The following is a 57,671-nucleotide window of genomic DNA, read 5'->3' as shown; positions in this document are numbered from 1 at the left end:
TCAAGTCGGGCGTCTTGAGGAATTCTGAATATGTAGTCAATACCGATAAAGCTTTCAATTTTATTGGCGATCATGTTGGTAAGATCCCCTTTGCAATAGTCGCCGTCGGAATCATTTGTTACGGACTGTTCATGTTTGCCTTAGGGATTACTTACGACCTGGATAATGATCCTTCAGATCCAAATTATCATCCGCAGAAGGGTTGATGTTTGCTTACCTGAAATCAGGTTTAGGCTTCAGCGGAAGGAAAGATTGAATAAACGGCGTTATAGACTTAAAGTTTTATAATTTTTTGTAATAAAAGACAGTGAATTTTATCGTTGTAACTATAATTCAGCTCTGAAGAAGCGTAATGGAAGTGCAGCTTTGTACATTATTCCCAAACGTACTTCTCATGATATTCAACCTTGTATTTTTCCAAATAATCCAGGTATTCTTTCTTAAAGTTTTTCTTTTGATGATGTTCATGCTGATTTGCGATGTAAGCAATGACTCTATCAACTTCAGAAGGTTTTACTGAAAATGCTCCATATCCGTCCTGCCAGTAAAAGCGGGAATATTCCACTCCTTTGGTTTTGATCCATTTTGAGGAGTGTGATTTTAATTCTTCCATTAGTTTCATTAAGGCTACTTTTTTGGAAAGCATACAGAGAATATGCACATGGTCGGTGTAGCCACCAACTTTAAGTACATGACATTCCAGGCTATTGCAAATCCCTCCGAGGTAGCTGTGCAGTTCCTGTTCCACTGGAGGTAGGATTAGTGGTGCCCTGTGTTTAGTACTAAAAATTAAATGAACATAATTTTTTACAAGAGATTGGCCCATAGCTGTTGATATTACGCCCTTCCAGGGCTTCCCTAAGATACGCTTTATTATCGGATGGGCTACACCCATCCTTACATATCTCGCCCCTTCAGGGCTCTTTCTGGGATACGCTTTATTATCGGATGGGCTGCACCCATCCTTACGGTATCTCGCCCTTTCAGGGCTCTTTCTGGGATACTCCTAATTCTGAGGCGCTGCACCCATCCTTACGGTATCTCGCCCTTTCAGGGCTCTTTCTGAGATACTCCTAATTCTGATGGGTTGCACCCATTCTTACGTATCTCGCCCCTTCAGGGTCTCTCTGGGATACGATTAATTCGGATGGGCCGCACCCATTCTTACGTATCTCGCCCCTTCAGGGCTCTTCCGGGGGTTACTCCTAATTCTGATGGGCTGCACCCATTCTTACGTATCTCGCCCCTTCAGGGCTCTTCCGGGGGTTTCTCCTAATTCTGATGGGCTGCACCCATCCTTACGGTATCTCGCCCCTTCAGGGCTCTTGCTGGGACATTCCTAATTCTGAGGCGCCGTACCCATCCTTACGTATCTCGCCCCTTCAGGGCTCTCCCTGAGATACTCCTAATTCTGAGACGGTACACATATTCTCACGTATCTCGCCCCTGCAGGGCTATGACGGGACGCGATAGTTAGCCCTGCAAGGGCGCAATAGTTAGCCCTGGAAGGGCGCAATAGTTTCTTCCGGCCTCCATTGGCTAATTCTGTACTACGCCTCTGCCTGCTCAATTCCTTCCTTCAGTGAATTATATAATTCCGAGATTGGTACATTGCCATGTAACTCCTTTTTCACCGCCAGGTTAATGGCGGTGCAGACGGGTTTTTTTTGGTTGATCGGATTGAAGATATTTTTCACCAAGTTCTGTACTATATGCCCCAGTTCCTGGATGGGCCGTTTAATTGCCAATTTTAATTGGGGGAAAACAATTATAGAACGCCTTTAATGATTACCCTAAAATCTGTTTTTGTTTGGAATAAAAAGCATCAGCCTGCAGCTGCATAAGTTCGCGCGCCCTTTTTCGTTTGTAGTCGTAGAGTTCCTGTTCTTCGGCAATGTCTGCATACACCTTGTTGTTCACTTCTGTATCTGTCTGTAGGATAAGTTCCCGCTGCCGGAGTTGCTGTGTAACCCAGGTTTGCAGCGCACTTTCCTCTTCTTCCAGCTTCAGGTCATAAGCACCTTTTGGTGATAGCAACTTGGCGAAAATAGGGGAGGTCTCAATGGCCAAAAACAGGAACATGATAAAAAGAGAAGGCAGGAGCGGCAGTTTGTTCAATGCGTTGATACGCGCCATGAGTCCGTCGAAACCGTCAATTACCGGTTGCGACTGACTTACCCTTGCCTGATATTCCTGGTTGAAGGAAGCAATTTTCTCTTCCGCAGCTGCTATTTTTTCAGCATTCGTATCTTTTAATTCCTGAAGAGCAAGCAATTCTGCATCATGTTTTTCCCTTTTTTCGGCATAGACCGGGCCTTTACCTAATCTTTTGGTGCCCGCGGTACCTTCGGCTTCTGCGATATAGGTGTCGTAGAGGGCATTGACTTCAGCTTCCTTTGTTGTCACTTCCTCCTTGAGAGTAGCTATTTCCGAATTAATGGAGGCTATTTGGGGATCAAACTGAGTGGCGATCTGTTCCCGGTTTGCCAGGGTCATATCATTTTTTTCTTCCAGTAGAACCCGGTTGATCTCTTTTTCAAAAATTTTTATCTCCAGGGGCTTAGCAATTACTACAGCGATGATCACTGCAAGAATTATTCGCGGCGTGGCCTGCAGTAATTCACTTCTAAAGTTGTTCTTTTTTTTAATGGTGGAGACGATGAACCGGTCCAGATTAAAAATCAGGAGGCCCCAGATCAAACCGAATATAATCGAGGTAAGGTAACTGTCAAATACAGTGTACAGTGCATAAGAAGCAGCAATGAATGCCATGACGGCCGTAAAGAATACCGTGGCGCCAATGCCGGCATATTTGGTCTGTTCGCCGGGAGAACAGGAGTCAAGGATCTTGGTATCTGCCCCGGAGCAGAAAATAAAGAATCGTTTTAGCATGAGATGATTTGATTGATTGATGAAACTTTATAACGTTTATTCTCAAATTTTCTTACAAAAAACACTTCCTAATTTCAGGTTTTTTGAAAATTTATTATTCAAACATAAATTCTCCGGGAGTAAATGCTCCTTTGCTAGCCGAAGTCGGCGGTAAGTTCAATACCTCCTGCTGTTCATCCATACTTTCGAAGTTTGTATGAACAAAGCTCTCACCATTCCTCCGCTCCACTTTATTCTGTGGAAACCAGCGTGATCATCTGTGGGGCCATTATAAGCGCAATTCGAAACTGTTACCATGCCTTATTTAAAGAAGGAGATCCATGACTCCGCCACACTTGGCTTTGAAGGAAATAAGGATCCTGTCTTCAGGCTTTCAGGTTCTGCGAAAATCAGCGTGATCAGCGGGAAATAACGACCAAAGGTGGAGATTCTACTCTCCACTCCGTTAACCAACTCCGTAATTCAACTCCGTAATTGAAATCCAACTTCGTACTTCTAACTTCGTACTTCTAATTTCGTACTTCTAACTTCAAAACCTTATTCCTATTCCTAAATTCAGATTAGAAGTATATTCCTCAGTGTTCAGCGGGGTCTTACTATCAAAGTAATAGTTGTAAAGTGTAAAGACACTCAGCCATTTGGAAAGCGGAAGGTTAAGGCGGAACTGCTCCAGGATCCTGTAGTCGCCGAGGTCCCTGTATAGCGGCTGATAATATACGGTGTTGGTAACAGAAAATTTGTTTGATTCGGCTGTATAAGATAAGGTGAGATAAGTGCTGTTGCGATGGTGGTAATTTGTAGTTCCTGCGCGGTCGCTGTATTCCACCTCATACATATAACTATTCCCGGCATAGCCGCTGAAGCGTTCTTTATCCACCCATTTCACACGCAGGCCCGCGCCAAGCAGATTGCGTTGTTCTACAATGAGAAGCTGGTTGTACTGCCCCTGAACAAAACTTTCCAGCCTTAGTAGCTCGCTCACCTTATAGTTGAACCTGCCGTGAAGAAACCAGGCGTTCTCCAGATTCTTTTCTCCGGAATCTATGAGTTTATAATTGCCCAGGAAAAAATAGATCTTCCGGAGATCTTTTGATTTGAGCTGAGTAGTAAGTGCGGCATCCACCTGATTCACCTGGCTCCCGTCATTATTGGTATGGCTAAAGGAGAAATCTGCATTTAAAGCAAACCTTACAGAATCCGTCTGCATGCGTTTGGATTCTATATTCACCAGTTGCGCTGAAAGTAGGGTGGGAAAGAGGAGGATCGTTAGTAGAAGTAGTGTTCTGGACATGTATATCCAAAATTAGAAAAAAGTATCTAATCTTTAAGGATTAAGGATTAAGGATTAAGTAATAAGGCGGAAAAATGAATGGAGGGTATAAAACGAAAGCGATCTATCCAAAAAGTCTTGGCTCTTGAATCTTGTTTCCTGGCTCTTTTTTTCTCATCAATTCAGCCCCGGAGATATGATTCCGCTAGTAAGGCATTTTGCAACTAGTTCGGTAGTGTTGGTGCAGTCGCTTTTTTTGAGGATATTCTTTCGGTGGGTTTTAATGGTGTGAGGAGAGAGGTTAAGTTCCTCTGCGATCTGTTCCGCATTCAGGCCCTTGGAAAATTTATTGATGATCTGTTTTTCCCGTTCGGTCAATAAGGCTGCGAGATCATGCGAAGAGGCGTCGCTACCATCAGTGAGAAATTCTCCTTTGGAAATGTCGACGTTGTAATAACTTTTTCCGCCGTTCATGTGAATAAAAGAAACAGTATTTGTGCTGCTCACCTTGAGGTGAGAAACATCTGTATGTAAACAGAACACGTGCTCGGGCGAACCGTTCTCCAGAATACTTAGCGGAAAAGCCTGGTACAGCATGGTTCTTATTTCCCCGTCTGCATCTTTCATGCGATAGGAGAAGACATTCTTATAGTGCAAAGCATCTTCCTTTTTTACAAAAGAAGTATAGAAATGACTGTTTACCCTGCTTTTTAAGCTAAGACTTTGGATTTCTTCAGGAACCACTGCCTTCAAAAGGTCCTGCAGCTCAAGATTTTCGGGACCCTTGCCTACAAATTCCACCACCTTTTCAGAAACGTATTCCAGGCTAAAGCTATGGAGATTCACAATGTAGAAATAAGAGTTACCGGGCGCGAAAAGGGCAGCGAACCTTTTAAAGTCTTCTGAAACTTCAAAAGGCCGGTATTCCTTAATCTGCCGGGAATACATTTCCCTCCAGTTATTGGAAATTTCCTTGAGATCCTCTCGCATAAAGTCGCCACTTTGGGAGGTGGAAGATAAGCATAATTCAGATTCTGAAAAATTTGAGGCTCGTGATGGGCTAAAAAGAAAAAACCTCCGGGAATCATTCCTGAAGGCTTTTTCGTCAACTATTCACATGAATCGGAAGTTATTATCTGGAACGGTTTACCCCAACCCTAAAAAAAGTCTACCCCTAACAGAGACTTCAATGGCTCCAGAACCACCGGTTAAGTTCATGAATATGACTCCGCTAAAATAGCAATGCTTCGTCATCATTGAAATACCCTTAAAAGGGTATTTTGAGTCAGGATCTTTTGGTAAGGTGGGAGGTACTGTCTTGTCAGACCGAGTGAAATTCAAGACCTGTTCTCAATACATTTTTCGCAATGCTACCGCATTGAGAAGAACACCTGCCTGCCGGCAGGCAGGCTTGAACTGACGGTTTTGAAATTTGTATCGAGAACAGGGTGGAAAAAGGTATTAAGAACGACAAAGGGAATGATCAAATGAAATCTACTTCGAAAATTTCTTCTTTGCGAGATTAGGCAGCTCATTAAACTCTCCGGCAATAAGAGCTTGCTTTTTTGCACGTGACCAGTTTTTCAATTGTTTTTCTGTGGCTATGGCGTAATTTATATCTGTAAACTCCGTATAATACATGAGTTCAACTGGTAGTCTTTTGGAGGTGTAGCTGTCAGGGTACTTTGAAGATTGATGTTCTAGCAGTCGCTTATGGAGATTTGATGTGACGCCGGTATAGAAGGTGTTGTCTGAACATTTCAAAATATAAACGTAGCTGACTTTCATTTAATTAATATACTGGTTTTTTCTACATCTGTGGTGCCTCTGTTCTCGATACATTTTTTCCTTCCGCTATAGCTCCAGAAAAAACACTCGAACTGACGGCTTTTTATATCCTTCGTCAGTTCGAGTGAATTCCATTGACCGGAGGGAGAGGGAATTTGTAACGAGAACGGCGAAGGGAACGGGTTCTCGATAAATTTTAATCAAGAACAGGGGAGGAGTGCCGGGGATGCCTTTGTTCTCGATACATTTTTTCCTTTCGCTATCGCTCCAGAAAAAACACTAGAACTGACGGCCCACTGTATTCTTCGTCAGTTCGAGTGGATTCTATTGACCGGAGGGAGAGGGAATTTGTATCGAGAACGACGAGCGCAACTGTTTCCTGGAATTGTTTAACAAAACTTTATACCCTGCTTAAAAACCGGCGTACGCTGTATCTCGTAAGTATTAGAAAGAGCCTGGAAAAAGAGAGGGAACATGAAGCGCATCTTCGGTTGCTCTTACCGGGACTCAAAAGTATAAACCTAAAACAACAGATTATGGATTTATTAGTAACGCCATTAATGATCGGCACTCCGCAAATTATTCTTATTGTCATTGTAGTTCTTCTTCTCTTCGGTGGAAAAAAGTTACCGGAATTAATGAAAGGGTTGGGTAGTGGTATAAAGGAATTTAAAAATGCCTCTGCTAACGACCATGTAGAGGAAAAGCAGGAAAAAAATATTTCTGAATAAACCTTACCCTCACTTTTAACTGACATTATATTATGGGAAGAAATATCGAGATCACCCGGGAACTATCGTTTTTAGATCATTTGGAGGAATTGCGCTGGCATTTGATAAGGGCCACCTTAGCTGTTGTCATAGCGGGATCTCTCGCCTTCTTAGCCAAGGGATTCATTTTTGATGTGCTTCTGTTCGGGCCCAGTCATGTCGATTTCTTCACCTATGAGATTTTGTGCAGGGTTAGTACCGCATTTGGTTTTGAAGGTGGATTTTGCTTTGAGGGACAAATGCCCTTCAGCATTCAATCCAGAACTATGGGAGGGCAATTTTCAGCCCATTTGTGGACCTCGGTCACGGCCGGTTTTATTATAGCTTTCCCTTATATCATCTATGAATTCTGGAAATTTGTTTCGCCTGCCATGCATGGTCACGAAAAAAAATCGGCACGTGGGGTTATACTTATCTCATCACTCCTCTTTTTTCTTGGGGTACTCTTCGGATATTATGTGGTAAGTCCGCTTTCGATCAATTTCCTGGGGCGGTACCAGGTGAGCGGACAGGTGCTTAACGAATTTGATATCGACAGCTATATAGGGCTCATAAGATCTTCTGTACTGGCCAGCGGACTCATCTTTGAATTGCCAATCGTCATTTATTTCCTCTCGAAGATAGGCCTGGTTACTCCTAAAAGCTTGAAAAAGTACCGGAAATTTGCACTTGTAGGAGTGCTCATTCTTTCAGCCATTATTACCCCTCCAGATATTTTGAGTCAGATCCTGGTGGCTATCCCTGTTCTTGTGCTTTATGAAATAAGCATCCTCATTTCAGGATTTGTTCTGAGAAAAGAAAGAACTGAATGAGATAATAGGGAAATTCTGAAGTAGAAAAAAGGAGGCAGCAATAACTGCTAAAAGTTTCAGAAGCTCTCGCCTTTTCTCCGGACTATAAACTGTCAAAAATGCTTTTTTCGGAACCGGCTGCCTAAGCATTTCTTTCAGGATTTTACAATCATTAAAAATTAATGCACTATGAATTGGATAACAACACTACCAATGTTCATCAGTTTTACAGAAACCGCTTTTATAGCTTTTATTCTGGTGATGCTGTTTGGAGCCGACAAGATACCCGAGATAGCTAAAGGACTCGGAAAAGGACTTCGCGGTATAAGGTCTGCTACAGATGAAATTAAACAGGAGGTTGTAAAAAGCGTATCCGGTCCTGGTACAGATATAAAGGAGCTTAGCAATGACTTCAAAACTAAAGGGAATCATATTAAAAAGGAACTGGAGGAATTCTCCGGTCCCGTCAAAAGAAGATCTTAAAGGCTTCATTTAAATGGAGCTTGTCGTGATTGGCTGCCATTGGTGAAAAAGGATTTCCGGTCTGTCAAGTACCACAACCAATTCATCCATAGCCGATCTACTTTTTTTAACACAACTTTAAAATTCAGCCTAAAACCGCACGGAATTTAACTCCGTAAGTATTTATATAACTAAACATTTTATTATGAAAAAACCAATTGTAAAAGTGCAGGCTGTAGAAGATGCACAAGTTGATTTCACCAATTCAAGAAGGAACTTTCTTAAGATAGGAAGCCTGGCAGTTGTAGGTTCGGGTTTATTAATGGCCTGTAGCAGCGATGACGACATGATGAATACTCCAATGAAACCGGGGCCGGTCTTTGACCTGGGTAGCGGCGACCTTGGAATACTTAATTATGCCTATGCCCTGGAACAACTGGAGGCCGCTTTTTATACAAATGTCCTGGATGGATCCTATTGGGCCGGAGCCAGTGCCGAAGAACGTCTTATCCTGGAAGATTTGTACAAACATGAGGTGATACACCGGGATTTCTTCAAAGCTGCATTAATGGCAGCAGCCAATGGAAATGCAGATGTGGTCTTACCCGATCTCGAATTTGATTTTTCCTCGGTAGATTTTAGCAGTAGGGACTCGGTGCTGGGTACGGCGAGAGTGCTGGAGGACACGGGAGTAGCTGCATATAATGGAGCGGGTAAACTCATTCAAACTCCCGACTACCTGGTGATTGCGGGAAAAATAGTCTCGGTTGAAGCCCGACATGCTGCAGCAATTCGTTCCATTTACCTGGAAGATCCGAAAGCTTTTGCAGGTGATGATGTTGTGGACGGGAATGGTCTGGACCTGGCTCTTGCTCCACCTGCTGTACTAAGTGCCGTAAAAGACACCGGCTTTATTACCACCGAGTTTACCGCAAATCAATTGCCTACCAGTTAATAACCACTTTAAAATTAGTATTATGAACATATTAAACTTTTTAGAAGAATTTACTTCCGACAACCTTGTAAACAAGACATCATCAAGAAAAGATGCCTTTAAGACCTTTGGCTCCCTTGGCAAAAAAGCTCTATTAGCTTCCATTCCCTTTGGACTGGCCACTTCCCCTAAAGTGTATGCTTTTCAGGATCAAAATACCGCTACGAATGCACTTCAGCTTGCACTTACCCTCGAATATCTTGAAGCTGAATTCTATATGAGAGCTTTAGAATCTGGTGTCCTTCCCGGTGGAGGTCGCGCCGAAGCAGTGTATCAGCAAATCTCGAAGCATGAAAATGCGCACGTGGAATTTCTAAGATCGGGATTAGGGGATAACAGCGTGGAATCTCCTCAATTTGATTTTACAGCAGGTGGTGCCTTTGATCCTTTCAACGAGAATGGAGTAGGCCAGGAAGTTGCCTATGCGCAGTTGCTTGCACTTGCTCAGGCTTTTGAAGACACAGGAGTGAGAGCCTATAAAGGCCAGGCCGGTAATTTGATGGGAACAGACTTTCTTACTCCTGCACTTCAAATCCATTCGGTAGAGGCGAGACATGCTTCAGAAATTAGAAGGTTAAGAGCCGAAGTAATGGGTTATGATCTCGACCAGAATGCTCTGGGATGGATCACTCTTGACAACAGGGGGCCGGGAATGCCTGAAGTTACTGATGCAGTGTATGCCGGGGAGGAACAAATCACCCAGGCCGGTGTAAATCTTGTAGATGCCACAGCCTTTGATGCGGTTGCTGTTAGCCAGGCTTATGATGAGCCTATGAGTGGTGAAACAGCTACAGAAATAGCTGGACTTTTTATTGTTCAGTAATAGATCAACCTCATATTTTCCCATCATCGTCCCGGCCCAGTTCGGGACGATTTTTTTTAAGGAGTACATGAACTAAAATACCTATCTTTAGCCTTCAGCTAAAAATTATATGCAGCAGGATTTTCTGATATCTCAGCTCCAGGAGGGCAACGAAAAAGCTTTTGAGAGAATTTATCAACTCTATTCAAAAAGCATTTTTGGAGTAATTTTCACTATTCTTAGGGATGAAGCTTTAGCTGAAGAAATACTTCAGGATGTTTTTCTGAAAGTCTGGGAAAAAGCGCCACTTTATGAACCCTCTAAAGGAAGGTTTTTTACCTGGATCCTGAATATAGCCCGAAATGCTTCCATAGACCATTTACGGTCAAGGACCTACAAAGACCAAAAAAAGAATGTTGAGGATGAAACCTTTGTGGATGCAATCGAAAGTCGGGAGAACTTTGAAGGCAGCGCAGAAGCTCATGGCCTCGAAAAATATATAAAACTTCTTGAGCCGCTCTGTAAAAATATAATTGACATGTTGTTTTTTAAGGGCTATACACAGAAGGAAAGCGCAAAGGTACTGGATATACCCCTTGGAACCCTGAAGACCCGTAATAGAATGTGCATTAAAAAATTAAGAGCTTCTTTAAAATGATGGAGAATATTGAGGAGTATTTGGAATCCGGAATTTTAGAACTGTATGTGTACGGGGCACTCCCCGAAGCTCAACAGGAAGAGGTGACGCGGCTTATAAAAAAACATCCGGAATTGAGGCAGGAAGTGGAGCAAATTGAAGATGCGTTGCGGGAGCTTTCGCGTGCTGCGGCTCCATTTGACCCACAGGTTTTACCGCTATCTTTAAAAAAGAAGATAGGACACAAACCAGAGAAAAAAACCAGTAAATACCGCCACTACACTGCCCTGGCTGGATGGGCTGCCAGTATTCTTTTATTGATCGGGATTTTTGCTTTATATGACGCCAACAGGGAACTGAATGAAAGACTAACAACCCTGGAATTAGAACAGGCCGAACTGGAAAGTCAAATAGTAGAGGCGAGGGAGAATGCAGAGAAGACCGAACAACTATTACAAGTCTTACGTGCCCGTGATATTGAAAAAGTGCCTTTGGAGGGACAGGAATTTGCTCCTGCAGCCTATGCAACCGCCTACTGGAACAAAGCACGGAATCAAACTTTTATAGATGCACAAGAGCTTCCTGCCCCGCCACAGGGGATGGTATACCAGGTTTGGTCGCTGGAACTGGACCCCCTTACTCCCAGAAGTATAGGTCTTCTTGAAGATTTCGAAGAAAACAATAGCAGGATCTTTGTTGTTGAAAACAGCTATGATTCTGAAGCCTTTGGAATAACCCTGGAACCGGCAGGAGGAAGTGAATTTCCAACGCTTGAAAAGCTAATGGTCCTCGGAAAAGTTTCCGCCACCTAATTAAGCTGATGCTTTGGCATACGGATTTCCTACTTAAGAGCTGCAAAAAATCATTCGATGTCCGTAATTCGTTTAGAAACCAGGATCAAAGCAAAGCAGCAGATCGTCTTTGATCTCTCCAGGAGTATAGACTTCCAGTCGGAGGTGAACAGATCTTCCGACGAAAGAGCGGTTGCAGGAAGAACGACGGGTTTAATAGGCCCGGGTGAGACTGTTACCTGGCGGGGGAGACATCTTGGGATTGTGCAGAGTCTTTCTACAAAAGTTACGGAGTTCGATCCCCCACATTTCTTTGCAGATGAAATGCAGAAGGGAGCTTTCAAAAGTTTTCGGCATGAACATTATTTCATCTCCACAGGAGAGGGAACGCTAATGAGGGACGTCTTTTCTTTTCGGACTCCATTAGGCGTTTTGGGCCGCCTTGTCAATTTTCTGTTCCTTAAAGCTTACATGACCAATTTTCTTAAGAACCGCAACAGGATCCTTAAAGAGTATGCTGAAAGTGGGAAGTGGAAGGAGATCTTGAAACTCCATCAGTGAAGGTAGTCTGAGCTGTGGTAGAAAATATTCCACTGGAGGGCGGTCTTTAAACCGGAAAATTTTTCAAAACAAACAAACTGTCGTAATGGAGACGCGGTTGCGGGCTCTCACCGACGGGGGGGCTTTATAACAACATTAGGAAAGCTTTAAAGGAATTTTTTTGCCTAAGCTCCATTTAATTCTGAAATTAAAGAAAAAAGATTATGAAGAAAGAAATGCGAGTTGCCAAATATGACGAGTTTAGCGGGCCCAAGGCGGTTAAGGTTGGAAAAATGGAGGTGCCCGATTTAAAGGAAGGAGAAATTCTGGTAAGAATTGAGGCTGCGGGAGTGAATCCTGTGGATGCTGTAATAACCAAAGGTTATTATAAGGATATGATGCCGCATTCCTTCCCCATCATTCCCGGATGGGATTTTGCCGGAGTTATAGAAGATCGGGGACATGCTGCCCGTCGTTTTGAGGTGGGAGAGGAAGTCTTTGCCTATGCGAGAAGACCCGAAGTAAAATGGGGCACCTTTGCCGAATATATTGTTATTCCGGAAAGTTATGTGGCAAGACGTCCCGAAAACATTTCGATGGAAGCCGTTTCTGCCATTCCGCTGGCAGGGCTTACCGCCTACCAATCCCTTTACCAGTACGGCAATCTTTCCGCAGGACAAAAGCTCCTCATCCTCGGGGCTTCAGGCGGGGTAGGTAGTTTTGGTATCCAGTTGGCAAAGGCAAAAGGTGCAGAAGTCATTGGGGTAGCCAGTAAAAAGAACCATGATTATATGAAGTCTTTGGGTGCAGATCATACCGTCGACTACAATGGCGGGGATGTAGGTGAAGCAGTGAAGGAGATATATCCGGAAGGGGTTGATCTTATCTTTGACTGTACAAGTGGAGAGACCCTGCAACAAAGTCTCAAATGTCTTAAAGATTCAGGTAAACTGGTGTCAATTCTAAACCAGGGAAATGAATTAGATCCAAAAATTGATTTTCAGTTCGTATTTGTGGAACCCAATGCTCTTCAGTTGAACCACCTGCGACAATTGGTGGAAGAGGGTAAAGTTAAAGTGCAGGTAAGTAAAACTTATAAGCTGGAAGAAGCTGTTGATGCTTTGGAACAGATCGCATCGCGGCATACAACAGGAAAAATTGTAATAAAACCCTAGATCGGAATTACTGCAAATAAAACATATTGAGACAAAATAATTGAGTTATCCGTGCTGGAGGATTAAAGCCTCCGGCTATTTTTCAGGCTGAAGAACAGGAGGAATTTTTTACCTTCCTGAACTCTTTTTTGGTTAATTAACCAGTAAACTCATAGACAAATACCGGGTCATATTCGCGGGATTTGAATATACCTGAACCTATTACATTAATGATTAAGTTTTAATAAAGAAGCCCCCATTCCTGATGGAAAGGGGGCTATCTTCTATGATTATTATTCCCTTCAAGAGAGGCCTTTTTCTCCTACAAACGGGCATTAAAGAATAGTAGTTATAGAAGATATCTCCGGCTTTAGTAACTGCTCATTTCGGGATTCAGTTTATATATGTAAGCCCATCTCTCCTCCAGAGTATCAAACCATACATCCCATAATTCCTGCGCTTTTTCTTCTCCCACGGCATCTGTATAGATCTTTGCGGGACTATCTCTTTTAATGTCAATGTCGGCATAACCCTTATATGGTTCCACCACCATGAAATTGGGAGTATCGGGTGCGCCAAGTTGAAAGTTATACCAGAGCCCACGAGGTGATCCCTCTTTATCCTTAATAGCATTGGTAACCTCCCGAATTACCTCTTTAAAGGTATGTTCCTTGCGTACGTTGTAATAGGTCACCCAGATATACTTTGTATCCTCCGGCGTGCTTCTGCTTACTTCCGGCATCGTGCTGGCTACTCTGGAATTTACTTTTTCAATGTGAGGCAGGATATGATTCAATAACGCTATGTAACATTCATTATCTACATCTTTTTTGTTCTCCATTTCACCCCAGGTGGAAATTGTGCCGGCCATGATATATACCTGACCTTCTCCCTGTTGCCTGCTCCACATGCTCCATTTCTCCTCTCCATTATTCTTGAGGTAACATTCTTTCCACTTTTTCACACCTTCTATAAACTGAGAGTTATGTCCTTGTTTGACAGTAATTTCAGTAGTTGTTAAGATCTCACTCGCACCAGCTCCATTTTGTGCTGAAAGCACTCCTGTTCCCAAAATCGCGACCACCAGGGTGGCAATAATAATTCTCATCGTTCTCATAACATCATATTTTAAAATTACATTACTAAGTAACAGATAAGCCAATGTTATTGAAAGTGGTATAGGACGAAAGCACCAAACTCTTGTCCGAAGAAGAGAATTTTATTAACCAGGGAATCAAATGGTCTGTAGTCTCTTAAGCAGTTCCTCCTTAAGAGATTTACTTACGGGTATAGCTTTCCTGCCAATCACTAAATGACCAATAGCTACTTCTTTTACCTGTGAGATATTAACGATATAGGAACGGTGGACTCTCAAGAAGTGCTTCGAAGGAAGTCTTTTATCCATTTCTTTTAAGGTCATGACTACTAAGTATTCTTTGCTGTTGGAAAAGATACGGCAGTAATTGCGTTCGGCTTCAATGTAAAGGATATCCTCTATGTTCACTTTTACCATGGAGTTCAAATGCTTCACAAAGATGCAATCGCTTAGGATAAAGGTCTCGTCTTTTTGAGGTGTGCCATTTGTCTTCTCAGTATTCTTAGAGTTTATTTGACTTATAGTCAACTCAATTGCCCGTTGCAGGTCTAATTTCTTAAAGGGTTTGGAGATAAAACCATAGGGATGGGTGTCTTTGGCCCTGTTGAAGTGAGCGTCATCAATATTGGCGGTGAGATAGATCAACGGGATATTCTGCATCTTCTGCATTTCAAGGGCAGTTTCTATCCCATCCAGGTCTCCTTTTAGATTGATGTCGAGCAGAATGATATCAGGAGGGTTGTCTTTTACGTGCATCAAAGCTTCCTCTCCCCGGGGAACAATGCCTGTGACTTCGTATCCCAGAGAGGTGAGCTGCAGGGAGATATTAGCGGCTATGACCATTTCATCTTCCACGACCAATATTTTGATCTTTTCGCTCATCTATGCGCTTTTTTGAATGGCAAAATCGAATTCCACATGAGTTCCCGTTTCACTGTGCTCCCTCATCTTCCCGTTGAGCTGCCGGGTGAGCAATTGTATCAACTGGGAACCGAAACCTGTACCTTTCGGCGCAACTCCCGCAGTTTTCCCAATTCCGTTATCTCTTACCTCCAGTTTTAGATTCTGCTCCGTGTTTTTTTCCAGGCTAAGTTTGATGACTCCCGGGTTATCCTTAGGAAAGGCATATTTTAGGGCATTCGTAAGCAGCTCATTCACAATCAAACCTATGGGCACGGCTGTGTCCACGTCCAGTACCAGGTTATCCATGGCGCACTCTATCTTCACACGGTCTTCGGCATTGAAGGTGTCAAGTATGCCTTCGCTAAGGTTGATGAAATAATCTTTCATCTCAATGCTGCCCAAATTTTTGCCCTGGTATAACTTCTGATGGATGATCCCCATGCTCTGCACCCTGTTCTGACTCGCGATCATAGCGTCTCTTGTCGCGGGATCTTCAATTTGAGCCGACTGCAGGGCGATAAGGCTTTTTACCATTTCCAGGTTGTTCTTTACCCGGTGATGTATCTCCTTGAGCAGGAGTTCGTTTTCCGCATTTTTGGCACGTATGATTCTGGTGGCTTTTTTGTTCCTGTAGAAGAAGAATAGCAGAAATAGCAAAAACAGCAACAGGAGCGAAGCAATGACGATAATTAGGGTCTGGGTTTTATTTTTCTGCTGAAGTAAGGCAGCCTGGGAAGCCAGGGCCTCATCCTTTTTTTCGGTCTCGTATTTTATAGCCATTTCAGATTCTATACTGCTTATCTTATCCTGAAGCATCTTTTCTGAATTGGCGTGCGCCTTTTCCTTATATAGCAGAGCATTCCTGAAATCCCCCAGTTGGGAATAAGTTTCTGACAGGTCCAGGTATGGCTGAATAAGGCCTACCTGACCCTTATCTTCATAGGAATCCACACCGGCCAAAAGATGATCCAGAGCCTGCTCATATTCTTCCTTTAAGAGGTAAATATGCCCAATCTCAGTTCGATAGGTCGCGCAGCGTTCCTCCCCAATGTGCTCTATGCAAAGGTTCCAGGCAGCCAGGTAATCCTGAAGGGCCTTGTCATAATCACCGGCCTTGATGTATACATCCCCGCGATAAGAATAGGCCCTTACGGGTACAAAGATCTCTTCCGGCACTTTAGTGCGCACGATCTCAAGGCACCTTTCTGTTGCCTCATAGGCCTTTTCATATTCTCCCAGTTCCCCATATCCAATGATAAGGTTGAACTGGGCGATAGCCAGGGCACTATAGTCTTCTGACTTTTCCAAAAGCGGGAGCGCCTGAAGAGTATATTCTATAGACTTCTCAAAATCTCCTGTCACCCTGAATTTCACCCCCAGGGTTCTGTAGGCACTTCCAAGTCCGGCTTCGTCACCGAGCTCTTCGTAAAGCTCAATGGCCTTAAAAAGCACCTGCTGGACTTTCTCCATTTCCCCCGTGTTGAGGTAATCTATGGCAAGGGACCTGTAGGAATCGGCGATCTTCTCCTTATCATTGATCTTTAAGTAATAATCCAGGGCTTTTTCTGCGTGATACACCACAGAGTCTGGCGGAAACCTGCCGTTATAGGAATGCCAACTTGCTAAAGATTCATGGATCTGCGCAACTGTACTATCAGGTGCTGTTTTGTTACCGCGTTTCAGAGTTCTAAGGGCAATGTCGTGGAATTGATCTAGGTTTTCTGCTGAAGTTTCATTGGCGCGCATCCATACAAGAGTGGCATCTACAGATGCATCGGGACCGGGTACCTTTACCTGTGCAAAGCTGAAGCCGGTCCATATATACAGAAGCAAAAACGTGCAGATCATTCTATCCATCACTCTTATTAAACCGGGGGGGAGAAATTTTGATCCTGTAAGATACGATAAACTCCAGTAATTATCCCTTTTCATTTAGTGTAAGGGTCTGAAATACAAATGTTCTAACAAGTGTATTCCAAATTTTTTAGTATGGAAACCCTTTACGTTGCTGACGATTTAAAATAAAATCCCTTATAGTAATAAAACGAATATTAACTGCTACTGTTAGGGTGTTAACTACATGTAACTATCTGGTTTCCAGTAAGAAAACATACATATATGTTTGCTGATAAAGTTTTTATTATTATTTTAGTTCAACTACTAACCGAGTTACTTCCCTACAGTTTCTCTTAAAGATCTTTTTTATGAGAAAATGTACTGCACTTTTCGTTTTTTGTTTTTTGATCCTGGTATCCTGCTCAAAAGAGGAGCTTAATGAAGAGCTACAGGAAACTTCCCAGGAGGATCTGAATGCTGGCAATGAGGTTGTAAGCTCTCAGGGATATTTTGGGAAAAGTGACTTTCTCACTTCAAATTTCCTGCCCACTTTTACTAATTACTTTGGAAGGGACAGAGGGACTGCTACCTATAAATCTGCATCACTGGCTTCAGAATGGGTTCACGAATATGATGATAAAGGAAACCTGCTCAGGTCTTTTTTTTATGAGTTATATCCCTACCGGCTTTTGAAAGAGATCAATTATTTAAAAGCAGAAAATGGGAAACTGAAATATGAGGTCACAAACTTTAGTTACTATGGCCTTATCTATTCAAACACCAGGGAGGAGGTTTTGTTCTATGACGACAAGTTGAATATCATCAGGTTAAATGAAAACTTATCTGTGGAGGAAACTAGTGATGAAGGCTGGATAACCAAACTTTCTTATGGGCAGGATGGGAATATCGCCTATCAGACAGGTTATGAATATGATGAACAGGGGAATGTTTTAAAGTACCTCTCCTATGACATAACGGGGACTCATTATGCCACCGTAGATTACACCTATAATCAAAATGGAGATCCGCTATCTTACCATTTTTACAATATCTATGGCGCTTATAACAAGGTTACTTATCTCTACGGGGGAAATAAAACTTTGGAAAGACAGGAAGAAGAGTATTTTAATGATGATGCTGACTTTGGTACGAGAACATTTATCTATACACCTGAAGAAAGAATCTCGACCCGAACTTCAATTAATTCAGGAGATGGTACAAAGGAGGTGGTAACTTATACCGATGACCAGATAATTGTAGAAAATTACGAAAATGATGTTCTGGTTTGCATTAATATTTATAAGATCCTGGAGTATGGCTATATCATAGAACTTTATAAAGAATATGTCGATGGCGTGTTATACAAGATCGAATATTACGATGCTGAAGGCGAATTGGATTATACGGAATACTATGATGAAAGCGGCAATTTAATAGACACTGTCTACGAGTAACTTCCGAAAAATGATGAATGAAGATCTGTTCTGCTAAAGATGGAGAGCAGAACTTTTTTGTTTCTTTTAATTTTCAATACAGAAGTTTTCATCTCTTATTAATACTGGTATAGCCGGATTTTGAGGTGTAAAATAGGTACAAGGCCATTTCCGATAACCTAAAAGAAAAGTCTATTTACTGCAAAATCTTTGGTTTTTGGTGATTTCGCCGATAATTTCGCCAATTTAATAATTTCACCAATAATTTCACCTACGGGCCCGTTTTTGACTTGAATTCCTGTATTTGAGGTGGCGTGAAAAGAAGCTCCTAGAAAAGGAAAGAGATGAAAATACATCCTTTAAGTACTAAGCTATGATAACTGTTCATCTTGGACGTTTATAAAGGAAAATTGTTGAAAACAAATTTAGAGGTAGGAATAATTAAAAAGTATCTTAATTTCTAATATGTATGCATTAGCATATAAAAAGATATTTTTCGTGGTAATTATATTTACTTACATATAAACTATTATATTTGACAATAATTATATCTCATCACATATAATGAAGAATCTTGCGCATTTTTTAAAGGAAAAGAGAAAAGAAAACAACCTTACCCAGGAGGAGTTCGCCGAAAGAGCAGGGGTGGCCTTAACCGTAGTCCGGAAGATTGAACAAGGGAAGGAAAATTTGAATTTGGAAAAGGTCAATCATGTGCTAAAAATGTTCGGGCACGTACTGGCACCCGTGGAGCAGAAAGAAATAACCTAATTTATGAGAAAGGCAGAAATTTTCTATGGCCATACTTTAGCAGGAATCTTAACGGAAACTGACGAAGGAGAGTATAAATTTCAATATGATACAACTTATATTAAAGAGAACCCTACGCAGTTTTTAACTTTCACCATGCCGGTAAGAGAAGAACCCTACGTGGACAAGCATCTTTTCCCTTTTTTTGAAGGTCTTATTCCTGAAGGATGGTTGCTTGACATAGCTTCTAAGAACTGGAAAATAAACAGGAGAGACCGCATGGGTTTACTTTTGGCCTGTTGTAAAAATTGTATAGGTGCAGTAAGTGTTCATCCAATTGCCGAGGGAAATGAAGAATAAGTGTCTTTATTGTTATCAGGAACTACAAAAGTCGGACTTCCCAGATTTCCACAGGAGTTGTGTAAAAACCTTTTTTGGTACAGAAGAACCACCTGAACTGCAATATTCACTAAGCCAGATGAGCGATCTTGCAAAGAATGTTGTAGAAAGACGTATTGCAGTTCCCGGAGTTCAGCCAAAGCTGTCGCTTTCGTTGGTGGAAGGTTCCCTAAACGAAGAACGGCAGAGGTTAACAGTAGTGGGGGCATTAGGAGGGAAGTATATTCTAAAGCCACCATCCGAGGCATTTCCTCAGATGCCTGAAAATGAACATGTGACGATGAGAATTGCCGAAGCCTTTGGGATCAATACTGTTCTCTCAAGTTTAATTCGGCTTCAGAGCGGGGAATTGTCTTATATCACAAGAAGAGTAGATCGCACTGATGCAGATAAGAAAATTCATATGCTCGACATGTTCCAAATCCTGGGAGCTACAGACAAATATAAAGGCTCTATGGAAAAAATTGGAAAAGCGGTTGGGCTATATTCGAATAATACGTTGCTGGATAAGCTCTACTTTTTTGAATTAGCTGTTTTTAGTTTCCTCACTGGAAACAATGATATGCATTTAAAGAACTTTTCGCTTATTAAGAGGGGAGACCTTTGGGCACTGTCACCTGCTTACGACCTGTTGAACGTTTCTATTGTTAACCCTGATGATAATGAAGAACTTGCTTTGACCCTGGAGGGTAAGAAAAGAAGACTTAACAGAGCGCATTTTGAAAGATTAGGTCTTGGACTCGATTTAAACGAAAAACAGATCACTGGAGTTTTCAAAAGGTTTGTCAGAAATAAGAAAGTTGCTTTTGAATGGATTAGTAACTCCTTTCTTTCAGAAGAATATCAGAAGAAATATAAGAATCTTTTAGGAGAGCGTTATACAATTCTCAATAGTTAGAATTTGAGCGTATTACTATTTCCCTTTCGAAAATAGCAAATGGGCATTCGGAATAGGATATGGAAATATCAGTCTTTTGTTTTATTCTTCTACGCCTCCATCGGCCAATCCCTATACTGCCCCTCGGCCTGTTCAATCACTTCTTTCAACAAATTATCCAGTTCAGAAAATGGTACTTTGCCGCGTAATTCTTTTTTCACTGCCAGACGAATGGCGGCACGGGCGTCTTCTTTTTTGGTCCAGTCCAACTGGAGGTTTTTCTTTACGGAGTCAACTACTTTATGCACCAGATCCTGGATGGGACCGGATTGGTTGAGAAGTTTTTCGTTGGCAGACAAGAGGTCATAGAAAGCCAGTTCGTCTTCGGTTAAACCGAGTTGCCTGGTCCTGATGTCATCCTGCTGAAATTCATTCGCGATATCCAACAAATGCTTGATGGCCGCGATAGAATCCAGCGAATTCCTGTGGTAGTTGCTCAGCACTTTTTCGAGCTCTTCCTTTAGCTTTCTGAACCGGCGGATGTTCTTGGGCTTTCGGACTCTTATCTCGTCATTGATGATCCTGCGCAGCAATTCTACTTTGATGTTCTCATCGCCTTTTTCCTTTACAATGGCCTGAAACTTATCGTCTACTATGGAAATATCGATCTTGTCGAGGTTGTACATTTTCGCCAGGTCTACAATTTCCTGCGACTCCAGGGATTTGCTTATCAGGTCTTTTATCTTTTCATTCTTTTCCCTACGCGGACCGGGTGGGAATTTGATCTTTCTGATAAGTTGCCTTATCTTCTGAATGATCGCCAGCTCTTCCTGAATTTCCCAAACACGGGGATCTGAACTTGTCATTGCCACCAGCTCTGCCAGCTTTCGCTCTTCGAGCAAAAAGGCATCGGTCACGGCATCAGATTTTAGAAGGCTGTTCACTTTAGAGTTTGACCATTTCATCCTGTCCATAGAGGACATTGCGTTGATGGTTTCCGCATCAAAATCACCTATCATATATTTCACTTTCTCAAACTGCTCCAGGCACACTTTTACCGCGGCTTCAAGATCTATAGTAGGTTTTCCTTCCCCGCCTCCGGCGGTGTATTTTTTGGTGGCTTCGGCCAGGAAGCCGGAAATGCCTATAAAATCTACTACAAGTCCGTTGGGTTTGTCGCCGAAAACCCTGTTCACCCTTGCAATCGCCTGCATCAGGTTATGGCCTTTCATTATCTTGTCCACGTACATCGTATGGGCGCAGGGGGCATCAAATCCCGTGAGCCACATATCGCGAACGATCACAATCTGCAGCGGATCCTCAGGCGTACGGAAACGCTTTTTAATAGCTTCCATCGCATCTTTGGTCCGGATGTGGGGATTCCAGGCTGGAGGGTCTTTGCTGATGTTTCCGGTCATTATCACGGCTATTTCAGGGCAGCCTTCCAGCGCGGTGAGGGCATTGTACATTTTTACGCAGTTCTTCCGGCTCATACAAACGATCATCGCTTTGCCTTCCAGGCTTTCGGTTCTGGCCTTGAAATGGGTGAGGATGTCTTTGGCAACTCTTTCCACCCGGTCTGCAGCCCCGGCGGCATCTTCTATCGCTGCCCACACGGCATTGTTCTCCTCGTCCTCATCTTCTTCCATTTCATCCAGCTCCTTGTCATATTTGGCTTTGATGTTGAGCGGGACCATTTTTGGCTCGTAATAAATGGGCACCGTGGCACCGTCTTCCACGGCCTGTTTGATATCGTAAGTGTGAATGGTGGGGCCAAATACCTGTTGGGTATCGGCATCTTTGCCATCTACGGGAGTTCCGGTGAAGCCTATAAAGGAGGCATTGGGCAGGGCGCGTCTTATGTTCTGCGCAAAGCCGCCGCTATGGAATCCATACTGGGTGCGGTGGGCTTCATCTGCCATCACAATTAGGTTGTGTCGTTCAGAAAGTACAGGGTGGGAGAGCTCTTTTCCCGAAGCCAGTTCTTTTAACCGAAATTTCTCAATGGTGGTAAAGATCACCCCACCGCCATCGGTGCTCAGCAGGGCCCGCAGCTCATCTGTCGTATCTGCGTGTTGTACGTGGCCCACCAGGTCTTTGCACAGCACAAAATTCTCATAGAGTTGCTGGTCCAGGTCATTGCGGTCTACCTGGATGAGGATGGTGGGGTTTTTCATTTCGGGCATTTGCCGAAGGATTCCGGTAAGGATGGCCATCGAAATGCTTTTGCCCGATCCCTGCGTGTGCCATATCACTCCCAGCCGACCGTCACCACTGGGTTTTATATTTTCTACCGCAGAGTCCACCGCTTTTTTGATGCCCCAGTACTGGTGGTATTTTGCGCCTTTCTTGATTATTTTACCGTTGTGGTCTTCGTGGAAAATGAAGTTTTGCAGGTAGTTTAATAAGGTTTTCTTCGGAAATAATCCCTTCAGCAAGGTTTCCAGCTGAAGTTCCTGTTGCTGCTGAAGGTCATCCCCGTGCAGACTTTTCCACGGAGCAAACCACTTCAGGGAGGAGTTGTACATCCCGTGCAGGGTCTCCAGCCCATCTGAAACTACCGTGATGGCATTGTAATCAAACAGCTGCGGAATATCCTGAAAGTAATGCCCAATTTGCCGGTGCGCGTTTTCCACGCCCACCTCGGGATCAAACATATTCTTGAATTCAAAAACGATAAGCGGAAGTCCGTTAATGAAGATGAGCAGATCTGTGCGCCGGCTGTTCTTGCCAATGATCTTTACTTCATCTGCACACACACAAAGGTATTTTTCTCAGGTTCTTTATAATTGATAGGGTAGAGGTGCCGGGCCTGTTCCTTACCCGAAGCATCTTTCCAGGTAATGGAAACTCCCTGGGTCAATTTAAGATGAAAATCGCGGTTGCGGTGATCGAGATCCATTCCTTCGTGCTGCGTAAAAGCTGAAAGGGCTTCGTTAATGGCGGTGCAAGGTACACCTGGATAAGAGCTCACTAAAAATTCCAGAAGATCCTCCTCCAAAACCACTTTTTTGAGATCCCGCTGCAGGGAATTGTCTTCTTTATAAGTGTACCCCAACTCCTGAAGGCACTCTATGGCAGCCTTTTGCACCGTGATCTCGATCATTTGTGTCATAGGACTTCAGAGTAGGTTTTTTCCACGTCTTTTACGCGGACTTCCCCGCTGATGAGTTTTGAAAGTAAAGTGTCGCGGAGTTGAGTGAGGGTTTGGTTGTAATTTGGGTTAGCACCTGTGTTTTAACGTTTATGCGTCTTTTGCATCTATTAGACGCCAATATTCCTCTTCTCCTTTAAAAATTCTGATTGCCCCTGATCTAACCATTAACTTTCTTAGCTCTTCATCATCAAAGCCTCCTAAATGTTTTTTAATAGTTGCGAAAGTTCTATCTGTAAACCTTGGGTCATTCAAAAATTTTTTAATTGTCGTTTCCGCCACGAATTCAGTTTTGTAGTTTTCCTGTAAAATTTTTAATTCTTGATTGAATCGCTGTTTTTGAAGAAAAAAGGTAATTAGGCCTCCAATAATGGCACCTAATAAAGTAAAAATTCCAGTTAAAATTGATGGATCCATATTAATAGATTTTTCGCTGTGAGTTCAGTTGCATAAATATTCCTTGAAAGGTTTTAGTTTTTGATTTGAGAGGAATGTCTCCTTTGTTTTCATATTTAAATTTTGGATGGTATCCATTTGCAGGTTTATCCTGTATAAAAAAAAGTGCGGGCTGGCGAGCAAGATTGTCCGCAGGACAATGCGCTAATAAAGCATATACTGAGATTCTATTCAAGATTTATTTTAGAATTGTTTTTAAAGTGTTGTGAGTTGTTCTTATTCTCCAGTGTCTTGTTTGACTGATATCCCGTTCACTTCAACTTTGTTTATATTCTTTTGTTGAATTTGTGATTGAAATTGATAATAATTTGTTTGGATATTAATGTAAGTTGAGTTGTTACGCTGATTTCTATACTCAGATAATTTTAAGGATTGGTTTTGAAGTTCTCTTTTCTTCCTCTCATTTCTTTCATCTTGCTTTTCTTCTAATTCTAACTCCTTTATTTTTATTTCTAAAAATTGTTCATATTTTTCTACACCGTAAGTAAGTATATAGCCAGTCATAATTACAGCTGCAGACCATTTTGGAAGTAAAATTTTTAAAGTGTCCCCATTCTCAATTCTATATCCAGGGAAGAGCCTATTCTCAAGAGAAAATTTTGTATTAACTGAATTTCCAGTGTTGATTTGTTGGATACATAGGGGAATATGAAGAAAGCGACTAAAATAATGATTTTCAGGAGAGAATGACACAAAATCATCGAAAACACCGATCTGGATGAGGTCGTTGTAGATTTCGTTTGCGGAATTAATTATTATTGAAAGTTGCTTAGCTGTTAAATAATTAAAGTCTATATAAATATTTATATTCTCGTCAATAAAGTTACTTTCGTTGGTCATTTGTTTTCGGTTTATTCTTCACCATTGTAAACAATGGTTTCGGCTATGAGCTGTTGGTTTTCAAACCTAAACTTTTCAGTTTATTACTGCCCTTTCAGCTATGTTAGTACTTTCGTTAATCAATTATTCCACAATTGTTTATAGGAGATTTTGAGGGTATGTGCATTTTAGTTTTCAAGGTTTTTATATGTAATTACATTCTCCCTGAATAGATATGCTTCGGATGAGCCTAAATCAACCATTCGGTTCAAAATCCAAACATAATCATCTATTAAGGTTTTGTCCTTCTTGATTTTAGAAATATGGTTGTAAAAAAGTCGTTTTATCATTCTTTCTGCCGCACTTGTCGTCAAAGCCCGTGAAGCAAGAGTATTTGTTTTAAATATTTTTGTTAACCAACTTATGCCGTCTGGTAGAAATTCTTTCTCTCCAACGGTTGAAAACACGTTAATCGCCGAGGAAGTATGGTTTTGACCCTTTTCAAGGTATATTTTTTTGTAGAAATCTTTTTTGCCAACCAAAACATTCCAACTATTTTCATTCGGATTACCGTGGTAATCCCATAGTAAATATCTTATGTCCAACAGAAGTTTTTTGATTAGCGGATGTTTTCCGTTGCTAGGAATTAAATCAAAAAGAGTTTCCCAAAGATTCCAAAAGTTCGCTTGTTGTCTTGCGTATTTCTTTTGTTCTATTTTCAAATTCCCATTGTCATATAACTTTAATACAAGGTAATCTAAAGTTGTGTTTACAAATTCAAGCAAGTCATTACTTCCAAACTTTTGATTTTTAGTTTGGTTTGATAATGAATCAACTAACGTTGTTAAAATAGATTTTGAAAAATTAAAATTTGAGTTCAATAACAATTTGGCAAGATATTGTTGAATAAAAAAAATCGATTCGTGATGAAATTGGCGTGATTCTCTTCTTCTATTATAAGAATAATCTTCTTTTTTAATTAAATCACTAAGAACGATTGGTAATATATGGTTTATGAAATCTGTAAAATCATTATCAGCTGTATCGTAAGGGGTAATTACCAAAGCTCTTGCCAATAAATATGCTTTGCTTTTTTCTAAATTTATTTCAGCCAGGTCTAATTTTAAATTTTTGTCAGATGAAATTCGTTGAACAAAATTTTCTTCATTTTCCTGTGCTTCCTTTAACTTTTCCTCATCTTGGTAACCGTTTAAATGTGGATGAGCTTTTTTGTAATTGGAATAGTTGATAAGCCCAAGCCAAATTCTTTTTGCCTCATCCGGAAATTGTGGAAAAAACTTCTCTCTAATGTACGTAGTGATTTTATCAATTTCGTGGTCGTGAAACGGTGCAAATAGCATATAAATCATTGTTGCTATTATTTCATTTTTATCTTCATCATTATTTGCATTTTGCATCAGCAAATGGAAAGATGATAATGCCAATTCCTTTTCCATTATATTAATGCTCTTATTAAGATTGTAATTTCTGCTAAATGTATCTTGAAGAATAGAGCTTATTGAATTTACAATGGTTTCTATACACCAACTTTTCTGTTCTTCTCCAATAGAACTTGAAAATTCACGTAATCCGAGAATAGCAAGTGTTATAGGTTTACTGAAAAAGGTATCGAAATTATTATCGTCAGAATAATACTGATAGCACTCTATCCATTTTTCACAACTAATGGGTTCTTCTTTTTTGTGAGCTTTTGAAATTATATCTGAATATGTAGCTGAGGTATTTTGCTTTTCAAAATAATCTTTTGATGAAGACAAATGTTCAACGACTTCTTGTTCGTATTTGGGCTGAACAATAAATCCTCCAAGTTTTTGATCATATGGTTGAATTTCCCAAGTTCTTGTATCAATTTCATTCAATCGCTTTTTCCACATTACATCATCTTCCTTAATATCTTCTTTAAGTTTATCAAATAGGTTGTGTAATTCTGGATTGAGTTTTCTAATATTGAATTGATAATTCACAATAAAGTCTCCTAATCCACGTGTGTATTGTTTTCTATGTATTAATTGATTTGATTCCCCCCGCTCCTTTTGTGCAAATGCAATCCGATTGTCCATAGGAGAAAGTACTGAATGTTCGTGAAGTGCCCGGCTTGAATCCCAATCATAAAATTCAGGTATAGATAATAGTGGTAACATTGCTTCTTCAACTTCTTCAGGATATGCAATTGCAACGCTTGTCAAAACCGATAATGGGGCAACATTATTGCTGTTTTTAAGAACATAATCAAACATAAATTGTATGTTCTTTTTACTTATATCTGTTTTTCGTTTTGCTGTTTCCAATAAGAACTTTTCCAAACTCATCAGCAATGATTCCAAAGCGTAATTTGTAACGCTTGAGCCTCTGTAAGCTGCCCATAATTCCCAGGCAGCATATTGTTTTACTACTGTCCCATCCTTCAATTCAATTTCTATTTGTGAGATTTTGTGTTTGTATTCACAAGTAGCGTTCACGTAAAAATCAACTGAATAATTGATAAAATCAATGATGAATTTTAACCCAATGATTGGGTGAACCCACAATAAATTGTAAAATGGTGTCTTGTAGATTCCTGAAGGAAAAAAAGAATGCTTTTCTCTAATGCCCCAACATTCTTCGTCTCGTAAACGGCTTGCTAAAAATCCTAAACCATTAGGAAAGTCTTCTTTTTTCGGTGGAATGTATTTCCAATTTTTCCAAGCTGTTTCAACAATTAATTCGGGTACTTCCTTTAATAAACGTTGATTTCCTATACCTGAAAGACAACTTTCAATTACGTTCTCGTAAAAAGTGTTCAATCTCCAAGAATCACGATTTTCGTTATTATCAAATGCTCTAAAAAGAAGTTGTATAATTTCTTCTTTTGAAATTGTAGCCAAGTCGAACAAAATTGTAATCAAGATTGAAGCTTTATCTCTGGCGTTTTCTTCTTGCCAAAACTCTTTTTCTTCCTCAACTTCTTTAAGGTAAAAAAGGACGATAGATTTTGCCGATTCTAATTCTAAACCTTCAATTTTGTGGTATTGAAAAAGTAATCGGTAATACCATTCCGTAAGAAAATTCAGTATTGATAGTTTAATTGTGTCTAATTGAACTATGTGCTTCTGAATAAAAAATATTGCTTCTTTCCAGCCCGAACCAATAGGTAAAAGAAAATTGCTATTATTGGCTTTTTGATCGCTTTCTTTGCAGCAAGTTTTTATGATATGCAAACATCTGTTGAAGAAAACAGCATTGTTCTCAAGAAGTTCTTTTTCAAAATTTAGGAAAAACGAATTACTGTTTTCGGATTTAAAAATAGCTATCAGCAATTCATCAGCCCAATATTTTTCAATCGTTGAGTCAGAAATTGTCGTCTTAATTAGCTCGCTTATAGTGCTATTGTTGTCAATTAGATAATCTTCTACCCATAGGCGAAATGCTCGTCTGATAGCGGGTTCATTCCCCAAGTTAACAAACAAATCTTTTGGTTCAGGAAAATCTTCGAAGGTTGAGGAAACATATTTTACTAAAGCCCAATCTTCTAAAATGTCGTGAGTGGGGGCATACTTTCTATTGTTGTTTTCCTGAAATACTATTTCGTCATTTTCTAAACAAACAATTGCTTCCGCATCGGATTTATCGGGTGTAGTAAAGAGTTTCATCTCTTTTGCTCTCTTAACTGCAATTTCTTGAAACGCTTTTTCTCTTTTAATTGGCAGGCCGTTTTTTGTATTTGTCGAATCTACAACCAATGAATTCCACAACTTATCTTTAAATTCAGTTATTGAAACCGTAGCATAATCTTCGTCTGTTTTACCAATTGCTAATATTGAAAAATCGAGATATTTTGGGCTTCGAAGTAATTTTTTGACTTTGTCATTTTTCAGAACACTGCTTAACTGTGGAAATTTATCAGCTACAAGTTTAAGTTCTTCTCCATTGAGACTTGGAACGTCAATTATGTCTATTTCATTTTTATTAATTCCGAATTTTAAGGTAATTAAATCAATCGCATATCTCCGGGATGAAGCAATAACCTTGATTTCAGGATGTTCTGTAAGCAATCCTATTAATTGTCTAAAAGCACATTCCGGATCTGCTTCTAATAATTTTTCCAAACTATCAATAAAAATGATTTTTTCAGGGATTAGAGAAATACAGGAGAAAATATCTTGTATCGTTTCGTTCACGCCCTGCCTTGAAAACACATTTGCAAGTGTTGATTCATTAAATTGATCAGCTCTGAAAACGAACACGCTTGAATTTTGAAAATCTTTTTCAAGAATTTCTTTGATTTTCGCGGATTTACCAACACCCGGCTTTCCTGTTACAATCGTAATTTGATTACGGCTTAATGCCTCTAAAATTTTTTCCTTTGCTTCGGTTCTCGGTAATTGAAATTGATTTCCGCCAGATCCAATTGAAGTTTTTATTGGTCGTAAAATCTCTCTGCTGTCTGATTTAAGTTTCTCAACAGTTTTTAAATATGGACTTATTTGTGTATTGTCAAAATGATTGTAGAAATCTCTGTCTTTAATGCTTTCAACTGTAACGCTCCCACCATTTGGATTAAGTGTTCCAGCGTAAGCAAAAATACTATCCCAAATTTCTTTTTCTGTAGCAGTTGAATCTTTACTTCTGCATAGCTTGATGAGATTAAGAAAATATGCTTTATCAATACTACTTTCGTTTGAAAAATCATATTCTAGAATATCAACACATTTTAAAAATTCCCATAACTCTTTATCGCTTAAGGCGATATTTCTGTTTGCTTCTTTTAGTACTTCGCGGAAAACATCTAGCCGTTTCTTTTTTCCCTTTATTCTTTGTACTTCCGAAATAAAATCGGCTTCTGTAGCGTGGGTTGTGGCCCAATTGAAAAGTGATTTTAGATGATTTCGTTCATCTTTAGTTAAACCATTTTTTACTACTATGAGTTTATCTCTTGTTTTGTCAAAAATTGAAGTATTATTATAGTCTTTCCAAAAAGCACCAATTACTTCTTTAAATTTTTCATTGTCAGCAGTAAATGAAATGTCGTGTTTTACTTGAACCAATAAGCGATGATCTCCTTTCTTGGATTTTGCAGTAGCCATAAAATCGTCAGTCTCATAGCCTCTATTAGTTATTTGCATAGCAACCTCTGCAAGTTGACCTGAATCTATAGAAGGAACATTACCACGTATGATAAGCGTTGTTATAAATGCTGTTTGAACGAGTTGCTCAAAGTTTGTCCCACCACCTCCTTTTTGAAAAACGCTTCCTTTGTCTGACATATTTAATTAGTTCTTTTTTCTCTTTAGGCGATTATAATTTGATAATCAAAGTATTTTTTCAGCATTACCCACAGCGTCTCGTACAAAACAATGCGAGCTGATTTTGATTGTCCGCAGGACAATCAGGCGCAGCAATAGAGCACGGAGCTTCGATCAGGGACTAATTTAAGCATTGTGTTTAGCAGTGGTAGCTGCTGTTATAATAATTTATCTCTTTTTGCTTTTCTACCAAATTCCTTTATAGAATTAAATAGGAAATACTCTTCTTGTTTTGTCAGAGTTCCTTTTTGCTCATAGAGCTGTACAAAGTGTCTAATTAACTGCATAGCTTTATCATTTCCATTTGAAGCTGATTCTAAATCGAGAATTTGCTTTAAAGCATCCATTTTTAATTCTAATGAAGTATTATCTAAAAAATCATTTTTGAGTTTTAAGAAATCTTCAATAGCTTTTTTATCCCCTATAAGGAATCTCGAACTATCTCTCAAAATTGAATGATTTAAAGACGCCACACTGCCATTTGGAATTTTCCTTCGATAAATTACATCCGAGTTCATCGAATTATCGTGGAAAATTCGGAGTAAAAACTTTTTATTTATAGGAACAGTAAATTCTTTAGATCTTAATAAGGGATTTATTTCGTTTGATAAGGTATCCTCTGCTATTAATGGATTATCGCTCGTAATAAATTCGGAATCATCTCTAATATTACTTATTTCAAGCACTGCATTTCTGTGAAAATCTACAATTGCTCTTGTTCCAACTAAATGTTCTTCTTTAAAAAAATTCTTCATTTTTGAATGAACACTACCTATAATTTCATCCAGAGTAAATTCTCTAAAACCAAAATCCTCATTTAAATAGGTCAATCCTTTTTTATTCTCAGATTTTTGAATTTTATAAAGTTGGTTTATTTTATTTGTGTGATAAATAAGGGTTTCTCTTAGATGTTTAGGGTTTCTAAGATATAATTGAAAAACTCCAATTAAAATTGTTTCCTTTTGACTTTTAGAAATATGCGAAACATAATTATTAATTAAAATTTCATATGCTTTAAGGTATAATGGTTCTATCCAATTAGCATACTCTTTTTCAATAAATAGAATATCATTGGAAATTTTTGAATTTTCGGAGAGAGTGTATAAATGTTTTTCAGCACAAATATTTTTTGTATTTGCACTGAAAAATTTTCGTTTCTTTATATCATAAACATCAACAACATATTCATTTCCACTTTTTTTTGCAAAATGTTTGAGATAAACTTTTGGTACGAAATGTTGTCTCATAATTGTAGATAGAAATGCGCTAATTTTTATTCTTTAATTCTTTTATTGTTTATTTGCACTGGCCCTTACTTCTGTACTCATTTTTCCGATTGGTCATCAATTATATTTTAAAATATTTCCTCAAAATCAGCTTTAATCTTCTCTCTTAATTCTTCCCCTTTTTCAAACTGCATTAATAATTGGGTCTTGAGACCCTCCATTTTTTCTTCAAAAGGTACGTTGGGACCGAAGCGGAGGAAGACGACGGAAATTTGTCATCGAGCAAAGAATTCCCCAGTTTGATATCAAAAGAAAGGTACCGAAACATCAGGTTCATCAGGCACAAACGCAAGGTTTGTGCGGTCATTTCCTGCCCGTAGATCGCGATGTCTTTTTTGTTTCCGCCGTGTTCCTTGATAAACTTCAAACTCTGCACAAACATCCCGCCACTACCACAAGCCGGATCAAAGATGCGGCCTTTGTAAGGCTCCAGCAATTCCACCAGCAGCCTTACAATACTTCCGGGCGTAAAGAACTGCCCCGCACCCGATCCTTCTGCCATTGCAAAGCGGCCAATGTAATATTCATAGATACGGCCCAAGATATCGCTTTCGGGATTTTCCTTTTCAGAAAATTTAGGGTGGGAAAGCAGGTTAATGATTCCGCCGGTTTGTTTGGGAGATAGTTCACTTCGTACAAAGATCCGCGGCAAAATATTCACCAGCTGGGGGTTATACCCCGTTAATAGTTCCTGGATCACATCAAAGGCATCATCGATCTTCACCTTGATATCATCCTGCTCGGCATTGTCCTTCAAATACTGCCAGGAAGCGGTTTCGGGAATTTTAAACGTATTTCGGGAGCGGTATTCATCCCGGTCTTCCAGGACGTAATTGATCTCCTCCTTATCTGTAGTGTAATAATCAGATTTGGGATCATTCAGCTGCTCCTTCAGTTCCTCGCGCACCACCTCATAGCGTTCGCTAAGGTGCTTTACGAAAACAAGGGGAAGGATGTAGTTTTTATAGTTATTCTCAGATACCGCGCCGCGCAATTCGTTCGCCGCATCCCAGAGTTCTTTTTCAAAATCAATGTCTGCTTTTGCCATTAAATAGGGGTTAATTTAGAAATAGAGAGACCGGTAAAATTAAATATGTGGACTCACTTATTTATTAATCCGGTAGGGAAGGATTAGGGAGTCCAATTTAAAGAAAAAAAGGCAAAAGTTAAGGAAGTGTGAAGGGAAAATTCTTACATTTAAATCCCTACAGAAATTCCCTACCAATAATTTTACTGAACCCTCTTTGGAGGAACCACTGACTTGTATTAATCATAAGATGGAAAAATGAATGTCAAAGAAGAATTTATCGATTGGATTTATAAAAATTCTAATCCAAATCTTTCAAGTCTAGGCAGGGAAACCATTTCCAAGAATATCGATGAGTCAAATGAATTTTTTGACAGGGACATCATGGAAGTAAATCATTCTGACTACAACGAAATGCGGAAATACCTTAGGGAGGAACTATATCAAAAGGATACTCCTTTTGATAAATTTAGTGCAGGAGTAGCTAGTGGACGCCCCAAAGCTCTTTTAGGCAAGGAAAATTACTTGAAATTTTTAAAGGAGAAGTTCAGTTCCGGTAAGAGAGAAGTGAATTACTGGATCTTTCAGGGTAGTCCCGAGATCTATGATGTTGAAAGAGCTTTAAGAGCGGGACATCTTAAAAGCTGGAAGGTTGCTGCTCACAAGGACAAAATAAAACCAGGTGACAAAATTATCTTATGGCAGACAGGAGAAAGAGCAGGATGCTACGCACTTGCAGAAGTGATATCAGAAGTAGGAAAGGTTTCAGAAGAGGAATATGAAAAGAGTTATTACAAAAATGGACGATCTGATGGAGAAGCGGTAGATCGTGTCAAAATAAGAATACAATTATACCTGGCAGATTATCCGGTACTGTGGGAGGATATAAAAGAACTACCCGAATTTGAAACCTTTAAAGCGGGCAATCAGGGCACAAACTTTTCTGCAACAAAAGAAGAATATCTCAGCATAAAGGATATAGGAGAGGGGAAAAGCAGGAGTTATTATCATGAGGTAAAGAGACAATTTCCAAAGGAAAAGGTAGAGCAATTTTTAAATATTCTAAGGCAATTTGTAAAGAAATTTAATCTCGCTCCCAATGATGATAGAATAAGTTTCAACGTAAGACCTGAAAGAAGACGGTTAGTTTTCATAATAGGTAATCGTTATGCACTTATGATTCAAAAAAGAAGGACTGATACAGAGTTCTCATTCATTTCATCTAAAGTCCTTAGTGATGATCATGGTAAGTTCAACAATTATACGGGTGAAACTGAGATGTACTGGAATAAAGTGGATAATTTGAAAGATTTTCAGGATTTCATTGAAGAGGGCTTCAGAATTGAGCTAGAGAGGCAGAATAAAACCCCTTATAAAAAATTTATAGACCCGGTATTCGTCCGTCATATTTATAATCCAAAAAGTGATATGAAGACAATTCACCTTAATGGAAATACTGTTTATAAACTTTCTATGGGAACCTTTCTCAAAACGAAGGAATACCGGCAGCAGGATTTGATTAGCTATTTTGAAGAAAATCACCTGGGGGTGATGCATAAAAATACAGCCAACAATCAGGGTGAAAACTTTCAACATCAGGTACAGGAGGGTGATCTTGTGTATATCACTTATGGAAAAGATAAATTGGGTGCTCTTTGCAAGGTTGTAGGTGAGGCCCAAGAGCTCGGTGAGGAAATCGATAATAAAATAGGAGAAGAGGGTTATCTTGGAAGGAGGTTAGAAATTTTAGCAGCCCCCAAGACTAACCACACTAGAAGTTTGGTGCACGATAAGCGCTCCTGGTTGCCAAGTGGTTTTTCTACCCTTGTGGAGATTCCTGATTTACGAGAGGCGAATGAGCTACTATTTTCTCCTTATTACGGTGTGAAAGTATGGAAAAAAGAAGAAGATCTTTTGATTGAAGAAAGATCTACTGATACTGAAGAGGTGAAAAAGACGGCACGATCCTTAAATAGAATTTTATACGGCCCTCCCGGAACAGGTAAAACCTTTCAATTGCAGGATAAATATTTCAAAGAATTCACTGTCCAGGAAACTTCATTGACCCGGGAACAATACCTGGAAAATATTGTTTCAGATCTAAAATGGTGGCAGGCTGCTGCAATAGCTTTGTTAGATCATAAGAGATCCAAAGTGACTGATATTGTTTCTCATGAGCTGTTAAGGATAAAAACAAAGCTATCGAACAGTAAAAATCTTAACGCCACGCTTTGGGGCTATCTACAACATTATACAGTTCCTGAATGTGAGTATGTAAAGGTTGCGGCCAGGAGTTCGAATCCTATTTTTCATAAAGATGAAAATTCAGTTTGGGAAGTAAAGGAAGATCTTCTGGAACAGTTTTATCCCGAAGCTTATTCCATTTTGGAAGAGGTGAAAAATTATCATCCCAATTCGGATAAGCAGATTAAGAACTATGAATTTGTGACTTTTCATCAATCCTTTAGCTATGAAGATTTTATTGAGGGCATTAAACCTAATTTAGATGAAGAGGAAAACAATGTTTCGTATCGCATAGAAGATGGCATCTTTAAAAAGATGTGTTTAAAAGCAGATGCTGACAGGGAAAATCAATACGCTCTATTTATTGATGAAATAAACCGTGGAAATGTCTCTTCTATTTTTGGCGAACTCATCACGCTTATAGAAGATGACAAGAGATTAGGAGAAGAAAATGAATTACGGATAAAATTGCCATATTCAAAAACTGAATTAGGAGTACCGCCAAACCTCCATATCATTGGCACCATGAATACCGCCGACAGATCTGTCGAAGCTCTTGATACTGCTTTAAGACGACGCTTTGTCTTTGAAGAGATCATGCCGCAACCGGAACTGTTGAGAGATATCGAGTTTAATGGCTTTAACCTGGAGGAGTTGCTCAGGAACATCAATGAAAGAATAGAAGCCCTTCTTGATAGAGATCATACCATTGGGCATTCCTATTTCATAAAGATAGATGACGGAGATAGTGAAGCTTTACAAGAGGCATTCGAAAACAAGATCATTCCCTTGCTGCAGGAATACTTTTACCATGATTATGAAAAGATCGCTTTGATCCTGGGAGAAGGATTTATTGAACGAAGAGATGCAAAGTTGAAATTTGCAAAGTTTTCCAAAATTGATCTTCCTGAAGTTCTGCCATCTTATCACCTTCGAGAGATAGAAGATATTGAGTCAGCTGTCCGTATTTTACTTAACAGGGAAGATGAGGCAGGGGAATAAGATCATACAGGTTTTTGAACATGAGTTGCTGCAGGTAGGGGAGCAGTTTCAGCAAAAGCATTTAAAGGCTTTTTCTAAATTAAATGCGCTGCATGATGATATGTATTTTGACCTGCGGTACAACGGGATTAAATTCAAAAATTTTGTTGGGGTGATCCAGGTGGATGGTTTGACCGTTGAGATCCTTCCTAAGATCGATGCTTCAGAAACCAATGAGGAGCTTTGGCAATCGGTACTCATCGAGATGCTTAGAACTACTAAAAAGCTACAGGTCCAAAAAGTTGGAAACGCGAATGTCTCCCGGCAAAACATTCACCTCCTCGATATTTATTTTGAATGGTTTCTCAATGAGCTGGAGCTGTTGATCCATAACGGTTTAATAAAGCAGTACTACAAGCAAACAAAGAATGTAAAAGCCTTAAAAGGCAAGCTGGAATTTGCCGGCCACCTCAGAAAAAACCTGATCCATAAAGAACGTTTTTACACGACGCACCAAATATACGACAAGGATCATCTCATTCACCAAATTTTGTCAAAAGCTTTATACATCATAGAAGATTTTACAAAGGGAACTTATCTTTATTCCAGGTGTAAATCTGTTCGCCTGGATTTTCCGGAAGTAAAGGAGATCAAAGTAGATAAAACCACCTTCTCAAGAGTCAAAAAAGGCAGAAAGACCGCTCCTTATGCTACTGCTCTGGAAATCGCCCGGCTCATCATTTTGAACTATGCACCTAATATTTCTGCAGGGGATGAAAAGATGTTGGCGCTGCTTTTTGATATGAACAACCTGTGGGAAGTATATGTGCTGGTAAAATTAAAACAGGAAGCCGCTGATCTTGAAAATGTGGAGGTGTATGGGCAGCAGTCCAGAGAATTCTGGCAGGGGATAACCATTCGCCCTGATATCGTGGTGAAAAAGGATGACGAGTATTTTGTCATCGATACTAAATGGAAAAACATCCAGAATTTCAATCCGTCCACTCAGGATCTGCGGCAGATGTATGTTTACAATGATTACTGGAAGTCAGTTCGCGCTATGCTGCTCTATCCTGCGGAAGTTTCAATGCCTCCCGATTTCAAAAATTTCAGGCAGCGGGATCATCAGTGTGCCGTGGGTAAATTAAACATTCTGGAAAGAGGGAAACTGAAAAGTAATTTAGGAAGGGAGATTCTCGAATGGTACCACATCCCGATTTCGGAAAAGGTAAATGAATCTCAATGAAATCCGCCTCAGTTGAAGACATAAAACTAAACCTAATTCAAACCTGTAAAAGTTTTAAGGCCTTTCATTTACTGTCGTATCTCGTGCCACCTGTTGCATTGGTTGCTGCCGTTGTAAGTTAAAAAAATAAAAGCCCTTTAAAATTAAGGGCTTGTGAGGTATTGAAATTTTTTTTGAGTCAAATCATTTGCCAATACAAAAATTCGCAAAAATATTCCCCAGCAGGTCATCGTTAGTGATCTCGCCGGTGATCTCACCGAAATAATGTAGTGCCTCCCTGATGTCGATAGCCAGCAAATCTCCCGAAAGATTGTGGTTTAGTCCTTCCTGTACCTTGTTGATCTCTTCCAGGGCGCTTAGCAGCGCGTTATAATGCCTGGAGTTAGTGACGATGGTGTTGTTGTTGCGCAGCTCCCCGGTGTTGACGAATTGCAGCAGCTTTTGCTGCAGGTCTTCGACGCCAATTCCTGTTTTTGCCGAGATTGGGAGGTAAGAAGAGCCTTCGACTCCGCTCAGGCTGACATTTAACTCTTCAACTTGAAGTTCGGATAATTGATCTACTTTATTCGCCAGAATTACCAGAGGCTTTTGCGGAAACTTGTTCCTGATCTTTTCAATTTCTAATTTAACCTGGTCGAGCCCTGGTCCCGATTCCCGGGATCCTGAAACAAGTTCAGGATGACGATCGGGTTCAGGTTTCAAGTCCTGAAGACGAGAGGCGTCAAATAAATAAAGTACTACCTGAGCTTGTGAAATCTTTTCAAAAGTGCGTTTTATTCCGATGCTTTCCACTACATCTTCAGTTTCCCTTATTCCGGCGGTGTCGATAAACCTGAAGCCTATTCCGCCAATGGAGATCTCATCTTCAATGGTATCCCTTGTAGTACCGGCGATCTCTGAAACAATAGCGCGTTCCTCGTTCAAAAGGGCATTTAGCAGCGTACTTTTTCCCACGTTGGGTTCGCCCACTATGGCTACGGGAATACCGTTTTTTAGAACATTGCCCACGGCAAAGGAATCTATAAGTCTTTTTAGCACCTGCTGAATTCTGCTCACCAGCTTCTGAAATTCGTCCCTGTTGGCGAACTCCACATCTTCTTCAGCAAAATCCAGTTCCAGTTCTATGAGAGAAGCGAAATTCAGCAGTTCCTGCCGTAGCTTTTGGATTTCGTTGGAAAAGCCGCCGCGCATTTGTTGCATGGCCATCTGGTGGCTCGCCTGATTTTCAGAAGAGATTAGATCGGCCACCGCTTCTGCCTGACTCAGATCCATCTTTCCGTTAAGAAAGGCGCGCAGGGTGAATTCCCCGGCTTCCGCAGAACGACAACCCTTCCTGATCAACAGCTGAATGATCTCCTGCTGAATATACGGACTCCCGTGACAGGAGATCTCGATGGTATTCTCTCCCGTATAAGACTTTGGTCCGTGAAAAACCGACACCAGCACCTCGTCCAGGATCCTTTCCCCGTCCATCATATTCCCAAGATGCAGGGTGTGAGAAGCCTGCTCCCGAATGTCCTTTTTGCTCCTGGCTTTAAAGACGGGAGCTACAATCTCAATGGCCTGGGGACCCGATACTCTTATCACGGCAATAGCACCTGCCCCTGAAGGCGTTGCGAGGGCAACAATGTTGTCGTTTAGTTTCATGGGGCAAAAATACTAAATAGACTTTAGACGTAAGACTTTAGTCTTTTGACGGGAGACGTATGAACAATGAACAATAAACAATCAACAATAACCAATAATCAATTGCCAATTCTACTCCGGTGAGCGCGTCAGAGTGAGGAAAGAAATATCTGTGCATCCGTGGCCCTTGACAATGACCAATTAGCAATAATCAATGATCTTTATGAACGGCTGAGTAAGAAAAAGAAGTATTCGTGCATCCGTGGCCCTTGACAATGACCAATTAGCAATAATCAATGATCTTTATGAACGGCTGAGTAAGAAAAAGAAACATTCGTGTCTTCGTGGCCCTTGACAATAAACAATAAACAATAAACAGTTATTAATCCTGTGAGCACGTCAGAGTGAGAAAAGAAAATATCCGTGTATCCGTGGCTTATAATAATGAACAATTAGTCAATAATCAATGACCATTATGAACGGCTGAGTAAGAAAAAGAAACATTCGTGCATTCGTGGCTCTTGACAATAAACAATAAACAATAAACAGTTATTAATCCTGTGAGCACGTCAGAGTGAGAAAAGAAAATATCCGTGTATCCGTGGCCCTTGCCAATGAACAATGAACAATTAACAATAAACAGTTCTAAATCCGGTGAGCACCTCAGAGTGAGAAAAGAAGATATCCGTGCATCCGTGGCCCTTGACAATGATCAATTAGCAATGATCAATGACCATGATGAAGGGCAGAGTAAGGAAAAGAAACATTCGTGCATCCGTGGCACTTTTTTCTACCTCAATTCATAATTAATTGAAAACAAATACAAATAATATTGCATTTTTTAGTACCTTGCAATACAAAGTAATAAATCATCATCATCAATCAGATCAAAATGAACCATACAAACGCAACAATCATGAGAGAAGACAGACAATTATTAATGCTTACGCACCTGAGTCAGTTACTGGACCTGGTAACCGGGATCGGCGGATTCATCGTTCCGCTGGTGATATGGCTTACCCAAAAGGATAAGGTGCTGGGAATGGATGCCCACGGAAAGATGATCCTCAACTTCCAGATCTCAATCTTCATCTATTCGATCATCTCAATTCCGCTAATCCTCCTTTTCGGAATAGGAATTCTAATGTTGATCGCCATTGGGATCATCGCCATAGTTTTTCCTATCCTTAACGCAATCAAAGTGAACAACGGTGAAATCCCTTCTTACCCGCTGACGATTGAAATAATTAAATAGTGTTCAGTGATCGGTGAGCAGTGATCAGAAAAAATTGAACCTACATTACATTAACCTGCAAGATCTTATTTGATCTTGTGGGTTTTTTACTGCCTACAACTGAACTGCCTACTGCTAACTGTTAAGAGGGCGGGGAGGAAGATGAAGTTCGAAGTAAAGGTGTGCTGTTGTTTTTATTTCGATAATCGGTAATTAGATACCAATACAGAAGCAGAAATATGTAAGATCTTTTCCAATTCTCTAATCATATCTACGGTCAATCTTTTCTTCTTATTCAAGATTTCTGAAACTCTACTTTTTCCACCCAGTACGCCAACTAAATCTTTTTGCTTAAGATTCATTTCTTCCATTCTAATTTTTATAGCTTCAATTGGATCTGGCGCTTCTATCGGATAATGCTCATTTTCGTAATTATCAATTAGCATTGAAAGAATTTCTGCCTCATCTCCTTCATGAGAATTTTCTGGAGCATCAAATATTACCTCGAGCCTTTCTAAGGCTTTCTCATAATCTTGTTCGTTTTTTAAAGGTTTAATATTCATAACTCTAGTTTTTAAATTGTGTCAGCATCTATTTTGTCATATTCTGCGTGTGTTCCAACAAATCTTATAAAACCCCATTGTCGGTCGTAATTAAATTTTACAATTAATCTATATGAGTTTCCTTTTATGTTGAAAACGACTCTACTATCTTTTAAAATGCTGACGTGTATATAAGTTTTCTTAATGTCGTTCGGAGAATTCCAATTGGAAGTTTTAGCTGTTTCATACCAGGTCTTTAAATACTGTTCTGAATCAGAATGTTTTTCCCAGAATTCTCTTAAAGTCTTTTTTGAAACTATTCTTTTCATTCTAAAAAGTCTATAACAAAGATAACAAAAGTTCTCTATTTTAGAACTTTAAAAAATTATAGTAAAAAAAATTGCCCACAACTGTCTAATTTTTGATCTTTTTGGTGCCCCAAAATTTAATCGCTAATGATTTTTAACCGATTCTGCAGTTTACTACTGCCCACTGCCAACTGCTAAGAGGGCGAAGGAGAGGATGATAGTAAACAAAAAGACCCTCCAAAAATGCAATTTTTTGGAGGGTCTTCTAAATTAAGTCTAACAGCTGCCAAAGGCAGCGATCTCATATCTAACAGCGAAGCGATCTAACAGCGCCAGCGGTCTATTTTAGTTGTTCAACATTACCGGCATCACCAGCATGGTCACTTTCTCTCCTTCGTCCAGTCCGTCGACGGGAGTAAGGATTCCGGCGCGGTTTGGCAGGCTCATTTCCAGCTGCACTTCATTCGCGTTCAGGTTTGAAAGCATTTCAGTGAGGAAACGCGAGTTGAAACCTATCTGCATGTCGTCGCCCTGGTAAGAACAGGTAAGGCGTTCTTCCGCTTTGTTGCTGTAGTCTACATCTTCCGCAGAAATATTGAGCTCAGCTCCGGCGATCTTCAGGCGTACCTGGTGGGTTGTCTTATTTGAAAAGATAGAAACCCTTTTTACAGAGCTCAGGAATTGTCCGCGGTCTATGACCAGTTTATTCGGATTCTCTTTCGGGATCACCGCCTCGTAGTTCGGATATTTTCCGTCTATAAGTCGGCAAACAAGAGTAGTATCTTCAAAAGTGAAGCGGGCGTTGGAATCATTGTATTCAATCAGCACATCTGAATCTGATCCTGAAAGTATTCCCTTCAGCAGGTTCAGAGGCTTTTTAGGCATGATGAATTCTGCCGTTTGAGAAGCCGAAATATCATTGCGGGAATATTTAACCAGCTTGTGAGCATCGGTCGCTACGAAAGTCAGGTTTTCGGGCGTGAACTGGAAGAAAACTCCGCTCATTACCGGCCTTAGGTCATCGTTCCCTGAAGCAAATATGGTTTTACTGATAGCAGTCGCCAGCACATCTCCCTGTATGGTAGTGCTGCTTGGCTCCTCAAGGCTTACCGCCTTTGGGAATTCCTCCCCGCCGGCATAAGCAAGGGCGTATTTTCCATGGTTGGAGCTAAGTTCGATAGTATTGTTATCCTCTACTACGAAAGTAAGCGGCTGCTCCGGAAATGTCTTTAAAGTCTCCAGTAAAAGCCTTGCCGGAACTGCTATTTTCCCCTCAGAATCAGATTCCACGGTAAGTTTGGCCGACATGGTAGTCTCCAGGTCAGACGCAGAAACGGTAAGTTCATCTTGATTCAGTTCGAAAAGGAAGTTATCTAAAATGGGAAGGGTGTTGTTATTGTTGATCACTCCCCCGAGTATTTGTAGCTGTTTCAGCAAATAAGTGCTTGATACAATAAATTTCATTGGCTTCGAAATAAGTTAATCGTGATACAAATATATCTTAATCCTTTAAAAAGTCGGGAGACGGTGCTCCTTTTTTATTAACAGCAGAATCTCAAGAATACCTGCTAAATAGTTGATTTTTAGAACCCTATGTTTTTAAATGCTTCGGAATTGTTAATAAACTGATGCTTTTTGCTGAAGCTGAATACCAAACTCTTACTTCCTGATATATTTTTTCTTTCTGTAATAGCTGAAAAGCCCTGCAAACAAAGCCAGCACGCCTAACGGAAGCAGTATGTTCATCACCTGCCAAAAGCCCCTGTTATCCTCAACTTCTTCCATGTCTAAAAAGGCGATCTTCACCTCTTTGCTTCTTATGTTGATAAGGCCGTCATCGTCCAGGAGGTAGTTCACTGCATTGAGCATAAATTCCCGGTTGCCGTACGTGGTTCCCGTATAGCGATCAAATCCCAGCTCCAGTGGCTCGCCGCGCTGCAACTGGTTTTTTACCACATCCCCGTCACTAATCACCAGAACTTTAGTCTCTTCACTTTTACTTCGGAAGTTTTGAGGCTTAAAGGGCGGGATCCGGTTCTCGTAAACCGAGCTGAATTCCCCTTCCAGCAGTACCGCCAACGGAATTTCCCCTGCCGTAAATTCTGAAAGATCGGGTTCGGCCGAGATCTCCTCCAGGCTTATTTCCCGCGGAAGTCCAACAACTTCCGATCGAGGGGAAGTAGAAAGTAAAACCGTCTTTTTTATTTCATTCTGAAGGGTGTCAATAGGGCTGGCATATTCAAATTTCACCGCCTCCAGGTTATTTACCACCGGATGGTCAATAGGTGAGGAGGAAAGCGGATAGTAGAACCACGGATAAGGATTGAACTGCGCATTATTCCCGCTGCCGGTAGCCAGAACTATTGGAGCCGAATAAAGATCCTTTACCAGCGCCGGATTTATACGTAACCCGTATTTAAAGAAAAAATCTCCCAGGTTGAGATCTCGAGGTAGGGCAAAGGCACTTCCCGCAGATGAAAAAAGGCTGTCGGTTTCCATGGCTGCGTGTTCGATCAACCAAAGTTGCTTGCCGCCGTTCATGAGGTATTGATCCAGTACCAGTTTTTCGGCTTCGGTGTACGGCTCGGTAGGTTTGGCTTCTATAAGCAGGTCATATTCCTTTAATTGCTCCAGGGTTCCCTGCGGATCTACAGCGACAGAATCCAGGGTAAAGGGAGCTATGAAATAATATTCCTGAATGCTCCTCACAAAATCGGCTATGTACCTGTCTTCGAGTTCGCCGTTGCCGCGCATTACTGCTATTTTTTTCCGTTTTGGTTCCAGAAGTTTGGAAAAGGCATCGGCAAAGGCATATTCCAGCTGTTGCACAGATGCAGCCACGCGATCCTCGGTAGTTGCACCCAACTGGTTCTTCAGCAAAGGGATGGATACGGTCCTGTTTCCATAGTTGGCCATAGCCCAGGGAAAAATAATCGCTTCGCTGGTGCGGCCATTTTCCACGACATTGATCCGTGCCGGCGTCATCCCCATTTCATAGAATTGGGTGGCGACCTCATTTGCGTTACCGCCTTCCTCCAAAGGATCGGTAAACCTGAAGTTGATATTAGAATTGACCGCTGCAAATTCCTCAAGCAGTTGCCGCGTCTCTACCTGCAACCTCCTGAATTCCGGCGGAAATTCTCCTTCCAGGAACACGTCGATGATGAGTGGAGAACCGGCTTTTTCTACTATATTTTCAGAAGCAGCAGAAAGCGTGTAGCGCTTGTCGGCGGTGAGATCAAACCTTTCAAAGAAGTTATAGGAGAGGACATTGATTACTACTAAAGCAAGCAGCAGAAAAAATACCTTCTTAAAATGTGATTTTTGGAGACTCATCTTTTTCCTGTTCTTTTGGATTCAAGACTAAACCTGGTTAGCGCCAGGAACAGGAAAATAAAGCTCAGGAAATAGATGATATCCCTGGTGTCTATTATTCCGCGGCTAATGCTTTCATAATGTGCATTTAGTCCCAGGTCTTCTATTCCGAAAGCGCCGCTGCTGAACAGATTGAGGTTGGCAAGGGCTTCAAAAGCAAAATAGGCTATGAAACACAGGAAAATAGCCAGGATAAATGAGACGATCTGGTTTGGGGACAATATGGAAGCAAAGATCCCAATTGCGGCATAACAGGCTCCCAGGAATAAGAGTCCGAAGTAGGACCCCAGGAGAACTCCGCTGTCAAGATCTGCTCCGGTTTGCTCCAGGGAAGAGATCGCCACCACGTACAGCAAGGTCGGTAACAGCGCCAGGAGGATCAGGGTAAGGGCGCCAAAATATTTCCCCAATACCAACTGAGCGGTACTTAAAGGTTTGGTGAGCAACAGCTCCAGGGTTCCCTGCTTTATTTCTTCAGAAAAGCTCTTCATCGTGATCGCCGGAATGAGGAACAGGAAGATCCACGGCGCCAGGGTAAAGAATGGCTCCAGACTTGCAAAACCACTATCCAGAATGTTGTATTCCCCCTTAAAGACCCAAAGGAACAATCCGTTCACCACCAAAAACAGTCCTATGACCAGGTAGCCTATGGGAGAAGCAAAAAATGAATTAATTTCTTTTTTTAATACCGCTATCACTCTTTAAATTGTATAATGTATATTGAATATTGTATAACCGTAAATTACAAGGGACAAGCACCAAGCACCAAGCAACAAATCCCAATCTCTAAGCAACAAATTCCAGGCACCAATCTCCAAGTACCAAATTCCAGGCACCAAATTCCAAGCAACAAATTCCAGGCACCAAATTCCAAGCACCAATCTCCAAGTACCAAGTTCCAAGCACCAATCTCCAAGTACCAAGTTCCAAGCAACAAATTTTGACCAACCCCGAACCCGCAACATTTTAGTCTTGACTCTTGACTCTTGGCTCTTGCCTCTTTTTCAACCCGCAACCCGCAACTTTTCCAGTCTAGCTTCCAGGCTGCAGACTCCAGAGTCTAAAAAAAGATCTTGTCTCTTGACTCTTGCCTCTTGGTTCTCCAAAAACCGCAACCCGCAACTTTTTTAGTCTTGTCTCTTGACTCTTGACTCTTTTTCAACCCGCAACCCGCAACCCGCAACTTTTTTAGTCTTGACTCTTGACTCTTGGTTCTTTTTCAACCCGCAACCCTAAACTTTTTTAGTCTTGTCTCTTGGTTCTTGGTTCTTTTTTGTCTCTTGACTCTTGTTTCTTGATTCTCGTTCAACTGCCTGCTAATTACTGCGCACTCCCCACTGAATCCGAAGACCAGACCTTATCTACACTCCATGCTTCCGGTTTTCCCGCAAACATCTTCTTGGTCTCACTCCATACCTCTTTAAAAAGCGAAGAAACGCGGTAACTTTCCAGCGCTTCCTCATCTTTCCAATAACTGTACGTGAAAAAAATATTTTTATTGTTCTTATCCTGATAAAGCTCGAGGAACTCATTGCCCTCAAAACCTCTGATTTTATCTCTATTCCTCTCAAACAACTCCTGGAACTCTTCAATTTTTGAAGGTTCAAAAGTCATTTTTACTATTCGTATTAATGGATTCAATATTTAAAATTTAAAATTCAAGATTCTTTACTTCCTAAAAAAAGCCGCAACTGGCAACCGGCAACCCATAAAACTTTTCCAGTCTAGCTTCCAGGCTCCAGACTCCAGAGTCTGAAAAAAGTCTTGTCTCTTGGCTCTTGACTCTTTTCCAACCCGCAACTCGCAACCGGCAACTGGCAACTGGCAACCTGTAACTTTTCCAGTCCAGATTCCAGGCTCCAGACTCCAGAGTCTCAAAAAAAGGTCTTGTCTCTTGACTCTTGACTCTTGGTTCTCCAAACACCCGCAACCCGCAACTAGGAACTAAACTCCACCGTCACCGTATCTCTGTATTCCAGCCCAAAAAGGGTAGAGGCGCTGCCTACGGTACTCGGATTGCTCTTATAGATCGCCAGTTCAATATATCCGCCGGAATTGAAGATGGCGAGTTTTTTGCCGTCTTCCCGGTTGATCATTTCGGTATCAAAATTTATGGCTTCGCTATAGGTGCTGTAGATTTCATTAAAAGTAGCCGTCCTGGCTCTCATGCTGAAATTCCGGCCTTTACCTACCTTGTCAAACAGCTTCTTGGAAATGTTTGTCACCACATTTCCATAGTTGTCAATATAGATCACGTTGCCCTTGATCTGGTTTTTCTCCTGGTTGATCAAAGGTTCCATCTCCTTGAGTTGCTTTATTTCAGGAATGGTTTTACCAATGACTTCCAGGGTTCCGCCGCGGGAAAGATGTCCTGCCACCTTCACAAAAACATCCAGCACAGGGAAATTGCTCTGTATTTTGTCGTGGATATTGATCTCCACGATCTTTTCGGGCACAAATTCCGAAGCAATTAAAGACAGGATACCGTTGTTGGCACAAATAAAGTAATGTCCGTCGAGTTTGAGCGCGATGTGCTTGTTCTCGGGCGTCAATTCTGAATCTACTCCAATAATGTGAATACTTCCCTCGGGAAAGCTCCTGTAGGCATTCTTGATAATATAAGATGCTTCTGTAATATGAAAAGGAGCGATGGAGTGGGAGATGTCTACTATTTTGGCCGTTGGTAACTCGGTGTAAATTGCTCCTTTAACTGCCCCTGCAAAATGATCTTTTTCCCCAAAATCTGTCGTTAAGGTAATTATGGCCATGGGCAATTTCTAATAATATTTTACCTAACTTAAACCTTTATTTATTTAAGTTTGTAATGCAAATCTAAAGATAATTAAGTCATTTTTTAAATTAAATCCAGCCGCTTTTGAACGAACTTATCATTGAGCTTTCGGAAATAAGTCCGAGAGATTTTTTCGGAGAACAAAACTCACATATTGAACTGCTGAAGAGGTATTTTCCGAAGCTGAAGATTGTCGCAAGAGGCAATAAACTGCGCATCTACGGGGACGAAGAAATGCTCGAGGAATTTGACAAAAGGTTCAATATGTTGATCGACCACTACGGGAAGTTCAATAAGCTTGATGAAAATTCCATAGAGCGGGTACTTACCAGCCAGAGTAGGGAAGAATACGATACCTCAAATGAAAGTGGGGAAGTGCTGGTTCATGGGGTGAGTGGCAGGATGATCAAAGCCCAGACCGCCAATCAGCGTCGCCTGGTGGAGCTAATGAAGAAAAATGACATGGTCTTTGCCATTGGCCCTGCGGGGACCGGAAAGACCTACACCGGGGTTGCCCTGGCAGTCAAAGCACTGAAGGAAAAGCAGGTAAAAAGGATCATTCTTACCCGCCCGGCCGTGGAAGCAGGTGAAAATCTCGGGTTTCTTCCCGGCGACCTCAAGGAAAAACTGGATCCTTACATGCAGCCTTTGTATGACGCGCTTCGGGATATGATCCCGCATGAAAAGCTGGAAAGCTATATTGAGAAAGGAGTAATACAAATCGCCCCGCTGGCCTTCATGCGCGGGAGAACTCTGGACCATGCTTTTGTGATTCTTGATGAAGCTCAAAATACTACTCATGCCCAGATGAAGATGTTCCTGACCCGTATGGGTAAAAGTGCAAAGTTCATGGTTACGGGTGACCCGGGACAGATCGACCTTCCAAAAAGGGTGATCTCTGGACTTAAAGAAGCTATCCTTGTTTTGCAGGACGTTGATGGAGTGGGGATCATTTATCTGGATGATAAAGATGTGATTCGTCACAAGCTGGTCAAGAAGATCATTGCTGCCTACAAGAGAATAGAAAACGCCGAATAAAAATGACTTTTTTGAAACCCCGCCTGTGTGGGGTTTCCTTTATAATAATCTACTATTTCATGAATACCATTACCTCGACCAATTTTAATTTTCCCGGACAAAAAGCTGTTTATAAAGGGAAGGTGCGTGATGTCTATACCCTCGAAGATGACCGGCTGGTCATGATCGTGACCGACAGGCTTTCGGCTTTTGATGTGGTTATGCCGAGAGGCATTCCGTACAAGGGGCAGATCCTTAATCAGCTGGCGACCAAAATGATGGAAGCTACTGCAGATCTTGTTCCGAACTGGTTACAGGCCACCCCCGATCCTAACGTAGCAGTAGGGCAGAAGTGTGAGCCTTTTAAAGTGGAAATGGTGATACGTGGATATCTTACAGGTCATGCGGCCCGGGAATATGCAAGTGGGAAGCGGAGCCTTTGCGGAGTGCATATGCCGGAGGGAATGAAGGAAAATGAAGCTTTTGCGGCGCCTATTATTACACCAACCACAAAAGCAGAGTCGGGGGAACACGACATGGATATCTCGCGGGAAGAGATCCTTGAAAAAGGAATTGTTTCTGAAGAAGACTACACCACACTTGAGCTTTACACCCGGCAGTTGTTTCTTCGTGGCACCCAACTCGCAAAAGAAAACGGACTCATCCTGGTAGACACTAAATATGAGTTCGGGAAAACCGCCGATGGCGAGATCGTTCTTATCGACGAGATCCATACTCCAGATTCTTCCCGGTATTTCTATGCTGAAGGTTACCAGGACCGACTGGAAAAAGGAGAACCACAGAAGCAACTTTCAAAGGAATTTGTGAGACAGTGGTTGATACAGAATGGTTTTCAGGGCAAAGAAGGTCAGCAAATCCCCGAGATGAGCGATAAATACATCAATTCAGTTTCTGAACGCTATATAGAACTTTACGAACAGATCACCGGCGAAAAATTCATTAAAGCCGAAATTTCCAACATCGAGGAAAGGATCGAGAAGAATGTGCTGGAATACCTGCGGTAGTTTATAGTTGAGAGTCAATAGTTCGGAGTTCGGAGAAGGTCTAAAGTTCAGGTATATTGGTGGAGAAAACTAACCCCAATTCCTGATCACAGAACACTGATCACCGATCACGGAACACTGATCACTGACCACCGACCACTGATCACTGATCACCGACCACTGATCACCGACCACTGATCACCGATCACCGATCACGGAACACCGATCACGGAACACCGATCACGGAACACTGATCACCGACCACTGATCACCGACCACTGATCACCGATCACGGAACACTGATCACCGATCACGGAACACTGATCACTGATCACGGAACACTGATCACTGATTACTGATCACTGATCACCGACCACTGACCACTGAACACTAAACTCTCTACCATCATTTCACTTCCAGCACCAGGAGATAATCCGGTCCGCCGGATAGGGGATAACCTTCAATCTTTTCAGCAATTATAGTGACTTCTTTATCTATATATTCATCAAGATCCACAGCTTCGCTCTTGAGAGCGTAATATTCATCGTTTACTGTGGTGATGGTGTGCGTACCGTATTGATAAGAGGTGATTCCCTGTTCCCGGATTGTACCTGTTACTTCCATAGCATTTTCTTTTGCGACTGCCGAGGCAGAGCTTTCCTCCTCTTTTTCATTATTACTGCAGGTTTGAGTAAAGACCAGCAGGCTAATCCCTAAAATAATATTTAAAATGTTTTTCATATTTCTGTTTTTAATTAATCTTCGTACCGTCTCAGGCGATTTTGAAGAAGACGTACCTCATTCTGGAGCTTCGAAACCCTCTCCAGTAAATGATTTATTGCGTCTATTCCCTCCAGGTTGATCTCGAGCTCATAGTGCAGGCGCATAAATCTCTCCAGGTCTCTCAACTGCTCCCGCTCAATGTACTCATCTTCTTCAATGATTACCGTATGAATAAGCCCGTGTTCAGTGAGAGAATTAATGAAGGAATACTCCAGCTGATGGCAATTACAAAATTCTATGATTGAGATATATCTATCATCCATTTTTTCTCAGTTTTTTTAATTCCTGCAAAAGTTCTTTCTCCCTTTGGCTTAAGTGGGTTGGGATCTTGAGTTTATAGGTGATGTAGAGATCGCCGTAATGACCTTCTTTCTTGTAAACCGGAAAACCTTTGCCCTTTAATTTAACAGTAGTTCCGTTCTGGGTTTCCGGCTTCACGCTGAGTTTTACCTTGCCGTCCAGTGTTTCTACCATGAGGTCTCCGCCAAGGATGGCTGTAAAAATGTCGAGATCCACATCTTTGTAGAGATCCTTTCCTTCTCTTTTAAATGAGGTGTTGTTGTTAATGGCAAAGGTTATGAACAGATCACCATTTGGACCACCGTTTATTCCTTCCCCGCCGTATCCTTTGATCTTTATGGTTTGACCATTCTCGACTCCGGCAGGAATTGTTAGTCTAATGTTCTTGCCGTTTACCGTTAGTGTTTGCTTTTGGGTCCTGTAAACATCGGTGAGGTTCAGGTGTAATTCGGCATTGAAATCCTGCCCTCTGAATCTCGTTGATCTACCTCTTCCGGCTGCAGCCCCAAACATGGATTCAAAGAATTCTGAAAAATCTCCTCCTTCAAATCCGCCGCCACTGAAGCTTTCTGCTCCCCCAAATCCACCGGTCCTTCCGCCGAAGCCACCTCCGGAGTACTGCTGATATTGCTGCTGCTGAGCTTTGGCTTTTTCAAATTCTTCAGCATGTTGCCAGTCTTTACCGTACTGGTCGTATTTTTTTCGCTTCTCGGGATCTATTAATACCTCGTGTGCCTCATTGATCTGCTGAAATTTCTTTTGTGCTGCAGCATCATTAGGGTTGAGATCCGGGTGGTATTTGCGGGCGAGCTTCCGGTAAGCCTTTTTTATATCACTTTTAGTAGCATTTTTATCAAGCTCTAAAACCTTGTAATAATCTATAAATTCCATAGGTTTTTATGAAGTTTGTTAGGTCTTCTGCTAGCTTAAAGGTACATATTTCAGAAAAAATAAAACAGCAGGAATTTAATTTATTCCTTCTGAAATTTGACCTGTTAAAAATGTAATTTTTAGGTATCCTTCTATTTATCAGGTTCTTATAGTTGTTTGTTTTTGAAGCTGCTTTTCCTAAATTTAAAATATGGAAAATCTACAATTGCGCAGCTTCGCCGATTACAAGAAAGCTTATAATAAAAGTATCAAGGATCCCGAGGCCTTTTGGGATGAGATCGCCAACACCTTTACCTGGCAGAGTAAATGGGAGAAGACCCTGGAGTGGGATTTCGAAAAGCCCGAGGTAAAATGGTTTCAGGGTGGAAAGGTGAATATCACCGAAAACTGTCTCGACAGGCACCTCACCGGGCTTGGCAACAAAACAGCAATTATTTGGGAACCGAATGATCCCGATGAGGAGTCACGTTATATCACCTACCGGCAGTTGTTCGTTAAGGTTTCTCATTTTGCCAACGTTCTCAAGAATAACGGGATCAAAAAGGGAGACAAGGTTTGTATCTACATGCCAATGATCCCCGAACTTGCCATTGCCATGTTGGCTTGTGCGCGTATTGGTGCTGTACATTCTATTGTATTTGCAGGGTTTTCCAGTTCGGCCATTGCCCGCAGGATTAATGATTCGGAATGTAAGATGCTTATCACCGCCAACGAGGTTTACAGGGGTTCCAAAAAGGTGAATTTAAAGGAGATCTGTGACAAGGCGCTGGAAGAAACGCCGAGCATAGAAACAGTAATTGTATATCGCCGGACTGTTGAACCTACCCCAATGAAAGAGGGCAGGGATAAATTCTGGTTTAACGAACTGCAGAAAGCAGAAAAGGAATGTCCTGCTGAGACTATGAATGCCGAAGATATGTTGTTCATCCTGTATACTTCCGGCTCAACAGGGAAACCTAAAGGTATGGTCCACACGGTGGGAGGTTATATGGTAGGCACTACCTATTCATTTCAGAATGTTTTTCAGCTGGATAAAAATGATGTCTACTGGTGCACTGCCGATATTGGCTGGATCACCGGACACTCCTACATTATTTACGGCCCCTTATTATCTGGTGCCACCACTGTAATGTTCGAAGGGATACCCAGTTATCCTGACTACGGAAGGTTTTGGGAAATAGTGGATAAGCTGAAAGTTACGCACTTTTATACTGCTCCTACCGCTATTCGTTCCCTGGCAAAGCAACCCCTAAAATTTGTGGAGCAACATGACCTTTCTTCTTTAAAGGTCCTTGGAAGTGTTGGGGAACCAATTAATGAAGAGGCATGGCACTGGTATAATGACAATATAGGGAAAGGGAATTGCCCGGTAGTTGATACCTGGTGGCAAACCGAAACCGGCGCTATAATGATCTCCCCACTGGCAGGAATTACTCCTACAAGACCCACATTTGCCACCCTTCCTTTACCGGGAGTACAACCGGTGCTAATGAATGACAGGGGAGAAGAAATTCCCGAAACCAAAGAACCGGCAGAAGGAAGGTTAGCTATAAAATTTCCGTGGCCATCAATAGCGCGTACAATTTATGGGGATCACGAGCGCTATAAGCAGGTCTATTTTTCAACTTTTAAGAACAAATACTTTACCGGCGACGGTGCCTACAGGGATGCCATGGGTAATTATCGCATCACCGGGCGGGTTGATGATATAGTAATTGTTTCGGGTCATAATCTCGGTACGGCAGCCATTGAGAACGCTATAGATGAGCATGAACACGTGGTGGAAAGTGCAGTAGTGGGTTACCCGCACGATGTGAAAGGAAATGCTCTTTACGCATACGTGATCCTGTACAATGAGGTAGAACCTTCCGAAGAACTGGAGGGGCAGATCAAAAAACTGGTGTCAGAAACTCTGGGGCCAATAGCCAAACCCGAAAAGATCCAGTTCGTAAGCGGACTTCCAAAAACCCGAAGCGGAAAGATCATGAGAAGGATCTTAAGAAAAATAGCATCTAAGGATACAGAGAATCTGGGAGATACTTCTACGCTTCTAAATCCTGAAATTGTCGATGAAATAATGGCCGACGCCAAGGTCTAAATTTATAATATGAGAAACATAATATTCACGCTGGTCGCCTTGTTGGTACTAGGGACAGTGCAGGCGCAGATCTTTACCGAAGACGGGCGTTATGAACTTTTTGGAAAAGATGATCCAAACCTTAACAAGGCACAGGGATCACCCTACCTCAATGATGATTTCCTTCCCGGAAAGATATTTTTCGAGGGAAAACCGGATCTTCCGGTGCAACTCCGTTTCAACATTTATGCTGAAAATTTTGAGATCAAGGTAGATAAGGGGAAGCGTGATATCTATACTGTGAGTGATTGGGAAAATGCCATCTATGAAATGGGAGGGAAGAAGTTCGTTTCTGCCGAGGTCGACCACAACGGCCGAACGATCAAAGGTTTTTTTATTGAACATTTCGATGGTAGCCAATACAGGCTCCTCGAAAAACCTGAGATCAAAGTCACTCCGCCTGTGCGATCTGATTCGGGTTATTCTGAAGACCAGCCTGCACAGATCAAAAAGACATCTTCATTTTTTGTTCAGAAACCTTCCGGAGAAATTACAGAGGTGAAAATAAAACACAGAGACATCAGGAAAGAATTTACCTCGGAAGCCGCAAAAAAATATCTATCAGATAATAAGATCAAAGAGGTTGCGGATCTTGTTGCATTCCTGAAGTTTATTGACCAATAGGAATTCAGGACTCTTTCTCCTCCAGTTCAATTTCGAAATCATTCAGGATCTCCAGTAAGACCTCCTCTGTTTGAGAAATATTCGGTTTAGTGGTTCTTTTTCTATCCACCTTTTTGAAATATGTAACTATCCCGCCTGTTTCATAAAGTTGAACGACATATGGATGCACGTAATAGCTGCGACAAACACTGCGGGTGTTGTTCAAAGCTTCTGCAGCTGTGTCATAGGCTTCAATTATGTTCTTTTTGTTCTGCTTTTCTTCCTCGGCATACCCCATCTCTCTAAGTTTTTCAAAGAAGATCTTGGTGGCGCTCCAGGTCCTGAAGTCCTTTGCTGAAAATAGCTCTCCGCTCACTTCCTGTATGTAGTGATTCACCATTCCGCTGTCGATGGTTCGTTTCTTACCTTCCTCGTCATAGTATTTGAATACTTCCCAACCCGGAATTTCCTCACATTTGTTGACCAGCTTTACAAGCTTTTTATCGGTCACTGAAACTGTGTTTTCAATACCCCGCTTTCCCACAAAATTGATCTTCATTTTTCCGCTGGAAATCTGGACGTGGCGGCTTCTAAGGGTAGATAACCCGTAGGATTTGTTCTGCTTAGCGTAAGTATCGTTACCTATACGAATGTGGGTTTCTTCCATAAGCCTAATCACCAGGGCCAGAACTTTATCTTGTGGCATTCCCCGCTTGTCCAGGTCTGCGTCTACCCGGGCACGTATCTTTGGAAGCACTTTTCCAAAGGCGGCCATTTTGTAGAATTTGGTGAGATTACGCAGCTTTGTCCAGTCGGGGTGGTACATGTACTGCTTCCTCTGCTTGGCATCAAGACCTACCACCTGCAAATGTCCGTTGGAGATTGGGCAGATCTTTACTTTTTCCCAGGCAGGAGGGATGACCAGCTTTTTTATTCTTTCCAGTTTTTCATTGTCCTTTAAGGGTTCTCCTTCCTGTAGATACTGGTATCCTTTTCCTCTTTTGCGCCGTTCAATGCAGAGCTGCTCTTCAGAAATATACTGAAGGTTGGCTTTTTCGGCGGCTAGATCCGGGTTGGAGATGAGCGCTTTTACTTCATCTGAAGAAAGAACCATGAATTTTTTTCTTTAAATATAGCTTTCAGCTGACTGCCGCCCTTGTAAAGAAATGTGAAAACTTACCGGAAATAAAAAACCTCCTTAAAAAGGAGGTTTAAAAATGCCATTTTTGGATGCTATTCAAAATAGCTGAAAGTGTCGCCGTCTTTAAGTTGCAGTAAACTTTCATAGATCAACCTTATCACGTTCTCCACATCATTGCGATGTACCATTTCAACAGTAGTATGCATGTAGCGTAAAGGCAGAGAGATTAGGGCCGAAGCTACCCCGCCATTACTGTAGGCGAAAGCATCGGTGTCTGTTCCCGTCATTCTTGAAGACGCCATGCGCTGGAATGGGATCTTCTTATCTTCGGCAGTCTGGATAAGCAGGTTACGCAATTTGTTTTGCACTGCCGGAGCATAAGAAATTACAGGTCCATCTCCAATTTTGGTGAGTCCGTTTGTTTTTTTCTCGATCATAGGAGTAGTGGTGTCGTGGGTCACATCGGTCACTATTGCCACATTCGGTTTAATGCGCTGGGTGATCATTTCGGCACCTCTCAATCCAATTTCTTCCTGCACCGAATTAGTCACATAGAGACCAAACGGTAACTTCTTTTTGTTCTCCTTCAGTAGGCGGGCAACTTCAGCTATCATGAAACCGCCAATACGGTTGTCCAGTGCCCGGCTTACAAATTTGTCTTTATTCAGAATAAAAAATTCATCAGGATAGGTGATCACACAACCTACATGCACCCCAAGAGCTTCAACCTCCTCTTTTGAAGAACAACCCACATCGATGGAAATATTGTCCAGCTTTGGAGCCTGTTCCTTTTCCTTGTCACGGGTGTGAATGGCAGGCCATCCAAAAACCCCTTTTACGATTCCGTTCCTGGTGTGAATATTTACTCTTTTAGAAGCTGCAATCTGGTGGTCACTACCGCCGTTGCGAATAACGTAGATCAATCCGTCATCTGTAATATAATTGACATACCAGGAGATCTCATCGGCATGACCTTCTATTACCACCTTGTATTTCGCTTTGGGATTAATGACTCCTACTGCAGTTCCGTAAGTATCGGTGATGAACTCATCGACATAAGGTTCGATGTAATTCATCCACAGTTTTTGTCCCTCCCATTCATATCCCGTTGGAGCGGCGTTGTTCAGGTATTTTTCTAAAAATTTTATTGATTTGTCGTTGAGGATTGTTTCCTGGTTCATTTTTTAAACTTTTGCACGAATTTAATAAGATTTAAAGAGCTGACAATTTCTGGATAATGTAATTTTGGAATGATTTTAGCGCAACAGTATAAAAATTTAATGTGAAGAAGTTTTTTATCCTTTTTCTCCTTTTTACCACACTACCTGTTGTTGCACAGGTAAAGGAACCTGTTGAAGATACTCTTGAGTACGACTATTTTATAATAGAAGGGGATACTGTGGCGCGGGAACATATTGATCTGGATGAAGTGCTCATTCTTGGTAGACTTTCCTTTGAGAATGATCTGGAGCGTCGCAAATATTTGATCTTGCGGCGTAAAACCTTAAAAGTGTACCCTTATGCCAAGCTTGCTTCCGAAAGACTGGTTGAGCTCAATAGCAGGTTGGACCAGATAAAGTCCCGCCGGGACAGGAAGCGCTATACTAAGATCGTTCAAAATTATATTGAGAACCAGTTCTCGGCAGAACTTAAAAAACTCACCCGTACCGAAGGTCAGATCCTCGTGAAACTTATCCACCGGCAAACCGGGGTGACAACTTTTGATCTGGTAAAGGAATTAAAGAGTGGCTGGAGGGCGTTCTGGTATAATACCACGGCGAGTTTCTTTGATATTTCCTTGAAAGAAGAATACGATCCTGCTAGAAACCAGGAAGACTACTATATAGAGGACATTCTACAGAGGGCTTTCCAGGGTAAACAGCTGGAAAAACAGCCGACTGCTTTAGATTTTGACTTTTTGGAGCTCACTAATAAATGGACGGCTCCCAAGAAGGACGACCGTAAATCATAATATAAATTATTTGGGCGTTTCTCCACCGTAGCCTTCGGCGTAGGTGGAGTCGCGTGTTTCGCTGTAGTTTTAAAGCGCCTTTTGTGTAAGCGCTTTAAAAGCTGCCGCTTCACCCGCTAACGCAGTTTGTAATTTCCGGTTCAAGATTTAAAATTCAAGGTTGAAATTTCAGAGTTAAGAACATAAGACAAGTTTGTCCTTGTCCACCCTGTTAGCGGCTATCAGCCCTAACAGCGGTTTAAAGTTGCGAATCCACAGCAAGAAAAAGAGTGCAAATCCTTGTCGTCGTCCACCCTGTCAGCGGCTATCAGCCCAGACAGCGGTTTAAAGTTGCGAATCCAGAGCAAGAACAAGAGAGCAAGTCCTTGTCGTCGTCCACCCTGTCAGCGGCTATCAGCCCTGACAGCGGTTAAAGCAACACTTCTAAAAAACTCCAACTTCTACCTTCGTAAATCTAACTTTGTAGATCTAACTTCTAAAACGTCATTTTGAGCACCTTATCTACGGGGGATTCTAAAATGTCAAAAAAAGCTTAATTTATTTTTTCAGAAAACTTGCGGAAGTGAAAATCGGTCGTATATTTGCAGCCGCTTTGAGAGAGAGCAAAAGCAGAGGTGAAGAATTATCTGAGCCTTTGTGTAGTAAGACTTCAAAGCAAATAAGTTCTCTGAAATATTTTTGAATTTTAGCTTGGATTGTAAAGGAAATTGATTTTATCTTTGCACCCGCTTTTAAGAGCAACTTTTGGGTTGTGATTGAGAGTTAAAAAAGTTCTTGAAAAGTTTTGAAGTTAGGTTGAAAGGGTTGTAAGTTTGCATCCGCTTTTGAGACAACATAACTTCTGAAGCTTCTGAAAAAAAATTATTTTTTTTCTTGCGGGGTTTGAAAAAGGTTGTACATTTGCAGCCGCTTAGAACAGGAGCGAAGTTCAAAAATTTTACTGATAAGAAATCCCGGGCAGGGCACAGGCAGAAAAGGTTCAACTCCTTTTATTTCAACAAGACGATCCTTCCAATAATACGGAATGATCCTCCCCTTTCCAAGGGGAGGTGCCGAAGGCGGAGGGGTTTGAGTTCATTGACATATTGAATTGACAGCGCGTATTATATTAGCAATAATATGATAAGCAAAATAAGAATTAAGACTAGAAAACGTCTTTGAGCTTTTTAACTGGAAACAGTTAAGAAAGGAATTCCTTTAGTAGTTGTAAAATTATTTAAGATTTAACGATGAAGAGTTTGATCCT

The 57,671-nt window shown here is 41.2% G+C and carries 50 protein-coding genes (1 of these 50 running past the window's edge); 22 read left to right on the top strand and 28 right to left on the bottom strand.

The window, feature by feature from the left end:
• Window positions 1-206 carry the 3' portion of a DUF1206 domain-containing protein gene (locus VR862_RS10860; protein ID WP_324720993.1) on the top strand. The gene continues 637 nt to the left of window position 1, outside the view, so the window shows 206 of its 843 coding nt (coding positions 638-843); the start codon falls outside the window, past its left edge; it ends in the stop codon at window positions 204-206.
• A gap of 167 nt (window positions 207-373) precedes the next feature.
• Here VR862_RS10860 and tnpA read toward each other — a convergent pair whose 3' ends face one another.
• The 5 genes from tnpA to VR862_RS10835 form a co-directional block, all read right to left on the bottom strand.
• The gene (gene tnpA, locus VR862_RS10855) at window positions 374-826 is read right to left on the bottom strand and encodes an IS200/IS605 family transposase (protein WP_324720992.1); all 453 of its coding nucleotides are present in this window, start codon (window positions 824-826) and stop codon (window positions 374-376) included.
• 962 nt (window positions 827-1,788) lie between these two features.
• Window positions 1,789-2,892, bottom strand: a complete 1,104-nt coding sequence (locus VR862_RS10850) for a DUF4407 domain-containing protein (protein ID WP_324720991.1) — start codon at window positions 2,890-2,892, stop codon at window positions 1,789-1,791.
• A 529-nt stretch (window positions 2,893-3,421) separates the two neighbouring features.
• Entirely contained in the window at window positions 3,422-4,183 is a 762-nt protein-coding gene (locus VR862_RS10845) for a DUF481 domain-containing protein (protein ID WP_324720990.1), read from the bottom strand.
• A gap of 156 nt (window positions 4,184-4,339) precedes the next feature.
• Complete coding sequence (locus VR862_RS10840) at window positions 4,340-5,152, bottom strand: LuxR C-terminal-related transcriptional regulator (RefSeq protein ID WP_324720989.1); 813 nt, start codon at window positions 5,150-5,152, stop codon at window positions 4,340-4,342.
• Between the two features lie 504 nt (window positions 5,153-5,656).
• A complete protein-coding gene (locus VR862_RS10835) occupies window positions 5,657-5,950 on the bottom strand; it encodes a GIY-YIG nuclease family protein (RefSeq protein WP_324720988.1) in 294 nt (97 codons plus the stop codon).
• A 536-nt stretch (window positions 5,951-6,486) separates the two neighbouring features.
• On the opposite strand from VR862_RS10835, the gene tatA reads away from it, so the two are divergent.
• The 9 genes from tatA to VR862_RS10790 all read left to right on the top strand — a co-directional run bounded on the left by tatA (window position 6,487) and on the right by VR862_RS10790 (window position 12,912).
• Entirely contained in the window at window positions 6,487-6,681 is a 195-nt protein-coding gene (gene tatA / locus VR862_RS10830; RefSeq protein WP_324720987.1) for a twin-arginine translocase TatA/TatE family subunit, read from the top strand.
• Window positions 6,682-6,713: 32 nt separating this feature from the next.
• The gene (gene tatC, locus VR862_RS10825) at window positions 6,714-7,532 is read left to right on the top strand and encodes a twin-arginine translocase subunit TatC (RefSeq protein WP_324720986.1); all 819 of its coding nucleotides are present in this window, start codon (window positions 6,714-6,716) and stop codon (window positions 7,530-7,532) included.
• Between the two features lie 168 nt (window positions 7,533-7,700).
• Entirely contained in the window at window positions 7,701-7,994 is a 294-nt protein-coding gene (locus VR862_RS10820; protein WP_324720985.1) for a Sec-independent protein translocase subunit TatA/TatB, read from the top strand.
• 184 nt (window positions 7,995-8,178) lie between these two features.
• A complete protein-coding gene (locus tag VR862_RS10815; protein WP_324720984.1) occupies window positions 8,179-8,928 on the top strand; it encodes a ferritin-like domain-containing protein in 750 nt (249 codons plus the stop codon).
• 22 nt (window positions 8,929-8,950) lie between these two features.
• On the top strand, window positions 8,951-9,790 hold the full coding sequence (locus tag VR862_RS10810) for a ferritin-like domain-containing protein (RefSeq protein ID WP_324720983.1): 840 nt from the start codon (window positions 8,951-8,953) through the stop codon (window positions 9,788-9,790).
• 109 nt (window positions 9,791-9,899) lie between these two features.
• Window positions 9,900-10,427, top strand: a complete 528-nt coding sequence (locus VR862_RS10805) for an RNA polymerase sigma factor (protein WP_324720982.1) — start codon at window positions 9,900-9,902, stop codon at window positions 10,425-10,427.
• Complete coding sequence (locus tag VR862_RS10800) at window positions 10,424-11,218, top strand: anti-sigma factor (protein ID WP_324720981.1); 795 nt, start codon at window positions 10,424-10,426, stop codon at window positions 11,216-11,218. The genes VR862_RS10805 and VR862_RS10800 overlap by 4 nt, the downstream gene beginning before the upstream one ends.
• Before the next feature lie 57 nt (window positions 11,219-11,275).
• Complete coding sequence (locus VR862_RS10795) at window positions 11,276-11,758, top strand: SRPBCC family protein (RefSeq protein WP_324720980.1); 483 nt, start codon at window positions 11,276-11,278, stop codon at window positions 11,756-11,758.
• Between the two features lie 203 nt (window positions 11,759-11,961).
• Window positions 11,962-12,912 (top strand): NADP-dependent oxidoreductase, encoded by a 951-nt coding sequence (locus VR862_RS10790; protein ID WP_324720979.1) that lies wholly within the window; start codon window positions 11,962-11,964, stop codon window positions 12,910-12,912.
• Between the two features lie 349 nt (window positions 12,913-13,261).
• Here the strand turns inward: VR862_RS10790 and VR862_RS10785 are convergent, their stop codons facing one another.
• The 3 genes from VR862_RS10785 to VR862_RS10775 form a co-directional block, all read right to left on the bottom strand.
• Entirely contained in the window at window positions 13,262-14,008 is a 747-nt protein-coding gene (locus tag VR862_RS10785; RefSeq protein ID WP_324720978.1) for a hypothetical protein, read from the bottom strand.
• A gap of 117 nt (window positions 14,009-14,125) precedes the next feature.
• On the bottom strand, window positions 14,126-14,869 hold the full coding sequence (locus tag VR862_RS10780; protein WP_324720977.1) for a LytR/AlgR family response regulator transcription factor: 744 nt from the start codon (window positions 14,867-14,869) through the stop codon (window positions 14,126-14,128).
• Complete coding sequence (locus tag VR862_RS10775; protein ID WP_324720976.1) at window positions 14,870-16,822, bottom strand: sensor histidine kinase; 1,953 nt, start codon at window positions 16,820-16,822, stop codon at window positions 14,870-14,872.
• 272 nt (window positions 16,823-17,094) lie between these two features.
• Here VR862_RS10775 and VR862_RS10770 point away from each other — a divergent pair, with 272 nt between their 5' ends.
• The 4 genes from VR862_RS10770 to VR862_RS10755 all read left to right on the top strand — a co-directional run bounded on the left by VR862_RS10770 (window position 17,095) and on the right by VR862_RS10755 (window position 20,206).
• The gene (locus VR862_RS10770) at window positions 17,095-18,180 is read left to right on the top strand and encodes a hypothetical protein (RefSeq protein ID WP_324720975.1); all 1,086 of its coding nucleotides are present in this window, start codon (window positions 17,095-17,097) and stop codon (window positions 18,178-18,180) included.
• A 543-nt stretch (window positions 18,181-18,723) separates the two neighbouring features.
• Window positions 18,724-18,930 (top strand): helix-turn-helix domain-containing protein, encoded by a 207-nt coding sequence (locus tag VR862_RS10765; RefSeq protein WP_324720974.1) that lies wholly within the window; start codon window positions 18,724-18,726, stop codon window positions 18,928-18,930.
• A 3-nt stretch (window positions 18,931-18,933) separates the two neighbouring features.
• The gene (locus VR862_RS10760) at window positions 18,934-19,269 is read left to right on the top strand and encodes a HipA N-terminal domain-containing protein (RefSeq protein WP_324720973.1); all 336 of its coding nucleotides are present in this window, start codon (window positions 18,934-18,936) and stop codon (window positions 19,267-19,269) included.
• Window positions 19,259-20,206 (top strand): HipA domain-containing protein, encoded by a 948-nt coding sequence (locus VR862_RS10755; protein WP_324720972.1) that lies wholly within the window; start codon window positions 19,259-19,261, stop codon window positions 20,204-20,206. The genes VR862_RS10760 and VR862_RS10755 overlap by 11 nt, the downstream gene beginning before the upstream one ends.
• A gap of 89 nt (window positions 20,207-20,295) precedes the next feature.
• Here the strand turns inward: VR862_RS10755 and VR862_RS10750 are convergent, their stop codons facing one another.
• The 7 genes from VR862_RS10750 to VR862_RS10720 form a co-directional block, all read right to left on the bottom strand.
• Window positions 20,296-22,944 (bottom strand): type I restriction endonuclease subunit R, encoded by a 2,649-nt coding sequence (locus tag VR862_RS10750; RefSeq protein WP_324720971.1) that lies wholly within the window; start codon window positions 22,942-22,944, stop codon window positions 20,296-20,298.
• Window positions 22,926-23,300 (bottom strand): type I restriction endonuclease, encoded by a 375-nt coding sequence (locus VR862_RS10745; RefSeq protein WP_324720970.1) that lies wholly within the window; start codon window positions 23,298-23,300, stop codon window positions 22,926-22,928. Before VR862_RS10745 ends, VR862_RS10750 begins: the two co-directional genes overlap by 19 nt.
• A gap of 129 nt (window positions 23,301-23,429) precedes the next feature.
• On the bottom strand, window positions 23,430-23,756 hold the full coding sequence (locus VR862_RS10740) for a hypothetical protein (protein ID WP_324720969.1): 327 nt from the start codon (window positions 23,754-23,756) through the stop codon (window positions 23,430-23,432).
• Window positions 23,757-24,011: 255 nt separating this feature from the next.
• A complete protein-coding gene (locus VR862_RS10735; protein ID WP_324720968.1) occupies window positions 24,012-24,635 on the bottom strand; it encodes a hypothetical protein in 624 nt (207 codons plus the stop codon).
• Window positions 24,636-24,802: 167 nt separating this feature from the next.
• On the bottom strand, window positions 24,803-29,878 hold the full coding sequence (locus VR862_RS10730; RefSeq protein WP_324720967.1) for a hypothetical protein: 5,076 nt from the start codon (window positions 29,876-29,878) through the stop codon (window positions 24,803-24,805).
• 197 nt (window positions 29,879-30,075) lie between these two features.
• The gene (locus VR862_RS10725) at window positions 30,076-31,164 is read right to left on the bottom strand and encodes a DUF4238 domain-containing protein (protein ID WP_324720966.1); all 1,089 of its coding nucleotides are present in this window, start codon (window positions 31,162-31,164) and stop codon (window positions 30,076-30,078) included.
• Between the two features lie 172 nt (window positions 31,165-31,336).
• Window positions 31,337-32,251 carry a class I SAM-dependent DNA methyltransferase gene (locus tag VR862_RS10720; RefSeq protein ID WP_324720965.1) on the bottom strand — a complete coding sequence of 305 codons (915 nt, stop codon included), beginning with the start codon at window positions 32,249-32,251 and terminating at the stop codon, window positions 31,337-31,339.
• A gap of 237 nt (window positions 32,252-32,488) precedes the next feature.
• On the opposite strand from VR862_RS10720, the gene VR862_RS10715 reads away from it, so the two are divergent.
• Entirely contained in the window at window positions 32,489-35,476 is a 2,988-nt protein-coding gene (locus VR862_RS10715; protein ID WP_324720964.1) for an AAA family ATPase, read from the top strand.
• On the top strand, window positions 35,460-36,701 hold the full coding sequence (locus VR862_RS10710; RefSeq protein ID WP_324720963.1) for an McrC family protein: 1,242 nt from the start codon (window positions 35,460-35,462) through the stop codon (window positions 36,699-36,701). The genes VR862_RS10715 and VR862_RS10710 overlap by 17 nt, the downstream gene beginning before the upstream one ends.
• A 183-nt stretch (window positions 36,702-36,884) precedes the next feature.
• Here VR862_RS10710 and mnmE read toward each other — a convergent pair whose 3' ends face one another.
• On the bottom strand, window positions 36,885-38,348 hold the full coding sequence (mnmE, locus tag VR862_RS10705) for a tRNA uridine-5-carboxymethylaminomethyl(34) synthesis GTPase MnmE (RefSeq protein ID WP_324720962.1): 1,464 nt from the start codon (window positions 38,346-38,348) through the stop codon (window positions 36,885-36,887).
• Window positions 38,349-39,243: 895 nt separating this feature from the next.
• On the opposite strand from mnmE, the gene VR862_RS10700 reads away from it, so the two are divergent.
• Window positions 39,244-39,582 carry a DUF4870 domain-containing protein gene (locus VR862_RS10700; protein ID WP_324721135.1) on the top strand — a complete coding sequence of 113 codons (339 nt, stop codon included), beginning with the start codon at window positions 39,244-39,246 and terminating at the stop codon, window positions 39,580-39,582.
• 173 nt (window positions 39,583-39,755) lie between these two features.
• Here VR862_RS10700 and VR862_RS10695 read toward each other — a convergent pair whose 3' ends face one another.
• The 7 genes from VR862_RS10695 to VR862_RS10665 form a co-directional block, all read right to left on the bottom strand.
• On the bottom strand, window positions 39,756-40,124 hold the full coding sequence (locus tag VR862_RS10695; protein ID WP_324720961.1) for a helix-turn-helix domain-containing protein: 369 nt from the start codon (window positions 40,122-40,124) through the stop codon (window positions 39,756-39,758).
• An 11-nt stretch (window positions 40,125-40,135) separates the two neighbouring features.
• On the bottom strand, window positions 40,136-40,432 hold the full coding sequence (locus VR862_RS10690; RefSeq protein ID WP_324720960.1) for a type II toxin-antitoxin system HigB family toxin: 297 nt from the start codon (window positions 40,430-40,432) through the stop codon (window positions 40,136-40,138).
• A gap of 324 nt (window positions 40,433-40,756) precedes the next feature.
• Entirely contained in the window at window positions 40,757-41,875 is a 1,119-nt protein-coding gene (gene dnaN, locus VR862_RS10685) for a DNA polymerase III subunit beta (protein WP_324720959.1), read from the bottom strand.
• 195 nt (window positions 41,876-42,070) lie between these two features.
• Window positions 42,071-43,747, bottom strand: coding sequence for a gliding motility-associated ABC transporter substrate-binding protein GldG (gldG, locus tag VR862_RS10680; RefSeq protein WP_324720958.1), 1,677 nt, complete (start codon window positions 43,745-43,747; stop codon window positions 42,071-42,073).
• Complete coding sequence (gene gldF / locus VR862_RS10675) at window positions 43,744-44,484, bottom strand: gliding motility-associated ABC transporter permease subunit GldF (protein WP_324720957.1); 741 nt, start codon at window positions 44,482-44,484, stop codon at window positions 43,744-43,746. The genes gldG and gldF overlap by 4 nt, the downstream gene beginning before the upstream one ends.
• A gap of 622 nt (window positions 44,485-45,106) precedes the next feature.
• Entirely contained in the window at window positions 45,107-45,427 is a 321-nt protein-coding gene (locus VR862_RS10670) for a putative quinol monooxygenase (protein WP_324720956.1), read from the bottom strand.
• Between the two features lie 296 nt (window positions 45,428-45,723).
• Window positions 45,724-46,554, bottom strand: coding sequence for an SAM hydrolase/SAM-dependent halogenase family protein (locus VR862_RS10665; RefSeq protein WP_324720955.1), 831 nt, complete (start codon window positions 46,552-46,554; stop codon window positions 45,724-45,726).
• A 107-nt stretch (window positions 46,555-46,661) separates the two neighbouring features.
• Between VR862_RS10665 and VR862_RS10660 the strand changes: the two genes are divergently transcribed.
• Both VR862_RS10660 and VR862_RS10655 read left to right on the top strand, forming a co-directional pair.
• Window positions 46,662-47,615 carry a PhoH family protein gene (locus VR862_RS10660; protein ID WP_324720954.1) on the top strand — a complete coding sequence of 318 codons (954 nt, stop codon included), beginning with the start codon at window positions 46,662-46,664 and terminating at the stop codon, window positions 47,613-47,615.
• 59 nt (window positions 47,616-47,674) lie between these two features.
• Complete coding sequence (locus VR862_RS10655; protein WP_324721134.1) at window positions 47,675-48,619, top strand: phosphoribosylaminoimidazolesuccinocarboxamide synthase; 945 nt, start codon at window positions 47,675-47,677, stop codon at window positions 48,617-48,619.
• A 384-nt stretch (window positions 48,620-49,003) separates the two neighbouring features.
• Here the strand turns inward: VR862_RS10655 and VR862_RS10650 are convergent, their stop codons facing one another.
• Genes VR862_RS10650 through VR862_RS10640 form a run of 3 tightly spaced genes read right to left on the bottom strand, consistent with a single transcriptional unit; the run spans window position 49,004 to window position 50,572 of the window.
• Window positions 49,004-49,339 (bottom strand): hypothetical protein, encoded by a 336-nt coding sequence (locus VR862_RS10650; protein WP_324720953.1) that lies wholly within the window; start codon window positions 49,337-49,339, stop codon window positions 49,004-49,006.
• Window positions 49,340-49,353: 14 nt separating this feature from the next.
• Window positions 49,354-49,644 carry a chaperone modulator CbpM gene (locus VR862_RS10645; RefSeq protein ID WP_324720952.1) on the bottom strand — a complete coding sequence of 97 codons (291 nt, stop codon included), beginning with the start codon at window positions 49,642-49,644 and terminating at the stop codon, window positions 49,354-49,356.
• On the bottom strand, window positions 49,637-50,572 hold the full coding sequence (locus tag VR862_RS10640; RefSeq protein ID WP_324720951.1) for a DnaJ C-terminal domain-containing protein: 936 nt from the start codon (window positions 50,570-50,572) through the stop codon (window positions 49,637-49,639). The genes VR862_RS10645 and VR862_RS10640 overlap by 8 nt, the downstream gene beginning before the upstream one ends.
• A gap of 190 nt (window positions 50,573-50,762) precedes the next feature.
• Between VR862_RS10640 and acs the strand changes: the two genes are divergently transcribed.
• Together acs and VR862_RS10630 are read left to right on the top strand one after the other, a co-directional pair.
• Window positions 50,763-52,670: an acetate--CoA ligase gene (gene acs / locus VR862_RS10635; RefSeq protein ID WP_324720950.1), complete on the top strand. Its 1,908-nt coding sequence runs from the start codon at window positions 50,763-50,765 to the stop codon at window positions 52,668-52,670.
• A 9-nt stretch (window positions 52,671-52,679) separates the two neighbouring features.
• Window positions 52,680-53,333: a hypothetical protein gene (locus VR862_RS10630; RefSeq protein ID WP_324720949.1), complete on the top strand. Its 654-nt coding sequence runs from the start codon at window positions 52,680-52,682 to the stop codon at window positions 53,331-53,333.
• Between the two features lie 4 nt (window positions 53,334-53,337).
• Here VR862_RS10630 and VR862_RS10625 read toward each other — a convergent pair whose 3' ends face one another.
• Window positions 53,338-54,426 carry a DNA topoisomerase IB gene (locus VR862_RS10625; RefSeq protein WP_324720948.1) on the bottom strand — a complete coding sequence of 363 codons (1,089 nt, stop codon included), beginning with the start codon at window positions 54,424-54,426 and terminating at the stop codon, window positions 53,338-53,340.
• Window positions 54,427-54,545: 119 nt separating this feature from the next.
• Window positions 54,546-55,634: a M42 family metallopeptidase gene (locus VR862_RS10620; RefSeq protein ID WP_324720947.1), complete on the bottom strand. Its 1,089-nt coding sequence runs from the start codon at window positions 55,632-55,634 to the stop codon at window positions 54,546-54,548.
• 101 nt (window positions 55,635-55,735) lie between these two features.
• Here VR862_RS10620 and VR862_RS10615 point away from each other — a divergent pair, with 101 nt between their 5' ends.
• A complete protein-coding gene (locus tag VR862_RS10615; protein WP_324720946.1) occupies window positions 55,736-56,425 on the top strand; it encodes a DUF4294 domain-containing protein in 690 nt (229 codons plus the stop codon).
• Window positions 56,426-57,671: the final 1,246 nt, after the last annotated feature.

The organism is Salinimicrobium aquimaris (genome assembly GCF_035607535.1).
Lineage (GTDB): Bacteria > Bacteroidota > Bacteroidia > Flavobacteriales > Flavobacteriaceae > Salinimicrobium.
The sequence above is the reverse complement of the archived record's forward strand: the minus strand, read 5'-3'. Positions and strand labels throughout refer to the sequence as shown.

Bases quoted from the DNA above. Each gene is read 5' to 3' on its own strand.
- tnpA (WP_324720992.1), bottom strand. From the start codon at position 826: ATGGGCCAATCTCTTGTAAAAAATTATGTTCATTTAATTTTTAGTACT.
- VR862_RS10850 (WP_324720991.1), bottom strand. From the start codon at position 2,892: ATGCTAAAACGATTCTTTATTTTCTGCTCCGGGGCAGATACCAAGATC.
- VR862_RS10845 (WP_324720990.1), bottom strand. From the start codon at position 4,183: ATGTCCAGAACACTACTTCTACTAACGATCCTCCTCTTTCCCACCCTA.
- VR862_RS10840 (WP_324720989.1), bottom strand. From the start codon at position 5,152: ATGCGAGAGGATCTCAAGGAAATTTCCAATAACTGGAGGGAAATGTAT.
- VR862_RS10835 (WP_324720988.1), bottom strand. From the start codon at position 5,950: ATGAAAGTCAGCTACGTTTATATTTTGAAATGTTCAGACAACACCTTC.
- tatA (WP_324720987.1), top strand. From the start codon at position 6,487: ATGGATTTATTAGTAACGCCATTAATGATCGGCACTCCGCAAATTATT.
- tatC (WP_324720986.1), top strand. From the start codon at position 6,714: ATGGGAAGAAATATCGAGATCACCCGGGAACTATCGTTTTTAGATCAT.
- VR862_RS10820 (WP_324720985.1), top strand. From the start codon at position 7,701: ATGAATTGGATAACAACACTACCAATGTTCATCAGTTTTACAGAAACC.
- VR862_RS10815 (WP_324720984.1), top strand. From the start codon at position 8,179: ATGAAAAAACCAATTGTAAAAGTGCAGGCTGTAGAAGATGCACAAGTT.
- VR862_RS10810 (WP_324720983.1), top strand. From the start codon at position 8,951: ATGAACATATTAAACTTTTTAGAAGAATTTACTTCCGACAACCTTGTA.
- VR862_RS10805 (WP_324720982.1), top strand. From the start codon at position 9,900: ATGCAGCAGGATTTTCTGATATCTCAGCTCCAGGAGGGCAACGAAAAA.
- VR862_RS10800 (WP_324720981.1), top strand. From the start codon at position 10,424: ATGATGGAGAATATTGAGGAGTATTTGGAATCCGGAATTTTAGAACTG.
- VR862_RS10795 (WP_324720980.1), top strand. From the start codon at position 11,276: ATGTCCGTAATTCGTTTAGAAACCAGGATCAAAGCAAAGCAGCAGATC.
- VR862_RS10790 (WP_324720979.1), top strand. From the start codon at position 11,962: ATGAAGAAAGAAATGCGAGTTGCCAAATATGACGAGTTTAGCGGGCCC.
- VR862_RS10785 (WP_324720978.1), bottom strand. From the start codon at position 14,008: ATGAGAACGATGAGAATTATTATTGCCACCCTGGTGGTCGCGATTTTG.
- VR862_RS10780 (WP_324720977.1), bottom strand. From the start codon at position 14,869: ATGAGCGAAAAGATCAAAATATTGGTCGTGGAAGATGAAATGGTCATA.
- VR862_RS10775 (WP_324720976.1), bottom strand. From the start codon at position 16,822: ATGAAAAGGGATAATTACTGGAGTTTATCGTATCTTACAGGATCAAAA.
- VR862_RS10770 (WP_324720975.1), top strand. From the start codon at position 17,095: ATGAGAAAATGTACTGCACTTTTCGTTTTTTGTTTTTTGATCCTGGTA.
- VR862_RS10765 (WP_324720974.1), top strand. From the start codon at position 18,724: ATGAAGAATCTTGCGCATTTTTTAAAGGAAAAGAGAAAAGAAAACAAC.
- VR862_RS10760 (WP_324720973.1), top strand. From the start codon at position 18,934: ATGAGAAAGGCAGAAATTTTCTATGGCCATACTTTAGCAGGAATCTTA.
- VR862_RS10755 (WP_324720972.1), top strand. From the start codon at position 19,259: ATGAAGAATAAGTGTCTTTATTGTTATCAGGAACTACAAAAGTCGGAC.
- VR862_RS10745 (WP_324720970.1), bottom strand. From the start codon at position 23,300: ATGACACAAATGATCGAGATCACGGTGCAAAAGGCTGCCATAGAGTGC.
- VR862_RS10740 (WP_324720969.1), bottom strand. From the start codon at position 23,756: ATGGATCCATCAATTTTAACTGGAATTTTTACTTTATTAGGTGCCATT.
- VR862_RS10735 (WP_324720968.1), bottom strand. From the start codon at position 24,635: ATGACCAACGAAAGTAACTTTATTGACGAGAATATAAATATTTATATA.
- VR862_RS10730 (WP_324720967.1), bottom strand. From the start codon at position 29,878: ATGTCAGACAAAGGAAGCGTTTTTCAAAAAGGAGGTGGTGGGACAAAC.
- VR862_RS10725 (WP_324720966.1), bottom strand. From the start codon at position 31,164: ATGAGACAACATTTCGTACCAAAAGTTTATCTCAAACATTTTGCAAAA.
- VR862_RS10720 (WP_324720965.1), bottom strand. From the start codon at position 32,251: ATGGCAAAAGCAGACATTGATTTTGAAAAAGAACTCTGGGATGCGGCG.
- VR862_RS10715 (WP_324720964.1), top strand. From the start codon at position 32,489: ATGAATGTCAAAGAAGAATTTATCGATTGGATTTATAAAAATTCTAAT.
- VR862_RS10710 (WP_324720963.1), top strand. From the start codon at position 35,460: ATGAGGCAGGGGAATAAGATCATACAGGTTTTTGAACATGAGTTGCTG.
- mnmE (WP_324720962.1), bottom strand. From the start codon at position 38,348: ATGAAACTAAACGACAACATTGTTGCCCTCGCAACGCCTTCAGGGGCA.
- VR862_RS10700 (WP_324721135.1), top strand. From the start codon at position 39,244: ATGAGAGAAGACAGACAATTATTAATGCTTACGCACCTGAGTCAGTTA.
- VR862_RS10695 (WP_324720961.1), bottom strand. From the start codon at position 40,124: ATGAATATTAAACCTTTAAAAAACGAACAAGATTATGAGAAAGCCTTA.
- VR862_RS10690 (WP_324720960.1), bottom strand. From the start codon at position 40,432: ATGAAAAGAATAGTTTCAAAAAAGACTTTAAGAGAATTCTGGGAAAAA.
- dnaN (WP_324720959.1), bottom strand. From the start codon at position 41,875: ATGAAATTTATTGTATCAAGCACTTATTTGCTGAAACAGCTACAAATA.
- gldG (WP_324720958.1), bottom strand. From the start codon at position 43,747: ATGAGTCTCCAAAAATCACATTTTAAGAAGGTATTTTTTCTGCTGCTT.
- VR862_RS10665 (WP_324720955.1), bottom strand. From the start codon at position 46,554: ATGGCCATAATTACCTTAACGACAGATTTTGGGGAAAAAGATCATTTT.
- VR862_RS10655 (WP_324721134.1), top strand. From the start codon at position 47,675: ATGAATACCATTACCTCGACCAATTTTAATTTTCCCGGACAAAAAGCT.
- VR862_RS10650 (WP_324720953.1), bottom strand. From the start codon at position 49,339: ATGAAAAACATTTTAAATATTATTTTAGGGATTAGCCTGCTGGTCTTT.
- VR862_RS10645 (WP_324720952.1), bottom strand. From the start codon at position 49,644: ATGGATGATAGATATATCTCAATCATAGAATTTTGTAATTGCCATCAG.
- VR862_RS10640 (WP_324720951.1), bottom strand. From the start codon at position 50,572: ATGGAATTTATAGATTATTACAAGGTTTTAGAGCTTGATAAAAATGCT.
- acs (WP_324720950.1), top strand. From the start codon at position 50,763: ATGGAAAATCTACAATTGCGCAGCTTCGCCGATTACAAGAAAGCTTAT.
- VR862_RS10630 (WP_324720949.1), top strand. From the start codon at position 52,680: ATGAGAAACATAATATTCACGCTGGTCGCCTTGTTGGTACTAGGGACA.
- VR862_RS10625 (WP_324720948.1), bottom strand. From the start codon at position 54,426: ATGGTTCTTTCTTCAGATGAAGTAAAAGCGCTCATCTCCAACCCGGAT.
- VR862_RS10620 (WP_324720947.1), bottom strand. From the start codon at position 55,634: ATGAACCAGGAAACAATCCTCAACGACAAATCAATAAAATTTTTAGAA.